Consider the following 42,165-nt stretch of genomic DNA (forward strand, 5'->3'; position numbering starts at 1 on the left):
GCCGGCGGCGCGGGCGGGCCGGTCGGCGGGGCGGCAGGCGGGGCGCAGACGCCGCCGCAGCAGCCGGCCGCGTTGCACCAGGCGCCCCCGGCTTCCCCGTACCCGTGGCAGAAGGCGGCCCGCCCGGAGACCACCACCTGAAGGGCTCGCCGAGGGCCCCGAGCTGCCGGACCACCGCCGCTGGCGGTACCCTCCGGCTCATGTCCCGCCATGTCGCGATCGTCACCGATTCCACGGCCTACCTGCCCCAACCGGCCATGTCGCGGCACGGAATCACCTCCGTTCCGCTGACCGTGGTGCTCGGCGACGAGGCCCTCGTAGAGGGCACCGAGATCTCGGCCCGCAGCCTCGCCCTGGCCCTGCAGAAGCGCCGCTCGGTCACCACGTCCCGCCCCAGCCCCGAGGAGTTCGTGCGGGCCTACCGGGCGGCCGCCGACGCGGGCGCGACCGGCATCGTCAGCCTGCACCTGTCCGCCGAGTTCTCCGGCACGTACGACGCGGCCGTGCTCGCCGCGAAGACCGCTCCGGTCCCCGTCCGCGTCGTCGACACCGGCATGGTCGCGATGGCCCTCGGCTTCTGCGCCCTGGCCGCCGCCGAGGTGTCCGAGGCCGACGGCTCCATGGACGAGGCCGTGGCCGCCGCCGAGAAGCGGGCGGCGGGCATGTCCGCGTACTTCTACGTCGACACGCTCGAATACCTCCGCCGCGGCGGCCGCATCGGGGCCGCGCAGGCCCTCCTCGGTTCGGCGCTCGCGGTCAAGCCGCTGCTGACGCTGGAGGGCGGACGGATCGAGATGCTGGAGAAGGTGCGGACGGCTTCCAAGGCCATCGCGCGCCTGGAGGAGCTGGCCGTCGAGCGCGCCGGGTCCGGGGCCGTGGACGTGGCCGTGCACCACCTGGCGGCCCCGGAGCGTGCGGAGAAGCTCGCGCAGCGGCTCCGCGAGCGGATCCCGGGACTGGTCGAGATGCACGTCAGCGAGGTCGGCGCGGTGATCGGCGCGCACACCGGACCGGGGCTGCTGGCGGCGGTCGTCTCGCCCCGCTGATCACCCGAACGGGTGGCGGGGATATCCACAACGGGGTTGTTGTCCACCGGAATTGAGGGCTCCGAACGGGGAACCGGCTTCGGTCCTACCGTCGTGGCATGACTCTTCGAACGCGTACTTCACAGCCCTCCTCCGGCGCCACCAGTGGCCCCGGGCGCCCCCGGCTCTCCGACAGCCGACTGCGTCATCGCCGCCATGGCGAGCGTGCGCGTCGGCGGGATGCTCCCGAACCCGCGGCGGTGCGCCGTCGCGCGGAGGCGCTGCTCGGTGGCAGCGGGCCGCCGGGGGCGCCGCCCGTGCATCCTCCGGATGTGGAGGCGGCCGGGCCGGTGGTCCCGGGTGGGGAGAGCCTCTTGCCCGGCGGGGCCGCGCGGCGGCTCGCGGTGCGCGAGCGGCTGCCGGTGTGGTTGCAGGTCCGGTGCGGGGTGCAGCCGCGCACGGTGGCCGCCGTCTGCGTGGTGCTGGTCGTGGCGGTGGGCTTCGCCGCGCAGCAGTTCTGGTCGGCCCGTCCGCAGCCGGTGACGGCGCCCGAGGTGGTCGCCCCGGCGCCGGTCGCGGCCACGGCGCCGGCTTCCACGGTGGCATCCGCGCCGGCCGCCGTCGGCGCCCCCGTCGTGGTGGACGTCAGCGGGAAGGTGCGGGAGCCGGGGGTGCGCAGACTGCCCGCCGGTTCGCGCGTGGAGGACGCGCTGAGCGCCGCCGGGGGAGTGCGGCCCGGCACGGACACGACCGGGCTCAATCTGGCCCGGGTGCTGGTGGACGGAGAACAGGTGCTGGTGGGCGCTCCGGCTCCCCCGGCGGGCGGGGCGGGTGGTGGCGGGGTGGCCGGTGGTGGGGCGGGTGGTGTGGGCGGGCCGAGTCCGGGGCCGTTGAGCCTGGGTACGGCCACGGCCGAGCAGCTGGACCGGCTGCCGGGGGTCGGCCCGGTGCTCGCGCAGCACATCGTGGACTTCCGCACCGTCCGCGGCGGGTTCCGTTCCGTGGAGGAGCTCCGGCAGGTCAACGGCATCGGTGAGCGGCGGTTCGCCGACCTGCGCAGGCTGGTGCGGCCGTGAGCCGGGCCGAGGGTGCGCCGCGCCCGGCGGATCTGCGGCTGGTGGCGCCGGCCCTGGCCGCCTGGGCGGCGGCCGCACTCGCCCTCGACGCACCCGCCGGGCTCACCGCCGCCGGGGCGGGGCTGGGGGTGGTCTGCGCCGGGCTGCTGATACTGGCCGGGGGCCGGCGCCCGGAGCCGCTGCTCGGCTTCGGGGCGGCCGTGGCCGCCGCCCTGCTGTGTGCGGCCGCCGGGGCCGGGGTGGCGGGGCTCCAGCGGGCCGAGGCGCGGGCCGGGCCGGTCGCGGAGCTGGCTCGGGGGCATGCCCGGGTGCTGGCGGAGCTCACCGTCGGCTCCGATCCGCGGACCGTCCCGGGCGGGAGCGGGCCGCCCGCCGTGGTGCTGGACGCGGTGGTGACCCGGGTGACCGGTCCCGACGGTGCGCGGACCCGGGTCGAGACCCCGGTGCGGGTACTTGCCGGGCACCCGGGCTGGGCCCGGCTGCTGCCCTCGACCCGGGTGGCGGTGGTCGCCCGGCTGGCCCCGGCGCGGGGCGGCGAGCGGGCCGTGGCGCTGCTCCGTGCGGGCGGCGACACCCCGCCCCGGGTGACCGGCGGACCGGACACCGCGCAGCGGCTGGCCGGCCGGCTGCGGGCGGGGCTGCGTGAGGCCACCGACGGGCTGGCGCCGGATGCCAGGGCCCTGCTGCCGGGGCTGGTCGTCGGGGACACCTCCCGGGTGGAGCCCGATCTGCACGAGGCGTTCCGGGCCACCGATCTGCTGCACCTGCTGGCCGTTTCCGGATCCAACCTGACCGTGGTGCTGTTCCTGCTCATCGGGCCCCCGGCCCGCGCACAGCTCGCCGAGCGGCGCGGGCTGGCACCCCGCCTCGGGCTCTCGCTGCGGGCCACGGCCTCGTGCGGGGCGGCCCTGACGCTGGCCTTCGTGGTCGTGTGCCGACCGGAGCCGAGCGTGCTCAGGGCCGCGGCCTGCGGGGCGATCACCCTGCTGGCGATCGCCACCGGGCGGCGCAGGTCCCTGCTCCCGGCGCTGGCCGCCGCCGTGCTGCTGCTGGTGCTCCACGACCCGTGGCTGGCCCGCAGCCACGGCTTCCTCCTCTCGGTGCTGGCCACCGGAGCCCTGCTGACGCTCGGCCCCGGGTGGGGCGAGGCCCTGCGGCGGCGCGGGATGCGGCCCCGGTTCGCCGAGGCGCTGGGGGCCGCCGCTGCCGCCCAGGCGGTGTGCGCGCCGGTGGTCGCGGTGCTGTCGGCCCGGGTGAGCCTGGTGGCGGTGCCGTGCAACCTGCTGGCCGAGCTGGCGGCGGGTCCCGCGACGGTGCTCGGGTTCGCCGCGCTGGCGGCGGCCCCGGTGTGGCTGCCGGCGGCGAAGCTGCTGGCCTGGTGCGCCGGGGTGCCCGCCGGATGGATCGCCGCCGTGGCCCGGGCCGGGGCGCGGCTGCCGGGGGCCGAGCTGGCCTGGCCCGGCGGGGTGGGCGGCGGGGTGCTCCTGGGCGCAGCCACCCTGGCCGCGGTGGGCCTCGGCTTCCGGTACGGCCGCAAGCGGTGGTTCTGCTCCGGCCTCGCCGTGCTGCTGCTCCTCGCGGTCCTGAGGCCGCCCCTGCTCACCCGTACCGTCAGGGGCTGGCCGCCGCCCGACTGGAGCTACGTGCAGTGCGCGGTCGGGCAGGGGGACGCCGCCGTACTCGCCGTGGCTCCGGGTACGGCCGTGGTGGTGGACGCCGGGCCCGAGCCCGGGCCGGTCGACGCGTGCCTGCGCACCCTGGGTGTGACCCGTATCCCACTGTTATTGCTGACACATTTTCATGCCGACCACGTGGGCGGCCTGTCGGGGGTGCTGCGGGGCCGGGCGGTGGGTGTGATGCAGACCACCGGGCTGCAAGAGCCGCCGGGACAGGCCGAGTTCGTCCGGCGGACGGCCGCGGCCGCCGGGGTGGCCGTCGTACCCGCCGTGGCGGGGGAGCGGCGCCGGGCCGGAGCGCTCGAGTGGCAGGTGCTGTGGCCGCCCCCGTCGGGCCCGTCGCCGGAAGGGGCCAACAATGCGAGCGTGGCCCTGCTGGTGCGCGGCGGCGGCCTGAGCCTGCTCCTGCTGGGTGATCTCGAACCACCCGCCCAGCAAGCCCTGCTGAGGGACCATCCGAAACTGGGCCCCGTGGACGTCCTGAAGGTCGCCCACCACGGCTCGGCGCACCAGGACCCCGAGCTGCTCGAGCGGATCAGGCCGCGCCTTGCGATCGTCCCCGTCGGACCCGGCAACCGCTACGGACACCCGGCAGCGGGTACGCTCGCACGGCTGCGGGCCCTGGGGGCGATCGTGCTGCGCACCGATGCCGACGGATCCATCGCCGTCACGGGAAGCGGCTCGCGGATGCGGGCGTTCCCGGCCATCCGGCGGCGGGCGCGACGCGGGCATTCCGGGCCTGACCGCTCTGGTTGCCCACAACCTGACAGCATGATCGAATGCGTTTTCGCCAGAGCGATCCAAGTCCACACAGCACGGGGGTGCATCAACGATGTTCGGTCGCCGACGGGGGATGGATACGGCGGGAAGTTCCAGTCCCCACACATCCGCGACACTGACGCTTCCTCATACGGCGCGCCTGCTCAGCTGCCGGGTTCTCGACACGGTCCACCAGCCGATCCGGCAGGCCACGTTCGAGGTGACCGACCCGATCGGCCGACGCATCGTCAGCGGGGAGACCGACCCGTACGGCGGCTTCGCGGCAGCCATGCCGGAGGGGGAGTACCGGCTCACCGTCACCGCCGAGGGCTACGCGCCGTTCCACGGGGCGACGCTCGTCGGGGACCCGGCCCAGCCGGGCACCGGGGAGATCATCCTCGACGCGGTGGAGCCACCGCTGCTGCCGGCGCCCGGCCACTGGGAGCTCGACCCGGCGCATTCGTCGATCGGGTTCGCGGCCCGGCACATCGGCTTCGCGCGGATCAACGGCCGGTTCAACACGTTCGCGGGCGCGGTACGGATAGCCGAGCGCATGGAGGACTCCTCCATGCACGTGATCATCGACGCGGCGAGCATCGACACCGGTCTGCGGCTGCGGGACGACCACCTGCGCTCCGGGGACTTCCTGGACGCGGCCCGCTACCCCACGATCGAGTTCTACAGCGAGCGCTTCATCCACCGCAGCGGCAGCCGCTGGGCGGTCGCGGGAGCCCTCACCCTGCACGGCGCCAGCCGCTCCGTCACCCTGGACACCCGGTACCTGGGCCTCGGCACCGGCCTGGAGGGCGAGCCGCGGGCCGCCTGCCGGGCGACCGCCGCACTGCACCGCGAGGACTTCACCCTGAACTGGCAGTCGATGCTGGCGCACGGGGTCGCGGCCATCGGTTCGAGCGTGGAAGTGGCGCTGGACGTACAGATCGTCCACAAGGCCTGAGGGACGCCCGGCCGGCCCTACGGGGCTTCGAGCCAGCCCTCGTACTCGGCGGCGAGGTCGTCCAGCGTGGCCGTGTCGAGCCGCTCCTGCGGGTCCTCGACAACGACGAGCCACTGGGCGTCCTCGGCGTCGTCCTCACCGGCCAGGGCGTCGCGCAGCAGCCGCGGTTCCTCCGGGAGGCCGAAGCGGTCGACGGCCTCCCGCGCCACCTCCTCGGCGGCGTCGCGGTCGGGCAGGACGAGTACATGTCGCACGTTCACCCGGCCATTCTCAGGCATCGGGTGAGGGGGGCCGGGGCGCGGGGGACTGTCACTGGGGCGTGGGATGCTGGAGCCGATGGCCATCAGGAAGAATTCCACCGACGATCCCCTCGCCCCGCTCACCCTCGCGGTGGGGCAGGAGGACCTGCTGCTCGACCGTGCCGTTCGGGAGGTGGTGACGGCCGCCCGAGCCGCCGATGCCGACACGGACGTGCGCGACCTCGCCTCCGAGCAGCTCCAGCCCGGCACGCTGGCCGAGCTGACGAGCCCGTCGCTGTTCTCCGAGCGGAAGGTCCTGGTCGTGCGCAACGCGCACGACCTGTCCGCGGACACGGTGAAGGAGGTCAAGGCCTACCTCGCGGCTCCGTTCGAGGAGATCAGCCTCGTGCTCCTCCACGCGGGCGGGGTCAAGGGCAAGGGCCTGCTGGACGCGGCGCGCAAGGCCGGCGCCCGGGAGATCGCCTGCCCGAAGATGACGAAGCCGGCGGACCGGCTGGCGTTCGTCCGGGGAGAGTTCCGCACGCTGGGCCGGTCGGCGACGCCGGAGGCCTGCCAGACGCTGGTGGACGCGATCGGCAGTGACCTGCGGGAGCTGGCGAGCGCCGCCGCGCAGTTGTGCGCGGACGTCGAGGGCACGATCGACGAGGCCGTGGTGGGCCGCTACTACACAGGGCGGGCCGAGGCCTCCAGCTTCACGGTCGCCGACCGGGCGGTGGAGGGGCGCGCGGCGGAGGCCCTGGAGGCCCTGCGATGGTCCCTGTCCACCGGGGTTGCGCCGGTTCTGATCACCAGTGCCCTCGCCCAGGCGGTGCGTGCGATCGGCAAGCTGGCCTCCGCCCCGCGCGGGGCCCGGCCCGGTGACCTTGCCCGGGATCTGGGCATGCCGCCGTGGAAGATCGACCGGGTCCGTCAGCAGATGCGGGGGTGGTCGGCGGACGGGGTGGCCGATGCGCTGCGGGCCGTTGCCGCGGCCGACGCGGGTGTCAAGGGTGGCGGTGACGACCCCGAGTACGCGCTCGAGAAGGCCGTGGTCGCGGTGGCCCGCGCGGCCCGCCCCCAGCGTCAGTAGCCGGCCGCCGCGGGCCCGCTGCCGGGGCTCCGCCCCGGACCCCGCGCCTCAAACGCCGGCGGGGCTGGTTTTGCCTCCGTCCCGGTCAGGTGCGGCGCCGCTCCCGGGGCTCCGCCCCAGACCCCGCGCCTCAAACGCCGGCGGGGCTGGATGTAGGCACCCCGCGCCGTAAGCGCTGGCGGGGGCTGGGTGTGGGCATCCTGCGCCGTGAACGCTGGCGGGGCTGGGTGTTGGCATCCCGCGCCGTAAGCGCTGGCGGGGCTGGGTGTTGGCATCCCGCGCCGTCAACGCCGGCGGGGGTTGGGTGTGGGCACCCCGCGTGAACGTCGCCGGGCGTTGGGTGTAGGCATCCCGCGCCGTGAACGCTGGCGGGGCTGGATGTAGGCACCCCGCGCCGTAAGCGCTGGCGGGGCTGGGTGTGGGCATCCCGCGCCGTGAACGCCGGCAGGGCTGGGTGTAGGCATCCCGCGCCGTGAGCGCCGGCGGGGCTGGGTGTAGGCACCCCGCGCCGTCGACGTCGGCGGGGCTGGATTTCCGCCGAGCGGGGGTGGTCCTCGTGGCTGCGCAGCACAACCGCACGAAGGCCCCGGTCGCCGCCCTGGGGAAGGGAGGTGGCCGGGGCCTTCGTCTTACTGCTTTTGTGCGCCGCACCCGCGTGGCGAACGCAGGCCGCGTGCGGCGCGGTGTGCCGGGTCAGGAGCGGAAGAGAGGGCCCGCTGGGTCCTTACCGGCGATTCACATCGAGAGCTCAGCCCTGGAGGGTGGCAACCTTGGAGGCCAGCGCCGACTTCTTGTTGGCGGCGGCGTTCTTGTGGATGACACCCTTCGAGACAGCCTTGTCGAGCGCACGCGCGGCGTCGCGAGAAGCCACGGTGGCCTTCTCGACGTCACCGGCGACGACAGCCTCACGGGCCTTGCGGATCGCGGTCTTGAGCGAGGACTTGACGGCCTTGTTGCGCAGGCGCGCCTTCTCGTTCGTCTTGTTCCGCTTGATCTGGGACTTGATGTTCGCCACGAAAGAGCCTTTGCAGGTTCAGAGTTTGATCTTCGGATTGCGTCCCGGAAGCTTAGAGGGCATACGAGACACAGCTGCCCAGGCTACCAGGCGCGCTCCGACCGGCCCAAACCGAGCGCACTGCCCCGTCCATGGGACGATGGGAGTGCTCAGACTTCGTTCCGAGCTCCGACTGCGACCGAGAATCAGGACACTGCGTGCCCGCGATCCCCAGCCACGTGCCCGAGCCGAGCCGTACCGACCCGGCGCTGATCCGCAACTTCTGCATCATCGCGCACATCGACCACGGCAAGTCGACCCTTGCCGACCGGATGCTTCAGCTCACCGGTGTGGTCGACCAGCGGCAGATGCGTGCCCAGTACCTCGACCGCATGGACATCGAGCGTGAGCGCGGCATCACGATCAAGTCCCAGGCCGTCCGACTGCCGTGGTCGCCGACCTCGGGCGAGGGTCAGGGCAAGACTCACATCCTCAACATGATCGACACCCCCGGGCACGTCGACTTCACCTACGAGGTCTCCCGCTCCCTCGCCGCGTGCGAGGGCACGGTCCTCCTGGTGGACGCCGCCCAGGGCATCGAGGCGCAGACCCTCGCCAACCTGTACCTGGCGATGGAGAAGGACCTCGCGATCGTCCCGGTCCTGAACAAGATCGACCTTCCGGCCGCCCAGCCGGAGAAGTTCGCCGAGGAGCTCGCGAACCTGGTCGGCTGCCAGCCCGAGGACGTCCTGCGCGTGTCGGCGAAGACCGGCCTCGGCGTGGACGCGCTGCTGGACAAGATCGTCGCCACGGTCCCGGCCCCGGTCGGCCCCAAGGACGCCCCGGCCCGCGCGATGATCTTCGACTCGGTCTACGACTCGTACCGCGGTGTCGTCACCTACGTCCGTGTCGTGGACGGCCAGCTCAACAAGCGCGAGCGCATCCGGATGATGTCCACCGGCGCCACCCACGAGCTGCTGGAGATCGGCGTCTCCTCCCCGGAGATGACCCCCTCCGACGGCATCGGCGTCGGCGAGGTGGGCTACATCATCACCGGCGTGAAGGACGTCCGTCAGTCCAAGGTCGGTGACACCATCACCAGCCTGCACAACGGCGCGACCGAGGCCCTGGGCGGCTACAAGGACCCGCGGCCGATGGTCTTCTCCGGCCTCTACCCGCTCGACGGTTCGGACTACCCGGACCTGCGTGAGGCCCTGGACAAGCTGCAGCTCAACGACGCCGCGCTGGTCTACGAGCCGGAGACCTCGGCGGCGCTCGGCTTCGGCTTCCGCGTCGGCTTCCTCGGCCTGCTGCACCTGGACGTGGTCCGCGAGCGCCTGGAGCGGGAGTTCGGCCTCGACCTGATCGCCACCGCGCCGAACGTGGTCTACCGCGTCGTCCTGGAGGACGGCAAGGAAGTCACCGTCACCAACCCGAGCGAGTTCCCCGAGGGCAAGATCTCGGACGTGTTCGAGCCGGTCGTCCGGGCCACCTTGCTCGCGCCTTCCGAGTTCATCGGCGCGATCATGGAACTCTGCCAGCAGCGCCGCGGCACCCTCCTCGGGATGGACTACCTCTCCGAGGACCGGGTCGAGATCCGCTACACGCTCCCGCTCGCGGAGATCGTCTTCGACTTCTTCGACCAGCTGAAGTCCAAGACGCGCGGTTACGCCTCCCTCGACTACGAGCCCACCGGCGAGCAGGCCTCCGGACTGGTCAAGGTCGACATCCTGCTGCACGGCGACAAGGTCGACGCGTTCTCCGCCGTCACGCACAAGGACGCCGCCTACGCCTACGGTGTGCGCCTCGTCGCCAAGCTGCGCGAGCTCATCCCGCGGCAGGCCTTCGAGATCCCGATCCAGGCCGCCATCGGCTCGCGCGTCATCGCCCGCGAGACCATCCGCGCGATCCGCAAGGACGTCCTCGCCAAGTGCTACGGCGGTGACATCTCGCGTAAGCGCAAGCTGCTGGAGAAGCAGAAGGAAGGCAAGAAGCGGATGAAGATGGTCGGCTCCGTGGAGGTCCCGCAGGAGGCCTTCATCGCCGTCCTGTCCAGCGACGAATCCGGCGGCAAGAAGAAGTAGGCCGCCGTATGTGAAACAAGCCCCCGTGCTCCGGCGCGGGGGCTTGTTTCGTTATGAATCGGCCGCCCGGAGGCTCTTACGCACCAGGCGGAGGGCCCCTAGTCTGATCACTGATCGTTGGTTACTCGCCAGTTACAAGCCCTGACTCAGCCACCCCAGCCAGTCAGCCCCCCTGCATCGACAGGCCCTGCCGCGTGGTCCGGAGGACGTCCGTGAGCGACACACAGACCTTGATCGAAAACCGCCCGCCCACTGTGGCGACCCTCTTCCTGGAGCGTGTCGCCGCCACGCCCGATGCCGAGGCCTACCGCTACCCCGTGCCCGGGGCCGGCCAGGGCCCCGACGAGTGGAAGTCGCTCAGCTGGGGCCAGGCCGCCGACCGGGTCTTCGCCGCCGCCGCCGGGCTGATCGAGCTCGGGCTGCGCCCCGAGGAGCGCGTCGCGCTCGCCTGCAGCACCCGCGTCGAGTGGATCCTCGCGGACCTCGGCGTGATGTGCGCGGGCGGCGCGGTCACCACCATCTACCCGAGCACCAACGCGGAGGAGTCGGCGTTCATCCTCTCGGACTCCGAGAGCCGGGTGCTCATCGCCGAGGACGCCGCCCAGTTGGCGAAGGCCCGCGAGCGCCGTGCCGACCTGCCCAACCTCGCCCACGTCGTGGTCGTGGAGGCCGCCGACGCGATCGCCGTCGAGGGCGACCCGGAGGGCTGGGTGCTCTCGCTGGCCGACCTTGAGGCGAGCGGCAGGGAATACCTCGCCAAGCACCCCGAGGCGGTCAGGGAGCGGATCGCGGCCATCACCGCCGACCAGCTCGCCACCCTCATCTACACCTCCGGCACCACCGGTCGCCCCAAGGGCGTCCGGCTGCCGCACGACAACTGGTCGTACATGGCCAAGGCCACCGTGGCCACCGGCATGATCCACTCGGACGACGTCCAGTACCTGTGGCTGCCGCTGGCGCACGTCTTCGGCAAGGTCCTGACCTCCGGGCAGATCGAGGTCGGGCACGTCACTGCCGTCGACGGCCGGATCGACAAGATCATCGAGAACCTGCCGGTGGTCCAGCCGACCTACATGGCGGCCGTCCCGCGCATCTTCGAGAAGGTCTACAACGGAGTCGCGGCCAAGGCCCGGGCCGGCGGCGGAGCCAAGTACAAGATCTTCCAGTGGTCGGTCGCCGTCGCCCGCGAGTACGCCAAGGTCACGCAGGACAACTTCCGGCGCACCGGCCAGGCGACCGCCCCCTTCGGTCTCGCCACCAAGCACAAGATCGCCGACGCGCTGGTCTACTCCAAGCTCCGCGAGGCATTCGGCGGCCGCCTGCGCGCCGCCGTCTCCGGCGCCTCCGCCCTGGCGCCCGAGATCGGCTACTTCTTCTCCGGAGCCGGCATCCACATCCTGGAGGGCTACGGCCTGACGGAGTCCAGCGCGGCCTCCTTCGTCAACCCCGGCGAGGCCTACCGCACCGGCACCGTCGGCAAGCCGCTCCCCGGCACCGAGGTCCGCATCGCCGACGACGGCGAGGTCCTGCTGCGCGGCCCCGGCATCATGCAGGGCTACCACGGGAAGCCGGAGCAGACCGCCGAGGTCCTGGAGTCCGACGGCTGGCTGCACACCGGTGACATCGGCGAGCTGTCGCCCGACGGCTACCTGCGCATCACCGACCGCAAGAAGGACCTGATCAAGACCTCGGGCGGCAAGTACGTCGCCCCGGCGGAGATCGAGGGCCAGTTCAAGGCGATCTGCCCGTACGTGTCGAGCCTCGTCGTGCACGGCGCCGACCGGAACTTCTGCTCGGCCCTGATCGCGCTCGACGAGCCCTCCATCCTGGTCTGGGCCGCCGAGAACGGCCTGGAGGGCAAGACGTACGGGGAGGTCCTGGCCGCGGCCGAGACCAACCGGCTCATCGAGACGTACGTACAGACCCTGAACGAGGGCCTGCAGCGCTGGCAGACGGTCAAGAAGTTCCGGATCCTGCCGCGGGACCTGGACGTGGAGCACGGGGACCTCACGCCGAGCCTGAAGCTGAAGAGGCCGGTCGTCGAGCGTGAGTTCAAGCACCTGATCGACGAGATGTACGAGGGCTCCCGGGAGGCCTGACGCCTGCCGCGGGCCTTGGCGGGACGGGGCGGCGGACCGCCCCGCGTACCCCCGCCCCCTGCGGGCGCTTCCCGGGGCTCCGCCCCGGACCCCGCGCCCCGAACGCCGGCGAGGCTGCATTCGGGGCGGGGGTCGTGTGCCTGGTGCGGGATGATGGGGGTATGCCTTCCGCACTGCCCGACGGTGAACCCATGCCCGAAGACGGCTCGCTGCCGTCGCATGCCCTGGCGGGGGCCGGGGACCGGCCGCTCGGCTTCTACCTGCACGTCCCGTACTGCGCCACGCGCTGCGGGTACTGCGACTTCAACACGTACACGGCGACCGAGCTGCGAGGGACGGGCGGGGTGCTCGCCTCGCGGGAGAACTACGCCGACACCCTGATCGACGAGGTCCGTCTGGCCCGCAAGGTGCTGGGTGACGACCCGCGGGCCGTGCAGACGGTCTTCGTGGGCGGCGGTACGCCGACGCTGCTGCCGGCCGCGGACCTCGTACGCATGCTCGCGGCGATCCGGGACGAGTTCGGCCTGGCGGAGGGCGCCGAGGTCACCACGGAGGCCAATCCGGAGTCGGTGGACCCGCGGTACCTGGCCGAGCTGCGGGCCGGCGGCTTCAACCGGATCTCCTTCGGCATGCAGAGCGCCAAGCAGCACGTCCTGAAGGTGCTCGACCGTACGCACACCCCGGGCCGGCCCGAGGCCTGCGTCGCCGAGGCCCGGGCGGCCGGCTTCGACCACGTGAACCTGGACCTGATCTACGGCACGCCGGGGGAGTCGGACGAGGACTGGCGCGAGACGCTGTCCGCCGCGCTGGGTGCGGGTCCCGACCACATCAGCGCGTACGCCCTGATCGTCGAGGAGGGCACCCAGCTGGCGCGGCGGATCCGCCGGGGCGAGGTCCCGATGACGGACGACGACGTGCACGCGGACCGCTACCTGATCGCGGACTCGGTGATGGCCGAGGCGGGCTACCACTGGTACGAGGTGTCGAACTGGGCCACGACCGAGGCCGGGCGCTGCCTGCACAACGAGCTGTACTGGCGGGGCGCGGACTGGTGGGGCGCGGGCCCGGGAGCGCACTCGCACGTCGGCGGGGTGCGCTGGTGGAACGTGAAGCACCCGGGCGCGTACGCGGCCGCGCTGGCGCAGGGCCGGTCCCCCGGGGCGGGGCGCGAGCTGCTCTCGCAGGAGGACCGGCGGGTCGAGCGGATCCTGCTGGAGCTGCGGCTGGTGGACGGCGTGCCGCTGTCCCTGCTGGCTCCGGCCGGCCTGGCGGCGTCCCGCCGGGCCCTGGCGGACGGCCTGCTGGAAGCGGGCCCGTACGCGGCGGGACGCGCCGTGCTGACCCTGCGCGGGCGGCTGCTGGCCGACGCGGTGGTCCGGGACCTCGTGGACTGACGGACCACCGCGCGGCGGGCCACGGCTCAGCCCGGGTAGTTCTCCCGCCAGGGCCGGTAGTTCGGGTTGTCCTGGCACTCGTTCATGATCTCGGTCTTGGTCGTCTTGTCGACCGGGCAGACCGCGACGATGAAGGAGCGCTCGATGCCGCCGGGGAAGGCGACCTCGACCTGCGAGGCCCACTTGTGGGTGTCGCCGATGGTCTGGTTGACGTCCACCCCGCCGGGCGCGTCGATGTAGTAGTTCCAGCCGCTCTTCCACCACGTCTTGTACAGGTCGTGGTCGTACGTCGTGGACACGTACGGCGAGGGCTGGTTGACCAGCACGTACTGCTCGACGTCGTACTGCCCGTCCACCGTCGCCCTCGGGTGGAATCCCTCCTCGAAGACGACCGCCGGCGGGCGGCTGTCCGCGCGGTAGAGCTGCTTGCAGTTGATCCGCCAGGACGGGGAGGGCGTGATGCGGGCCACGTCGGCGCGCTGGTCGGCGGCGGCGAAGAGGTGGTCGGCCACGCGCGGGCACGAGTTCGCCGGAGCCGCGTGCGCGGCGGCCTGCGGGGCCGCGTAGGCGGAGGCGGACGGGAGGAGGGCGGCCGCGAGGGCGGCGGCGACGACGAGCCGCCGCCGCGGAGAAAAGGTGATCATGATCAGCACCCTTGCCGCACGCGGCCGGGCGTACACGCACTGTCACCCGAAGGTGAGCGTGTGCGGGAGCCGGCTTGACGCCCGTCCGGCTCAGGGGGCCGTCACGAAGTCGATCAGTTCCTCCACCCTGCCCAGCAGGGTGGGTTCGAGGTCCTTGTACGAGCCCACGCGCGACAGGATGTGCTGCCAGGCGGCGCCCGTGTTCGGGGGCCAGCCCAGCTCCCGGCAGATGCCCGTCTTCCAGTCCTGGCCGGGCGGGATCACGGGCCACGCCCCGATGCCCAGCGCGGACGGCTTCACCGCCTGCCAGACGTCCACGTAGGGGTGTCCCGCCACCAGCACGTGCGGCGAGGTCACCGACGCCGCGATACGGGACTCCTTCGAGCCCGGGACCAGGTGGTCCACCAGGATGCCCAGCCGGGCGTCCGCGGCCGGGGCGAAGTCGGCCACGATGGCCGGGAGGTCGTCGATGCCCTCCAGGTACTCCACCACCACGCCCTCGATCCGCAGGTCGTCGCCCCAGACCCGCTCCACCAGCTCGGCGTCGTGGCGGCCCTCCACGTAGATCCGGCCCGCCCGCGCCACCCGGGCCCGCGCGCCCGGCACGGCGATCGAGCCCGACGCCGTACGGGCCGCGGCGGCCGGGCCCCGCGGCGGGCGGGTCAGCGTCACCACCGCGCCCTCCAGCAGGAAGCCGCGCGGCTCCAGCGGGAACACCCGCCGCTTGCCGAAACGGTCCTCCAGCGTCACGGTGCCGGCCTCGCACGCCACCACCGCGCCGCAGAAGTCCGTACCCGCCACCTCCACCACCAGGTCGGGCTCGGCCGCCACCTCGGGCACGGCCTTGGGGCGCTTCCACTGCGGGGTCAGGTCGGGGGAGTACTCGCGCATCCGGCCGAGGGTAGGAGAGCCGCCGCTTTCACGCCTCCGACACGCCGAACCGCGTTGCCAGTGTGTCGCGTTGCGCACGGACAAAAGCCGCGGGGACCACCGCTCCGTGACCCGGCACGTACAGTGCGTCGTCCCCGCCGAGCGACAGCAGCCGGTCCAGCGCCGCCGGCCACTGCCGGGGCACCGCGTCCGGCCCCGCCGACGGATCGCCCGACTCCTCCACCAGGTCCCCGCAGAACACCACCTCCCGCGAGCCCGGCACGAACACCGCGAGATCGTGCCGGGTGTGGCCGGGCCCCACGTTCGCCAGCAGCACCTGCACCCCGCCCAGCTCGAGCGTCCACTCGCCCGACACCAGGTGCCTCGGCACCACGAGCAGGTCCGCGGCCTCGGCCGCCTCGGCCGGAGCCAGTCCGTGCCGCACCGCGTCGGCCCGCAGCTCGTCCCGGCCCCGGCCGTGGCCTTCCAGCAGGGAGTCCAGGCCGACCGCCCCGTAGACCTCGGCCCCCGCGAAGGCGGCCCCGCCCAGCACGTGGTCGAAATGTCCGTGTGTGAATGCGATATGGGTCACGCGCCGGCCCGCCAGCCGCTCTGCCTCGGCCCGCACCTGCGAGCCCTCCCGTACGGACGATCCGGGGTCGATCAGGAGCACCGACTCATCCCCCACCACCAGCCCCACCGTGCAGTCCCACACCGGAAGACGCCGTCGACCGGCCCGCCCGGTCAGCCGTTCCCAGCCCGCCTCTTCCCAACGCACGTCCATGGCGCGACGCTACCGTGACGGGCCGCCCTTGCCAGGGCCTGACCACCCGGCCGTACACTGAGCGGGGGATCTCTGGCACTCGAACGCACAGAGTGCCAACGACCGGGTTCCGACAAACATGGCAACGGACCAGAGCTGGAGGTGTGCGCGCGATGCTCAGCGAACGCAGACTCGAAGTGCTGCGCGCCATCGTCCAGGACTACGTCGGGACGGAGGAGCCGGTCGGCTCCAAAGCGCTCACCGAGCGCCACCGGCTCGGCGTGTCCCCCGCGACCGTGCGCAACGACATGGCCGTGCTGGAGGACGAGGGCTACATCGCCCAGCCCCACACCAGCGCCGGCCGGATCCCGACGGACAAGGGCTACCGGCTCTTCGTCGACAAACTGGCGGGGGTCAAGCCGCTGTCGTCGCCCGAGCGCCGGGCCATCCAGAACTTCCTGGACGGCGCCGTCGACCTCGACGACGTGGTCGGCCGCACCGTGCGGCTGCTCGCGCAGCTGACCCGGCAGGTCGCCGTCGTCCAGTACCCGAGCCTGACCCGCTCCACCGTCCGGCACGTCGAGCTGCTCTCGCTCGCGCCCGCGCGCCTGATGCTCGTGCTGATCACGGACACCGGCCGGGTCGAGCAGCGGCTGATCGACTGCCAGACCCCCTTCGGCGAGAATTCGCTCGCCGATCTGCGGGCGCGGCTCAACAGCCGGGTCGTCGGCCGCCGGTTCACGGACGTGCCGCCGCTCGTGCAGGACCTGCCGGAGTCCTTCGACGCGGAGGACCGGGCGACGGTCACGGTTGTCCTGGCCACCCTCCTCGAGACCCTGGTCGAGGAAGCCGAAGAGCGGCTGATGATCGGCGGCACCGCCAATCTCACCCGCTTCGGACACGATTTTCCCCTGACGATCAGGCCGGTGCTCGAAGCGCTGGAGGAGCAGGTCGTGCTCCTCAAGCTGTTGGGCGAGGCCAGTGAGTCGGGAATGGCCGTACGGATCGGGCATGAGAATGCCTATGAGGGACTGAACTCCACGTCGGTCGTCTCGGTCGGCTACGGTTCGGGCGGCGAAGCAGTCGCCAAACTCGGCGTGGTCGGACCGACCCGCATGGACTACCCCGGAACGATGGGAGCGGTACGCGCAGTGGCACGTTACGTCGGACAGATCCTGGCGGAGTCGTAAGTGGCCACGGACTACTACGCCGTACTCGGCGTGCGCCGCGACGCATCGCAGGACGAGATCAAGAAGGCCTTCCGGCGCCTCGCGCGTGAACTCCACCCGGATGTGAATCCGGACCCGAAGACGCAGGAGCGCTTCAAGGAGATCAACGCGGCCTACGAGGTGCTCTCGGACCCGCAGAAGAAGCAGGTCTTCGACCTCGGCGGCGACCCGCTGTCCTCCTCGGGCGGCGGCGGTGGCGCGGGCGGCTTCGGAGCCGGTGGCTTCGGCAACTTCTCCGACATCATGGACGCCTTCTTCGGCCAGGCCTCGCAGCGCGGACCGCGCTCGCGGACCCGCCGGGGCCAGGACGCCATGATCCGCCTCGACCTGGAACTGGACGAGGCCGCCTTCGGCACCACCAAGGACATCCAGGTCGACACGGCCGTCATCTGCACCACCTGCTCCGGAGAGGGTGCCGCCCCCGGCACCTCGGCGCAGACGTGTGACATGTGCCGCGGCCGCGGTGAGGTCTCGCAGGTCACCCGGTCCTTCCTGGGCCAGGTCATGACCTCGCGCCCCTGCCCCCAGTGCCAGGGCTTCGGCACCGTGGTCCCGACCCCGTGCCCCGAGTGCGCGGGCGACGGACGGGTCCGCTCCCGCCGCAGCCTGACGGTCAAGATCCCGGCCGGCGTCGAGAACGGCACCCGGATCCAGCTCGCGGGCGAGGGCGAGGTCGGCCCCGGCGGCGGCCCCGCCGGCGACCTGTACGTGGAGATCCACGAGCTGCCGCACCCGACCTTCCAGCGGCGCGGGGACGACCTGCACTGCACCGTCACCATCCCGATGACGGCCGCGGCCCTGGGCACCAAATGCCCGCTGGAGACGCTGGACGGCCTGGAGGAGATCGACATCCGGCCCGGCACCGGCTCCGGGCAGGCGATCCCGCTGCACGGGCGCGGCGTCACGCACCTGCGCGGCGGCGGCCGGGGCGACCTGATCGTCCACGTCGAGGTCACCACCCCGGGCAAGCTGGACCCCCAGCAGGAGGACCTGCTGCGCCAGCTCGCGAAGCTGCGCGGCGAGGAGCGGCCGACGGGCCAGTTCGCGCCGGGTCAGCAGGGGCTGTTCAGCCGCCTGAAGGACGCGTTCAACGGCCGCTGAGCGACCTGCGGGATCTCGTACGAGCCCGGTCCGGGGATGCCCCGGACCGGGCTCCGTGCATCCCCCGGCGCCGCCCCCGCACGTTCCCCCGTACTTCCCTCAAGGCCGGAGGGAAGCGGACTATGCCAGGCGAATGCCGTGATTCGGTCCCGTGAGCGGGACATGGCACGATGCAGACCATGTCCTCCGCACCGAACGGTCTCTCCCCGTACCCGATCGTGCAGGCTCCCATGGCAGGCGGCGCCTCCTGCCCGCCGCTCGCCGCCGCCGTGTGCGAGGCGGGTGGGCTGGGCTTCCTGGCCGGCGGCTACAAGACCGCCGACGGCATGTACCAGGAGATCAAACAGCTGCGCGCGCTCACCCGGCGCCCGTTCGGCGTGAACCTCTTCATGCCGCAGACCGGTTACGTCGACCCCGCCGCGGTGGAGGCGTACCGCGGGCAGCTCGCCGGCGAGGCCAGCTGGTACTCGATCTCCCTCGCCGAGGAGGAGATCCTCGGCACCTGCGACGACGGCTACGACGCCAAGCTCGCCATCCTCGTCGAAGACCCCGTCCCGGTGGTCTCCTTCACCTTCGGCTGCCCCCCGCCCGTCGCCTTCGACTGCCTGCGCAAGGTCGGTACGTACACGGTCGTCACCGTGACGTCGGTCGACGAGGCCCGCATCGCGCAGGCGGCCGGCGCCGACGCGCTCTGCGTCCAGGGCGTGGAGGCGGGCGGCCACCAGGGCACCTTCCGCGACGACCCGCAGGCCGACGGCACGGCGAGCGTGGGCCTGCTCGCGCTGGTGGCCCAGGTACGGGAAGCCGTGGCCCTGCCGCTCATCGCGGCGGGCGGCCTGATGCGCGGCTCGCAGATCGCCGCGCTGCTGGCGGCGGGCGCCGAGGCGGCGCAGCTCGGCACCGCGTTCCTGGCGTGCCCGGAGTCCGGTGCGGACCCGCAGCACAAGAAGGCGCTGACGGACCCGCTGTTCGTGCGCACCGAGCTGACCCGGGCGTTCTCCGGGCGGCCGGCCCGCGGGCTCGTCAACCGGTTCATGCGCGAGCACGGGCCGTACGCCCCGGCCGCGTACCCGCAGATCCACCACATGACCTCGCCGCTGCGCAAGGCCGCCGCGGCGGCCGGGGACCCGCAGGGCATGGCGCTGTGGGCGGGCCAGGGGCACCGGCTGGCGCGGGCCCTGCCCGCCGGGGAGCTGGTGGAGGTGCTGGCGGCGGAAGTCGCCGAGGCCCAGAGCGCGTTGAAGGCAAGACAGATGAGGAGTGCGTCATGACCGCCCCCGTGTTCGTGGTCGAAGAGGTCCCCGCGGGACCGGAGTTCGTCCTGGACGGTCCCGAGGGCCGGCACGCGGTGTCCGTGAAGCGGCTGAACCCCGGCGAGGCGGTGGTCCTCGCGGACGGCCGCGGCCGGTGGGCCGAGGCCGTGGTGAAGGCGGCGGAGGGCAAGGACCGGCTGGTCGTGTCGGTGTCCGGGCTCTTCGAGGAGGCGGAGCCGGCCGTCCGGATCACCGTGGTCCAGGCGCTGCCCAAGGGGGACCGCGGCGAGGTCGCGGTCGAGACCATGACCGAGACCGGGGTGGACGCGATCGTCCCCTGGCAGGCCTCCCGCTGCATCACCCAGTGGCGCGGCGACCGGGGCGCCAAGTCCCTGGCCAAGTGGCGGGCCACGGCCCGGGAGGCGGGCAAGCAGTCCCGCCGGGTGCGCTTCCCGGAGGTCGCGGAGGCACTGTCCACGAAGCAGGTGGCGGCGCTGCTCGCCGAGGCCGACCTGGCGGTGGTGCTCCACGAGGACCGGGACGCGCCCTCGGGCGCCCTGGCCACGGCGGAACTGCCCGCCGCGGGCTCCATCGTGCTGGTGGTGGGCCCGGAGGGCGGGGTCTCCCCGGACGAGCTCGCGGCCTTCGCGGCCGCCGGGGCCCACCCGTACCGCCTGGGTCCCTCGGTGCTGCGCACCTCCACGGCGGGCACCGCGGCGGCGGCGGTCCTGCTGGCGCGGACGGGCCGCTGGTCCTGACGGGCCGTCGGCGGCGGCGGGATGCCGGATACGATGCCGGGGCTGATCAACGTCAGCGTCAATGTCATCGTCATCGGAAGGCTCAGCCATGGCCGGGGAACCGCAGGCAGACTGCCTGTTCTGCAAGATCGTCACGGGGGAGGTCCCGGCGACCGTGGTCCGGGAGACCGGGACGACCGTCGCCTTCCGGGACATCAACCCGCAGGCGCCGAGCCACGTGCTCGTGATCCCGAAGGTGCACTACCCCGACGCGGCAGCCCTCGCGGCCGCCGAACCGGCCGTCGCCGCCGACCTGCTGCGCGAGGCCGGGCAGATCGCCGCGGACGAGAAGGTCGACGACCACGGCTACCGGATCGTGTTCAACACCGGCGCCGGCGCGGGCCAGACCGTCTTCCACGCCCACGCGCACGTCCTCGGGGGCCGCGGTCTCCAGTGGCCCCCCGGATAGACCGTGTCCGTACGCGAGTTCGTGGTGCTGGGCACCGCCAGCCAGGTGCCCACACGCCAGCGCAACCACAACGGCTACCTGCTGCGCTGGGACGGCGAGGGCATCCTCTTCGACCCGGGCGAGGGCACCCAGCGCCAGATGCTCCGCGCCGGGGTGGCCGCGCACGACATCAACCGGATCTGCGTCACCCATTTCCACGGTGACCACAGCCTCGGGCTGGCCGGGGTGATCCAGCGCATCAACCTCGACCGGGTCCCGCACCCGGTCACCGCGCACTACCCGGCCTCCGGGCAGCGGTTCTTCGACCGGCTGCGGTACGCGACGGCCTACCGCGAGACGGTGCGGCTGGCCGAGGCGCCGGTGGCCGGGGGCGGGGTGCTGGCGCGCGGGGACTCGTACGTCCTGGAGGCCCGCAGGCTCTCGCACCCGGTGGAGTCCTTCGGCTACGGGATCACCGAGCCGGACGGGCGCCGGATACTGCCGGAGCTGCTCGCGCGGCACGGGATCAAGGGGCCCGACGTGGGCCGGATCCAGCGCGAGGGGCGGCTGGACGGGGTCACGCTGGAGGAGGTCAGCGAGCCGAAGCCGGGGCAGCGGTTCGCGTTCGTCATGGACACCCGGCTGTGTGACGGCGTGGACGAGCTCGCGGAGGGCTGCGACATGCTGGTGATCGAGTCGACGTTCCTGGACGCGGACGTCCAACTGGCCACCGATCACGGGCACCTCACCGCGGGGCAGGCCGCGGGGGTGGCGCGGGACGGGGGAGTGCGCCACCTCGTGCTGACGCACTTCTCGCAGCGGTACTCCGACCCGTCGGAGTTCGAACGGCAGGCGCGGGCGGCCGGTTTCGAGGGCGAGCTGACGATCGCCTCGGACCTGAGCCGGGTTCCGCTCCCGAAGCGCCCCTGACGTCTGCCCCGGCCCCGCTCGTCTGCGGCTCCGCCCCCAGCCCCCCGCGCCTCAATCGCCGGCGGGGCCGGATGCGGCTGATGTCGCCTTTCGGGTGGCCGGATCACCCACCGGGCCTTTCCGGCGGCGGGACGCGGGGGAGGGCAGGAGGACGCGCAGCGGGCGGGGGCGGAGCGTGAGCTGCGTGATGCGCAGTTCCGGGGAGCCCACGCGGGGGACCGACGCCGTGCCCGCGGCGAGCACGGCCGCCGCCGCACCACCACGCCGCCGCACCGAGCCCGGCACCAGCGGCCGCCCGCCGACGTGCAGCGCGACGGCGGCCATCGGCCCGGCCACGGCCAGCAGCAGCCCGCCCAGCACCAGCCCCGTCGCGGGGAAGCCCGCGCCCTCTGCCAGCAGGCTCCCGGCGACGGGCCCGCACGCCACCCCGAGCGAGGACGCGGAGCCGACCAGAACCGCCCACCGTCCGCGCGGATCCAGCGCGGCCGCGAGGCCGATGGCGTACGAGAGGACGACGGGGTAGAGCGCGTTCCAGAGGATCTCCCCGGCGGCGAAGGCGCCGAGGCCGTGCGCGTTCGAGGACAGCACCACGCAGCCGGCGATGAGCGCCGTGCCCGCCCCGACGGGGACGGCCCGGCCGAGCCTGGCGCCGAGCGCGGACGCGGCGGTGACCCCGAGCAGACCCGCGCCGAGCGCCGCCGCGAAGACGATGCCCAGGGTGACCTCGGACAGCCCCGCCTGCTGGGCGCCGATGCGGCCGCTGACGCCCCACAGCGCGTTCTGCGCCAGCGACCACAGCATCAGGGCGCCGGCCAGCACCACCCCGGCCCGCGGGTACGGCAGCCGCCCGCCGGCCCGTACGGCGGCCTCCCCGCCCGTCGCCCGGCCCGTCGCCCCGCCGAGCCGCCCGGTCGCCGGCCAGACCAGCGCGGCGACCAGCGCGATGGCCGCGAACGGCAGCCGGTGGCCCCCGCCGAGCCGCGGCAGCGTCAGGTACAGCGCCCCGGCGGCGGCCGAGACCGACAGCAGGCCGAGCGCGGAGGTGCGGTGCGGGTCCCGTTGCGCGGCGATCCCGGACGCGGCCACGGCGGTGGCGCTGCCGGAGCCGAAGCCCCCGACGACCGCGCCCGCCACCACCAGCGGGAGCACGGTGGTCGCGGCCGCGGTCCCGTAGCCCACGAGGGCGAGCAGCAGCCCGAGCCGGGCCGCCCGGCGGGGGCCGTGGCGCGGGATCCGCGAGGCGAGGGTGAATCCGGCGGCGGCGGAGCCGAGCAGCAGGACCGAGCCGATCAGCCCGGCCTGGGCGGGGCTCAGCGGGAGGTGTGCGTCCAGCCGGCCGACGACGGTCGGGAGCAGGTACGGGGCGACGTAACCGGCGGTGAAGAGCGCGACGAGCGGCCAGGCGGCGGGCTGCGCGGAGGTGTGCGTGGACACGGGCTTTCCAGGTGGTGCGAGGGTGGTGCGAGGGCGTGTCCGCAAAGTGGTGCCAGGGCGCCCGACGGGCGCCCCGGTGAGAGCGGGGCCCCTGTCTATCAAGCGGCCGGAGTTGCGGAAAAGGGCCTTTCGGTGGTGATCTGCGTCACACTGGGTTTTGATCCTTGCTCAGGCGGGGATAGCTGCCAGCTTTCCCCCGCCCTTTCTTCGCATGTCCCCTTGCAGAAACGACCCTTCGCCCCTTCAATCCGCACACGCACCAAACGGGGAGTACACCGTGACCAGTCGGGACGACCGCAACAGCCCCTCCACCGCCGTCGAGGCAGCGGCCGCCGGGGAGGCCGTTGACCCGCTCGGTCCGCTGCGCGATCCCCAGGAACCGGGCTGCGACGTCTTCCTGACCGGCACGGTCTTCCTCGACATCATCTTCACGGGCCTCGACTCGGCCCCGGTGCGCGGTACCGAGTCCTGGGCGCGCGGCATGGGATCGAGCCCCGGCGGCGTCGCCAACATGGCCACCGCCCTGGCCAGGCTCGGCCTGCGCACCGCGCTGGCCGCCGCCTTCGGGGACGACCACTACGGCGAGTACTGCTGGGACGCGCTCGAACAGGGCGAGGGCATCGACCTCTCGATGTCGCGCACCGTCCCCGGCTGGCACAGCCCGGTCACGGTCTCCATGGCGTACGAGGGCGAGCGCACGATGGTCTCGCACGGCCACGAGGCACCGCCCCCGCCGGGCGCCCTCCCGCAGTGCCCGCCGGCGGCCCGCGCCGCCGTGGCCTCGCTGGGGCCCGGCGGCGGGGAGGAATGGGTCGCGCAGGCCGCGCGGCGCGGCTCGCGGATCTTCGCGGACGTGGGGTGGGACGAGAGCGGGCGCTGGGACCTGGGGGCGCTGGCCGACCTGGAGCACTGCGAGGCCTTCCTGCCGAACGCGGGGGAGGCCATGCGGTACACGCGCACCGACTGCCCGCGGGCCGCGGCCCGGGCGCTCGCCCGAAAGGTGCCGATCGCGGTGGTGACCATGGGCGCGGAGGGCTCGTACGCGGTGGACGGGCGCACGGGGGAGACGGCCGAGGTCCCGGCGATCACGGTGGACGCCCTGGACCCGACCGGCGCGGGCGACGTGTACGTGGCGGGCTTCGTGACCGGCACCCTGGCGGGCTGGCCGCTGGCGGACCGGCTGGCCTTCGCGGGTCTCACCGCGGCCCTGTCGGTGCAGGAGTTCGGCGGCTCCCTGTCGGCCCCCGGCTGGCCGGAGGTGTCCCACTGGTGGCGGGCCGCCCCGGAGGCCCTGCGCAGCCGCTACGCCTTCCTGGACGAGCTGATCCCCCGGGGCGCCACCCAGGCGGCGCGCCGCCGGGCGGTCCCGACGATCGGCTTCCGGCACCCGGTGTAGGGCCAGGTCCAGGTCCCCGTCCAGGCCCCCGGCGCGGGGCCGTCCGGCGGGGCGGGGGAAAACCCCTCGGGGAAGGGCCGTCGGCGACGTAGGCTTGGTATTCCGGAGGTCGTCGATCGGCGCGGCCCCTCAGCGGGAGGTATGCGCAGGCCACAGTGCCGGCCCATGACTCAGACACCGAGAGCCCACACCCCCGCGCCGGGGCAGGCGCGAGCCCACTTCACCGTTCCGGCCACGCATCCGATGGTGACGGTCCTCGGCTCGGGCGACGCCCTGTTGCGCGTGATCGAGAAGGCCTTCCCGAAGGCCGACATCCATGTTCGGGGCAATCAGGTCAGCGCGATCGGCGGAGCGGCGGAAGTCGCCCTGATCCAGCACCTGTTCGACGAGATGATGCTGGTGCTCCGCACCGGGCAGCCGATGACGGAGGACGCAGTGGAACGCTCGATCGCCATGCTCAAGTCGAGCCGCAACGGCGAGGGCCCGGACGAGACGCCCGCCGAGGTGCTCACCCAGAACATCCTCTCCAGCCGCGGGCGCACCATCCGCCCCAAGACCCTCAACCAGAAGCGGTACGTCGACGCGATCGACAAGAACACGATCGTCTTCGGCATCGGCCCCGCCGGTACCGGCAAGACCTACCTCGCCATGGCCAAGGCGGTCCAGGCCCTGCAGTCCAAGCAGGTCAGCCGGATCATCCTGACCCGCCCCGCCGTCGAGGCCGGGGAGCGGCTCGGCTTCCTGCCGGGCACGCTCTTCGACAAGATCGACCCGTACCTGCGCCCGCTCTACGACGCACTGCACGACATGATCGACCCGGATTCGATCCCGCGCCTCATGGCGGCGGGCACGATCGAGGTGGCCCCGCTGGCCTACATGCGAGGCCGCACCCTCAATGAGGCGTTCGTCGTCCTCGACGAGGCGCAGAACACGACCGCCGAGCAGATGAAGATGTTCCTGACCCGGCTCGGCTTCGACTCGAAGATCGTCGTCACCGGTGACGTCACGCAGGTCGACCTGCCCGGTGGCGCCAAGAGCGGTCTGCGCCAGGTCCAGGAGATCCTCGAAGGGGTTCCGGACATCCACTTCTCGCGGCTCACGTCCGAGGATGTCGTCCGGCACAAGCTCGTCGGCCGTATCGTCGATGCGTACGAGAAGTACGACGACAGCCAGGCCGACCGGTCCAGCCAGGACAGCCGGCAGGCCCGGAACGGCCACCAGCGGAAGTAGAAGTCAGCGCACCATGTCGATCGACGTCAACAACGAGTCCGGAACCGAGGTCGACGAGCAGGCGATCCTCGACATCGCCCGCTACGCGCTCACCCGGATGCGGATCCACCCGCTCTCCGAGCTGTCCGTCATCGTCGTCGACGAGGCGGCGATGGAGCAGCTCCACATCCAGTGGATGGACCTGCCCGGACCCACCGACGTCATGTCGTTCCCGATGGACGAGCTCCGTCCGCCGGCGAAGGACGACGAGGAGCCCCCGCAGGGGCTCCTCGGTGACATCGTGCTCTGCCCCGAAGTGGCCAAGAAGCAGGGCGAAGAGGCCCCGACGCAGCACTCCATGGACGAGGAGCTCCAGCTCCTGACCGTCCACGGGGTGCTGCACCTGCTCGGCTACGACCACGAGGAGCCGGACGAGAAGGCCGAGATGTTCGGCCTGCAGGCGGCCATCGTCGACGGCTGGCGCGGTGAGCGGGGGATGACCGGCGCCTCGCCCGCCCCGACCGTCTCGTGACCGCCCCCCAACTGATCACCGGCGCGGTCCTGCTGGTGGTGGTGGCCTGGTTCGCGGCGTGCGCCGAGTCCGGGATCGCCCGCATTTCGAGCTTCCGTGCCGAGCAGGCCGTACGGGACGGGCGGCGCGGCAGCGCCAAGCTGGTCCAGGTCGCCGGCGATCCGACGCGCTACCTCAATGTCGCGCTGCTGGTCCGGGTCACCTGCGAGATGGCGGCGGGCGTGCTCGTCACGTACGTCTGCCTCGACGAGTTCGGCGAGAACTGGACCGCGCTGATCGTGGCCATCGCCGTGATGGTGCTGGTCTCCTTCGTCGCCGTGGGCGTGTCCCCGCGCACGATCGGCCGCCAGCACCCGCTCAACACCGCCACGGCGGCCGCGTACGTACTCGTGCCGCTGGCCCGGATCATGGGCCCCGTCCCGCAACTGCTGATCCTCATCGGCAACGCGCTCACGCCGGGCAAGGGCTTCCGCAAGGGGCCGTTCGCCTCCGAGGCCGAGCTGCGCGCGATGGTGGACCTGGCGGAGAAGGAATCGCTGATCGAGGACGACGAGCGCCGGATGGTGCACCAGGTCTTCGAGCTCGGCGACACCCTCGTGCGCGAGGTGATGGTGCCGCGCACGGACCTGATCTGCATCGAGCGGTACAAGACGGTCCGTCAGGCGACCACGCTCGCCCTGCGGTCGGGCTTCTCGCGGATACCGGTGACCGGGGAGAACGAGGACGACATCGTCGGGATCGTCTACCTGAAGGACCTGGTCCGCAAGACCCACATCAGCCGCGAGGCGGAGTCCGACCTGGTCTCCACGGTCATGCGGCCGGCGGTCTTCGTGCCCGACACCAAGAACGCGGGCGACCTGCTGCGCGAGATGCAGTTGGTACGCAACCACGTGGCCGTCGTCATCGACGAGTACGGCGGCACCGCGGGCATCGTCACCATCGAGGACATCCTGGAGGAGATCGTCGGCGAGATCACCGACGAGTACGACCGGGAGCTGCCGCCGGTGGAGGACCTCGGGGCGAACCGCTACCGGGTCACGGCGCGGCTGGACATCACCGACCTCGGGGAGCTGTTCAAGGTCGAGGCCTTCGACGACGAGGACGTGGAGACGGTCGGCGGGCTGCTGGCGAAGGCGCTGGGCCGGGTGCCGATCGCGGGCGCCTCGACGGTGGTGGACCTGCCGGACGGGCGTCCGCTGCGGCTGACCGCCGAGTCCCCGGCGGGGCGGCGGAACAAGATCGTGACCGTGCTGGTCGAGCCGGTGGTCCCGGCGGCGGCCGAGGGCGTGGAGGGCGAGTGACCCCGGAGCAGCTCCGGGCGCTCTGCCTGGACTTCAACGCGGCGGTGGAGGAGTTCCCCTTCACGCCCGAGACCTCGGTGTTCAAGGTGCTGGGGAAGGTGTTCGCGCTGTCGGCGCTGGACGGTCAGCCGCTCAAGGTCAACCTCAAGTGCGATCCGGAGCAGGCGGTCCGGCTGCGTCAGGAGCACGAGGCGATCGTGCCGGGCTGGCACATGAACAAGCGGCACTGGAACACGGTGACGGTCGGCGGCCCGGGAGCGCTGCCGGAGGCCCTGGTGCGGGAGCTGGTGGAGGACTCGTACGACCTGGTGGTCGCGGGTCTGCCGCGGGCGCAGCGGCTGCGACTTGACCGCGCGTGAGCTGCGGCCGCGGATGAAGCCCCCGCCCGGGATTCCTCGGGCCCAAGGTCACTGATCCCGAGGACTTTCGGACCGCGGGTCGCGCCTTGGCCGGCACTTAGGTTGGGCATTGCACCGCCAAGATCCAGGGGGGACAGGCGGACGGAGGGGAGAGCGCGTCGGCGGGGCCGTTGTAGGGCCCGGCCGACGCGCTCCATATGCTTCGGGGCATGACCGACAGCACGGGGATCGACCCCGAAGACAGCAAGATCATCACGCTGGCGCGCAGCGCCCGGGCCCGCAACGGCGTGCCCGAGGGGGCGGCGGTCCGGGATGAGACGGGTCGTACCTACGTCGCCGGGACCGTCGAGCTGGACTCCCTGAAGCTGAGCGCCCTGCAGACGGCCGTCGCGATGGCCGTGGCCAGCGGCGCCCGGTCCCTGGAGGCCGCCGCCGTCGTCAGCGCGGCCGACGCCCCCTCGGACGCCGACCGCGCCGCGGTCCGCGACCTCGGCGGCCCGGCCACCCCGGTCCTGCTCGCGGCCCCGGACGGCACCCTGAAGTCCACCACCCCGGCCGGCTGACCCCTCAGACGGCGGCCGGGACCGGGCGGCGGCGGATCACCATCGCCATCAGCGCGGCCATCGCGCACAGCGCCCCCGACGCGTACCAGACCATGTCGTACGTGCCGAACACATCGCGCGCCAGGCCCCCGAGGAAGGCCACCAGCGCCGCGCCCACCTGGTGCGAGGCCAGGACCCAGCCGAAGACGATCGCGCTGTCCTCCCCGTAGTGCTCGCGGCACAGCGCGATGGTCGGCGGCACGGTCGCGACCCAGTCCAGGCCGTAGAAGACGATGAACAGCAACATCGGCGGGTGCACGGACGGGGCCATCAGCATCGGCAGGAACAGCAGCGAGATCCCGCGCAGGGCGTAGTAGACGGCGAGCAGCCGGCGCGCCTCGAAGCGGTCCGTGAACCAGCCCGAGGCGATGGTGCCGACCACGTCGAAGACGCCGATCACCGCCAGCAGTCCGGCCGCCGCCGTCACCGGCATGCCGTGGTCGTGGGCCGCGGGCACGAAGTGCGTCTTGACCAGGCCGTTGGTCGAGGCCCCGCAGATCGCGAAGGTGCCCGCCAGCAGCCAGAACGGGCCGGTCCGGGCCGCCTTGAGCAGCACCGCCACCGCGCGCCGCGCCGCACCCGGAACCGGCGCGGGCTTGGGCGCGTACGTCCCGCCGTACGGGGCGAGGCCCACGTCGGCCGGGTGGTCGCGCAGCAGCAGCCACACGAAGGGGACCACCGCCAGGGCCGCCAGGGAGACGGTGACCGCCGCCGGGCGCCAGCCGTGGTGTTCCACCAGCCAGGACAGCAGCGGCAGGAAGATCAGCTGACCGGACGCGCCGGCCGCGGTGAGGATGCCGGTGACCAGGCCGCGCCGGGCGGTGAACCAGCGGTTGGTCACCGTCGCCGCGAAGGCCAGCGCCATCGAACCGCTGCCCAGCCCGACCAGGACGCCCCAGTACAGCACCAGTTGCCAGGACGCGGTCATCCACACCGTGGCCACCGATCCGGCGGATATGACGGTCAGTGCGAACGCGACGACCCGGCGGATGCCGAAGCGGTCCATCAGCGCGGCCGCGAAGGGCGCGGTGAGCCCGTACAGCGCGAGGTTCACGGAGACGGCGAAGCCGATCGTGCCGCGCGACCAGTCGAACTCGTCGTGCAGCGGCTCGATCAGCAGCCCGGGCAGGGAGGCGAAGGCGGCGGCGCCGATGATCGTCACGAAGCCGACGGCCGCCGCGAACCAGGCGCGGTGCACGCGCCCGGGCCGCCGGGGGGCGGCGGCGGAGGCGGGGCCGCCGGGGGAGGTGGGGGAGGCCGGTGTGGAGGCGGGGGTGGGGGCTGTCTGCGTCACGCAGTCAGCTTCCGGCGCGGGGGCCCCGTACGACAGTGGCCTGACCGACATGCTTCGGTACGATCGGGCCATGGACCCCGAGCCCTCGCCCGTCCCGGCATCCCGCGCGCACCGGGTCGTCGTCCTCGCCCTCGCCGGGCTGCTGCCCTTCGAACTGGGCATCCCGCACCGGATCTTCGGGCGCGCCAAGGATCCGGCCGGCCGCCCGCTGTACGAGATCCTCACCTGCGGGCTCGCCCCGGGACCGGTGCGCACCGACGCCGACTTCGCCGTCCACGTCGAGCACGGGCCCGAGCTGCTCGCCACGGCCGACACGGTGGTGGTGCCCGCCTCCTACGAGTTGGGTCCGGCGTACGAGCACGGGCGGCTCAGTGGCGAACTGGCGGCCGCCCTCGCGCACATCCGGCCCGGCACCCGGCTCGTCTCCATCTGCACGGGCGGGTACGTGCTGGCCGCCGCGGGGTATTTGGACGGCCGCCGGGCCACGACCCACTGGGCCTCCGCCGAGCACTTCCAGCGGACCTTCCCCGCCGTACGGGTGGACGCGGGCGTGCTCTACACCGACGACGGGGACGTGCTGACCTCCGCCGGTGTCGCCGCCGGCATCGACCTGTGCCTGCACATCGTGCGCCGCGACCACGGCGCGGCCGTCGCGAACGACGTGGCCCGGCGCACCGTCGTACCGCCCCACCGGGACGGCGGGCAGGCGCAGTTCATCGACCGCCCGGTGCCGCAGCCGCAGCTGGCCAGCACGACGGCGGCCCGGGCGTGGGTGCTGGACCGGCTCCACGAGCCGCTGCGGCTCACCGACCTGGCCCGGCAGGAAGCCATGTCGGTACGGACCTTCACGCGCCGCTTCCGGGAGGAGTCGGGGGTCAGCCCCGGCGAGTGGATCGTCGGGCAGCGGGTGGAGCGGGCCCGGCGGCTGCTGGAGCAGACGGACCTGCCGATGGAACAGGTGGCGCGGGAGACGGGCTTCGGGGCGGCGCAGTCGCTGCGCAAGCACGTGCAGGCGGCGCTGGGGGTGACGCCGACGGCCTACCGGCGCACCTTCCGCGCGACCGCGACCGCGAGCGCGACCGCGGTCCCGGGCCCGGGTCCGGCGCCCGGCCCGGGGGGACCCGCCGACCCTCCCATCTCCTGATGGGACATCAGTTGGTGCCGGGTCCGTGCATTGACTTATCCCGCCCCCCGCTCGTGAATGTCCCCCTGGCGCGGCGCGGAACCCAGGGGGCGGGCAGTGCGAGCAGGGACGCGGCACAGGAGATGGTCGGCGGCCGTCGGCGTGGCCGTACTCGCGGCCGGGGCCGCGGGTGCGCTGAGTGCGCCGGCCGCCGCCGATGGGGAAACGCCGCCGGGGCAGGTGGAGTTCCCGAGCCGTTGCCTGCCGCCGCAGGAGGCCGGGCTGCCGCCCGCCGACGGGACCACCACGGCCCGGATCACGGTCGGCGACCCGCAGCCGCGCGTCGGCGACACCGTCACCGTGACCTACCAGGTGACCAGCACGCCCGCCGTGAACCCGGTCGGCGGTGAGCTGCCCGCCGACGTGCTGACCCCGACCGGGGTGATCGTGCTCGGGGGAGCGCAGAACGGCCGGGTCACGGTCGTCGGGGCCAAGCGGAACGAGCCCGTCGGGGCGGGCGCGGCCCTGCCCGGCGTCACCATGACCGGGACCTTCACCGTCACCGCGCCGGGCGGGATCACCCTCACCCCCGGCGGCTACACCCTGCACACCAGCCACCTCCTCGACCTGGACACCACCTGCGAGGCCGCGACCGCCACCGCGGCCCCCGTCGCCGAAGGGCTCACGGCCACTGCGCTGCCCACGGCCAACCTGCGGGGCGTCTCGCTCGGCGCGGCCTCCGGGAAACCGGGCGCCAAGGTCAAGGTCACCGGTGCCGGCTTCGCCCCCGGCGCCGCCGTGACCCTGGCCGGGCGCGCGGGCGCGGCCGAGACCGCCGACCGGGTCGCGGCCACCGCCGACGAGCTGGGGGTGGTCCTGGCGGAGCTGGCGGTCACCGACAGGGCGACCACGGGCGTGGTGGCGTACGAGGGCGCGGCCTGGTCGGCGGGGCTGGGCTCCGGACCGGCCGCGTACACGGTCATCGACGCCGCCCCGATGCCGCCGGGCACGCAGAAGGTGACGGCGGTGGTGGAGCCGGGCGCGCTGGGCATGACCCAGGCCGGCGAGAGCGTGACGCTGGGCGCGGTCCCGTACGGCGACGGCGGCGCGGCCCCCGGGCGGATCGGGACCGTGACCGTCAAGGACGCCCGCGGGGGCCCGGCCGGGTGGTCGCTGATCGGCAAGGTCACGGACTTCACGGGTCCGGGCGGGGCCCGCATCCCGGGCGCGTCCCTGAGCTGGACCCCGTCCTGCACGGCCGCCGCGGGCAGCCCGAGCGCGTGTACGCCGGGCAGTGCGGGTGTGGTCGGGCCGGACGGTGCGGTGCTGGCGTCGACCGCGGACGCCGCGCTGGTCGGCGGCACGTTCGCGGTGGACGCGACGGTCGCGCTCCGGATCCCGCCGTACACCGCGCCGGGCGCCTACACCGCGGTGCTGACCCTGACCCTGTCGTGACCCCGCCCCGCCCTTCCGCCGATACCCGGGCGCTGCCCGGACCCGCGCCTCGGACGCCGGCGGGGCTGAGATGGCCCTGGTGGGCCGCACGGGCCGTGACTGCCGTCGCCGCCGTGCTGGTCGGGGTCGGGCTGTTCGGCGCAGCCGGGCCGGCCGCCGCCGCGGACAACGGCCAGTGGTCCGTGCTCCCCGCCGCCAACACCGTCGGCCAGCGGCCGTACTTCTACCTCTCCGCCGCCCCCGGCGCAGCGGTCAGCGACTCCGTCACCGTCGCCAACCGCACCGACCGCCCCCGCACCTTCCGCCTCTACGCCGCCGACGCCTACAACACCGCCCGCGACGGCGGCTTCGCGCTGCGCGGCCCCGAGGAGCCCCGCCGCGCCACCGCAGCCTGGGCCCGGCTCGACCGGGAGCGGGTGACCGTGCCCGCCGGCGCGGCGGTCAGCGTCGGCTTCACGCTCACCGTCCCCGACCGGGCCGAGCCGGGGGACCACCCCGGCGCCATCGTCGCCCTGGAGGAGCAGCCCGCCGCGGCCACCGCGCAGGGGATCGGCGTACAGCAAGCCGTCGCCGCCCGGCTGTACCTCCGGGTCACCGGCCCCACCGCCCCCGCCCTCGCCGTCGAGGACCTCCGGGTCACGCCGCACGGGTCCGGCGCGGAGGTCTCGTACACGCTGCACAACCTCGGCAACGTCACCCTGCGCCCCCGCGCCACCCTCACCGCCTCCGCAACCCTCGGCCGCCGGCTCCTCGACCGCACGCTCACCGGCCTCCCGGCCGAACTGTTGCCGGGCCGCCAGGTGCGGCTCACCACCGGCTGGGCGGACCCGCCGACGGTGGAATGGGCCCAGGTCACGGTGGTGGCGGGGGCCTCGGGGACCAGCGCGCGGGCGAGCGCCGACTACGCCGCGCACCCCTCCCTGACGGCCTGGCTCGCGGGCGTCCTCGCCCTCGCGGCGGTGGCCTGGTCGGCGCTGGGAGCCGCATCGGGGAGAATGGCCCGTATGAGCGATCGTTCCCCCGAGTCCACCAGCCCGCACCGTGCGGGCTTCGCCTGCTTCATCGGCCGCCCCAACGCGGGGAAGTCGACCCTGACCAACGCACTCGTGGGCACCAAGGTCGCGATCACCTCCAACCGGCCGCAGACCACCCGCCACACCGTCCGCGGCATCGTGCACCGCCCCGACGCCCAGCTCGTCCTGGTCGACACGCCCGGCCTGCACAAGCCGCGCACGCTCCTCGGCGAGCGGCTGAACGACGTCGTGCGCACCACCTGGGCCGAGGTCGACGTCATCGGCTTCTGCCTGCCGGCCGACCAGAAGCTCGGCCCGGGCGACAAGTTCATCGCGAAGGAGCTCGCGGGGATCAAGAAGACCCCCAAGATCGCCATCGTGACGAAGACCGACCTCGTCGACTCCAAGCAGCTCGCCGAGCAGCTCCTCGCGATCCACCAGCTCAGCGCGGAGCTGGGCTTCGAGTGGGCCGAGATCGTCCCGGTCTCGGCCGTCGGCGACAGCCAGGTCCAGCTGCTGGCCGACCTGATCGCGCCGCTGCTGCCGGAGAGCCCGCCGCTGTACCCGGAGGGCGACCTCACCGACGAGCCCGAGATGGTGATGGTCGCGGAACTGATCCGCGAGGCCGCCCTCGAAGGCGTACGGGACGAGCTCCCGCACTCCATCGCGGTCGTGGTGGAGGAGATGATCCCCCGGGAGAACCGCCCGGCGGACCGGCCGCTGCTCGACATCCACGCCAACGTCTACATCGAGCGGCCGAGCCAGAAGGGCATCATCATCGGCCCGAAGGGCTCCCGCCTGAAGGAGGTCGGCATGAAGTCGCGCAAGCACATCGAGGCGCTGCTGGGGACGCCGGTCTTCCTCGACCTGCACGTGAAGGTCGCCAAGGACTGGCAGCGCGACCCCAAGCAGCTGCGCAAGCTCGGCTTCTAGCCGTTCGGGCGGGACGGCCTCTTCAGGCCGCCCGCCGCACCTTCAGCACGTTGTTCGTATGGGTCCCGGGCCGGCCTTCAGGGTCGGTCCGGGCCTGTACGTGTTCCTCCGCCGCCAGCACCGTCCAGGCGCCCTCCGGCAGCTCCAGCTGCGCGAGGACCTGCTCCGGGGTCGGGAAGTCGATCTCCGAGTGGGCGTCCGGGTCCCAGGACGGCCCACCCGCGTGGCCGACCACCAGCAGGACCCCGCCGGGGGCCACGGCGGCGGCGGCCGACCGCAGGATCCGGGCGCGCGGGAAGTCTCCGTAGCTGTGCAGGAAGCACGCCGAGACGAGGTCGAACTCCCCTTCGGGGAAGGACTCGGCGAAGTCGTGCCGCTGCCAGTCGACGCGGTCGGCGACCCCCGCCTCGGCGGCGTGCTCCGCCGCCCGCCCGAGGGCGACCTTCGAGATGTCGGTGCCGGTGACGTGCCACCCCCTGCGGGCCAGCCAGACGGTGTCGGCGCCCTCGCCGCAGCCCAGGTCCAGAGCCCGGCCGGGGGCCAGGTCCTCGGCCTCCCGGACCAGGAGCGCGTTGGCCTTGCCGCTCCAGATGCGGGTGCTCTCGCGGTAGCGGCCGTCCCAGAACTCCTCGCCACCGGCGGGCTCCGCGGCGGGGGCCTGGGCGTGTTCGTGCTGGTGCATGGGGAGCCTTCTTCCTGAACGGGGCCGATGCCTCCGATGCTCCGCCCGCCCCGCCCCTTGGGCAAACTCCGTTGCCGTTCCGGCAAACCGCTACAGCGACGGCTCCGCGATCAGGGCCGTACCGGCGCGCCGGAAGCCGAGGCGGGCGTAGATCCGGGCCACGTCCTCGTCGCCCGCCGAGAGGAACACGGTCCGGACCCCCTGCGCGAGGGCGTCCGAGACCAGCGCCGCCGTGACCGCGAGGGCCAGGCCGCGCCGGCGCGCCGCGGGAAGGGTCCCGACGCCCACGACCTCGGCGACCTGGCCGACCGGGTTGTACTGGCCCGAACACAGCACCACGCCGCCCTGCGCAGCGGCCGCCAGGACGGTCCGGCCCGACGCGATCATCCCGGAGACCCGGGCCCGGCGCGGCTCCACGGACGGGTCCTGCGCCGCCACGGCCAGCTCCGCCGGACCGGCCTCGCCCACCGCCGTGCCCGGCGCCGCGAAGGCCAGCATCGGGACCGTCACCGCCGCGCCCAGCAGGGCGTCGTCCGCGCCGAGCACCCGTACGTCCGGATGCGCGGGAAGGAGGCGCGGGCGGGCCGCGGCGGGGTCCAGCACCATCAGCGGGTGCGCGTGGACGTGCAGCCCGGCAGCTTCCACCGCGGCCCGCAGGGAGGGGGTGGTTTCGGCCACCCACTCGAAGGACTCGGGGACCTTCAGCTCCCGCTGGCGGGCCAGCACCCGCTCCACGTCGGCCACCGAAACCTCCGGGGCGTCCGCGCGGTCCGGGGCGCCCAGCACGGGCCGCGCGTAGTACGGCCAGCCCGCACCCTCCTGGACGAACAGGGTCAGCGGCCCGATGTCCTCGGCCCGCGCCCCACCCGCCCGCGGGGCCGTGTCGTAGTAGCGCTCCAGCGTGGACAGCAGTGTCTTCTCGGTCATTCGAGCCATCCAAGCAAGACGAGGCGTCCAGGGCACCCCCATTACCGGCGGAGCCCCGGCCGCGCAGGGTCCGCGCGCCTACGCCCCCTCCTTCAGCACCCGCGAGATCAGCGTCCGCTGGGCCTCCGTGAGGTTCGGGTCCTGGCAGAGCACCGTGCGCCCGTCCACCGTGATCCGGTACGAGAACCCGTCCCGCACCCGGTCCGCCGGGGGGCCCGGCGGGGCGGGCCGCAGGGCCAGCCGGGCCAGGGCCCGCCACTCGTCCTCTTCGGGCAGGCCCGAGGTGTCCACCTCGGCCCGGCGCTCGATCCCCGCGAAACCGCCCGTCCGCACCACCGAAATCCGCATGCCCGACCTTCTACCCCAGGCCGACCGCCGACCACGCCTTCTGCAGGGCCTGGTGCTCGGCGCCGCCTTCCCCGTACCGGGCCACGGCCGCCTCGACCGTCAGCCGGGCGAAGTCCGTGAACTGCGCGGCCGGGGCCAGCCGCCCGCCCGTCAGGGTGTCGTACCAGATCTGCCCGGCCCGCTCCCAGGCCTTGCCGCCCAGCTCGCTCGCCACGAGGTAGAAGGCGTGGTTGGGGATGCCGGAGTTGATGTGCACCCCGCCGTTGTCGCGCGTGGTGCGCACGTAGCCGTCCATCGTCGCCGGCTGCGGGTCCTTGCCGAGCACGTCGTCCTCGTACGCCGTCCCGGGCGCCTTCATGGACCGCAGGGCCTGGCCGCTGTCGACGCCCGGCCCCAGCAGCCCGGCGCCGATCAGCCAGTCCGCCTCGGCGGCGCCCTGGTCGAGCGAGTACTGCTTGATGAGGGAGCCGAAGACGTCCGACATGGATTCGTTGAGCGCGCCGGACTGGCCGTGGTACTCCAGGTTCGCCGAGTACTGGGTGACCCCGTGCGTCAGCTCGTGCCCGATGACGTCCACCGAGACGGTGAAGTCGAGGAAGAGGTCCCCGTCGCCGTCGCCGAACACCATCTGGCTGCCGTCCCAGAAGGCGTTGTTGTACAGCCGGTCGTAGTGGACGGTGGCGTCGAGGGGCAGGCCGGCGTCGTCGATCGAGTGGCGTCCGAAGGCCTTGAGGTACAGCTCGAAGGTCGCGCCGAGCCCGGCGTAGGCACGGTTGACGCTGACGTCCTTGCTCGCGTCCCCGCCCTCGCTGCGCACTTTCTTGCCGGGCAGCCTGGTGCGGTGCTGGGCATCGTAGATCGTCCGCTCCGGAGTCTCGGGCGGCGTGGCGCCCGGGGCGGGAACGAGGGCGGCCAGCTGCCGCCGGACGCGGTGCGAGGCGTCCAGTTCGAGCGTGTTGCGCGCGGCGGCGGCCCGCTCGGGGAGCTCGGACCGGGCGAGCCGGTCGAGGATGTGCGGCGGCACGACACCGCAGAAGACGGGCCGGCGGCGGGAAACGTGGGAGGCGTCCATCCCGGCAATGTGGCAGTGCGTGACGTCGGTGTCACTAGCGGCGACCATGATTCATTCCCATGTCTGAAACCGGTCGCGTCGCGTTGACGGATCGACCCGACCTCAGGGCATCAAAAGAGGCGTAACTCACAAAGGGGTATAAATCGGACCCCGGGGTCTTGCATACTGAAACAGGTCCTCGCGATACGGCGCGGCTCGGTTAGGCTCGGCCCATCATGCGTTTCGGGCTGCTTCTCCTTAGCTGCCGCGGCGAGGGTCTGTAGTCGTAGGCCGGCCCCCTCCCCGCGGAGTTTGGTGTTGCGGTTTTTACGACCGCCGTCGGCCGTCCCAGCGAACTACACGCGGACACGCGAGGAGCCCAACGCCATGAGCCAGCAGCCTTTTGTCGGTCGCCCCACGCCCATCACCAACGCGACCCACTCCCAGAAGCCCTCCGGGATGCCGATCCACAAGTACGGCCGGTACGAGCAGGTGGACATCCCGGACCGCACCTGGCCGGACGCCCGCGTCACCAAGGCTCCGCGCTGGCTGTCGACCGACCTGCGCGACGGCAACCAGTCGCTGATCGACCCGATGACCCCCGCCCGCAAGCGCGAGATGTTCGACCTGCTGGTGCGCATGGGCTACAAGGAGATCGAGGTCGGCTTCCCCTCCTCCGGCGACACCGACTTCGCCTTCGTGCGCTCCATCATCGAAGAGGGCGCGATCCCGGACGACGTCACCATCTCCGTCCTGACCCAGGCCCGCGAGGACCTGATCGAGCGGACCGTGGAGTCGCTGGTCGGCGCCAAGCGCGCCACCGTGCACCTGTACAACGCGACCGCCCCGACCTTCCGCCGGGTCGTCTTCCGCGGCTCCAAGGAGCAGATCAAGCAGATTGCCGTCGACGGCACCCGCCTGGTCATGGAGTACGCCGAGAAGCTGCTGGGCCCCGAGACCACCTTCGGCTACCAGTACAGCCCGGAGATCTTCACCGACACCGAGCTGGACTTCGCCCTGGAGGTCTGCGAGGCCGTCTGTGACGTCTGGCAGCCGGCCGAGGGCCGCGAGATCATCCTGAACCTGCCCGCCACCGTGGAGCGCTCCACGCCGTCCACGCACGCGGACCGCTTCGAGTGGATGTCCCGCAACCTGACCCGCCGCGCGCACGTCTGCATCTCCGTACACCCGCACAACGACCGCGGCACCGCCGTGGCCGCCGCCGAACTGGCCCTGATGGCCGGCGCCGACCGCATCGAGGGCTGCCTGTTCGGGCAGGGCGAGCGCACCGGCAACGTCGACCTGATCACGCTGGGCATGAACCTGTTCTCCCAGGGCATCGACCCGCAGATCGACTTCTCGCAGATCGACGAGATCCGTCGCACCAGCGAGTACTGCAATCAGATGGAGGTCCACCCGCGCCACCCCTACGCGGGCGACCTGGTCTACACCGCCTTCTCCGGCTCCCACCAGGACGCCATCAAGAAGGGCTTCGACGCCATGGAGGCCGACGCGGCCGCCCAGGGCAAGACCGTGGACGACATCGAGTGGGCGGTCCCCTACCTGCCCATCGACCCGAAGGACGTCGGCCGCTCCTACGAGGCCGTCATCCGGGTCAACTCGCAGTCCGGCAAGGGCGGCATCGCGTACGTCCTGAAGAACGACCACAAGCTGGACCTGCCGCGCCGCATGCAGATCGAGTTCTCCCGGATCATCCAGGCCAAGACCGACGCCGAGGGCGGCGAGGTCACGCCGAAGGCGATCTGGGACGTCTTCTCGGACGAGTACCTGCCCAACCCCGAAAACCCGTGGGGACGCATCCAGCTGCGCTCCGGCCAGACCACCACCGACAAGGACGGCACGGACACGCTGACCGTCGAGGCGGTCGTGGACGGCGTGGAGACCGTGCTGAACGGCACCGGCAACGGCCCGATCTCGGCCTTCTTCGACGCGCTGGCCGGCATCGGCATCGACGCCCGCCTGCTGGACTACACCGAGCACACGATGAGCGAGGGCGCCTCCGCCGTGGCCGCCTCGTACATCGAGTGCGCGATCGACGGCCGCGTCCTGTGGGGCATCGGCATCGACGCCAACACCACCCGCGCCTCCCTGAAGGCGGTCATCTCCGCCGTCAACCGCGCGGGCCGCTGATCCGCCGCTGACGCAGCCCCGCCCCTCCCACCGGAGGAGGCGGGGCTGAGCCATGTCAGGGCCGGTTCCGGGCCGCTCCGGGCGGGGGCGCAGACCGGCCAAGTACGGCAGTCGGCGGATGTTGTCTTGTCACACGGCTGACGCATCCTCACCGATGTGGCTAACATCACGCCAACCCGGCGATGTTGCCGGAGGGTTACGGAGGTGCGACGTGCTGCCAGTTCGGGGTGGGGACGGCCGGAAGCTGACGGTCTGGGGCATCCGTACCACCTGGTGCACCGTGGGGGACGGGGAGTTCTTCTGCCCCGACTGCGGTGGCGACCGGAACTACCGCCGGCGCACCGGGCGCCGCCGGTTCACCGTCCTCGGGGTCCCGCTGCTGCCGCGCGGGTACGCCGGGCCCGTGGTGGAGTGCCAGGGCTGCCGGCAGCGCTTCGGCACCGACGCGCTGGACCACCTGACCACCACCCGCTTCTCCGCCCTGCTGCGCGACGCCGTGCACACCGTGGCCCTGGCCGTGCTGGCCGCCGGCGGGACCGCCTCGCGCAGCGCGCTGGAGGCCGCTGTGGGCGCCGTACGGGCCGCCGGGTTCCAGGACTGCACCGAGGAGCAGCTGGAGTCCCTCGTGGAGGCGCTGGCCACCGACGAGGGCCGGCTCGGGCTGTACGACGGCCCCGAGTGCTGCGGGGCCGCCCTGTCGATAGAGCTCCACGAGGCGCTCGAGCCGCTGGCACCGCACCTGGCTGCCGCGGGGCGTGAGTCGATGCTGCTGCAGGGCGCTCGTATCGCGCTCGCGGACGGGCCGTACATCCCGGCCGAGCGCGAGGTGCTGGCCACGGTGGGCGCGGCGCTGCGGATCGACTCGGACGAGGTCGCGCGGCTGCTCTCCGCGGTCCGGGCGCCGTAGCCGTACGGGGCCGAAACCGCTCGGCCGGACGTAACGATCCGGCCTCGCACCCCCGGTTTCGAGCCGCTCGCGGTCCCGCGCGAACCTCGGAGCCGAGCGCTCCGGGCCCGGGGGTCCACCCCTCGGACGCCCGGAGCGCCGCGCTCGGGTTTGCGCGGCCGAACGCCCGCAAACGCTTTACCCGCACGTCAGCCCGCCCCTGCTTCGCGTTCGCGCAGCGGGGGCGGGCGCTTCGGTGTGCCCGGGTGCGTACTCCATGGCCAGGGCCCCCGCCATGGGAGAAACCTACAGATCTGGCATCACCAAACGTCAACACTTTGTAGAAGTCGACGATATCTGTGAGGACCCCCACAGGCGTTCAATTCCGGTCACACGACGAGACGCCGCCGGTAACACCGCGGGGCTTCGATTCACGTGAATTCACTGACAACCCTGGCGGACCAACGGGTTAGCGACCCACTCCGAGCAGGGATGACCAGATCTCCTCTCGTTACCTACCTCATTGAAGGGCAAGGCAGAGATGGCACGTGTCGCCGCCCGGCTTTCCGCCAACGGAGAGCAGAGCACGCACCCGGTCGACGAGGTGCTCCCCCTCCCCAAGCTCGCGCTGTACGGCTTCCAGCACGTACTCGCCTTCTACGCCGGCGCGGTGATCGTCCCGATCATCGTGGGAGGCGCCCTCGGGCTCACCACCGAGCAGCTGGTCTACCTGATCAACGCCGACCTGTTCACCTGCGGCATCGCCTCGATCATCCAGGCGTGGGGCATCGGCCGGGTCGGGGCGCGCCTGCCCCTGATCCAGGGCGTCACCTTCACCGCGGTGTCCCCGATGATCGCCATCGGCCTCGGGGCGGGCGGCGGGACGGCGGGCCTGCTCGTGGTCTACGGCGCGGTCATCACGGCCGGCATCGCCACCTTCGCCTTCGCCTGGCTGCCCCCCAAGGCCTTCCGTACGGTCATGAGGCTCTTCCCGCCGGTCGTCACCGGCACGGTCATCACCGTCCTCGGCATCGTGCTGATCCCCGTCGGCCTGAACGATGCGGCGGGCGGCGTCGGCAGTCCCGACTTCGGCGACCCCAAGCACTTCGCCTACGCCGGCGGCACGATGCTCTTCATCCTCGTCCTGATGAAGCTCGGCAAGCCCTTCCTCTCCAGCATCTCCATCCTGCTCGGCCTGGTCGGCGGCACCCTCGTCGCCTTCCTGCTCGGCGACGCCAAGTTCGGCGACGTGAGCCACTCGGACTGGATCGGCATCACCACCCCGTTCCACTACGGAGCCCCGAAGTTCGCGTGGTTCCCGATCCTGCTGATGCTCATCGTCATGCTGATCACCATGGTCGAGACCACCGGTGACACGTACGCCGTCGGCGACATCGTCGGCAAGGAGATCGACAGCGAGACCGTGGCCCGGGCCCTGCGCGCCGACGGAGCCGCGACCGCCCTCGGCGGCATCCTCAACTCCTTCCCGTACGTGGCCTTCGCCGAGAACGTCGGCCTGGTCCGCATGACCAAGGTCAAGAGCCGGTTCGTCGTCGTCGCGGCCGGTGTCTTCATGATCGTCCTCGGTCTGATCCCGAAGGCCGCCGCGATCGTCGCCGCGGTCCCGCACGGAGTGCTCGGCGGCGCGGCGACGGTGATGTTCGCCATGGTGGCCCTGGCAGGCATCCAGACCCTGGCCAAGGTCGACCTCAAGGAAGAGAAGAACGCGCTCGTCGTGGGCGTCTCCCTGGCCTTCGCGCTGCTGCCCGCCACGGTCCCGGTGCTCTTCAAGGACCACATGGACGCGGACCTCTCCTCGCTCCTCAACAGCGGCGTGACGCTCGGTGCCACGGCCGCGATCGTCCTGAACCTGATCTTCAACGGCCTCGGCAAGGACGACGCGCACAGCGTCCCCCGGGTCGAGCTGCCCGCCCAGGCGGCCGCCCCGGCCGAGGCCGAGACGGTCGCCGAGGCCGCCGTCGGCGTCGCGGTCGCGGCCACGGCCGGCGGCGGCGAGAAGGCCGACGGGGACGACGCGTCGACACCCGCGACCTGAGCCTCCCCAGGGGTGACGGCCCTGCGTCCGGACCCGGGTCCGGACGC

At 73.0% G+C, this 42,165-nt stretch carries 36 protein-coding genes and 2 pseudogenes; 27 read left to right on the plus strand and 11 right to left on the minus strand.

Annotated features, from left to right (window positions below; all coding sequences use genetic code 11):
- Nucleotides 1-200 precede the first annotated feature (200 nt).
- From ACFWBF_RS27375 to ACFWBF_RS27390, 4 genes and pseudogenes are all read left to right on the plus strand, one after another.
- Nucleotides 201-1,046 (plus strand): DegV family protein, encoded by an 846-nt coding sequence (locus ACFWBF_RS27375; RefSeq protein ID WP_385606559.1) that lies wholly within the window; start codon nucleotides 201-203, stop codon nucleotides 1,044-1,046.
- Nucleotides 1,047-1,144: 98 nt separating this feature from the next.
- Nucleotides 1,145-2,101 (plus strand): helix-hairpin-helix domain-containing protein, encoded by a 957-nt coding sequence (locus ACFWBF_RS27380; protein ID WP_385606561.1) that lies wholly within the window; start codon nucleotides 1,145-1,147, stop codon nucleotides 2,099-2,101.
- A pseudogene (locus ACFWBF_RS27385) lies at nucleotides 2,098-4,473 on the plus strand (ComEC/Rec2 family competence protein); the annotation flags it as partial. The gene ACFWBF_RS27380 and the pseudogene ACFWBF_RS27385, both read left to right, overlap by 4 nt.
- A gap of 136 nt (nucleotides 4,474-4,609) precedes the next feature.
- Complete coding sequence (locus ACFWBF_RS27390) at nucleotides 4,610-5,491, plus strand: YceI family protein (protein ID WP_385606563.1); 882 nt, start codon at nucleotides 4,610-4,612, stop codon at nucleotides 5,489-5,491.
- 17 nt (nucleotides 5,492-5,508) lie between these two features.
- Here ACFWBF_RS27390 and ACFWBF_RS27395 read toward each other — a convergent pair whose 3' ends face one another.
- A complete protein-coding gene (locus ACFWBF_RS27395; RefSeq protein WP_385606564.1) occupies nucleotides 5,509-5,769 on the minus strand; it encodes a hypothetical protein in 261 nt (86 codons plus the stop codon).
- Nucleotides 5,770-5,827: 58 nt separating this feature from the next.
- On the opposite strand from ACFWBF_RS27395, the gene holA reads away from it, so the two are divergent.
- Nucleotides 5,828-6,820, plus strand: coding sequence for a DNA polymerase III subunit delta (gene holA, locus ACFWBF_RS27400; RefSeq protein WP_385606566.1), 993 nt, complete (start codon nucleotides 5,828-5,830; stop codon nucleotides 6,818-6,820).
- Between the two features lie 748 nt (nucleotides 6,821-7,568).
- On the opposite strand, the gene rpsT is transcribed toward holA, so the two are convergent.
- Complete coding sequence (rpsT, locus tag ACFWBF_RS27405; protein WP_385229716.1) at nucleotides 7,569-7,835, minus strand: 30S ribosomal protein S20; 267 nt, start codon at nucleotides 7,833-7,835, stop codon at nucleotides 7,569-7,571.
- 197 nt (nucleotides 7,836-8,032) lie between these two features.
- Here rpsT and lepA point away from each other — a divergent pair, with 197 nt between their 5' ends.
- The 3 genes from lepA to hemW all read left to right on the plus strand — a co-directional run bounded on the left by lepA (nucleotide 8,033) and on the right by hemW (nucleotide 13,391).
- Nucleotides 8,033-9,898, plus strand: a complete 1,866-nt coding sequence (gene lepA, locus ACFWBF_RS27410; protein WP_385606568.1) for a translation elongation factor 4 — start codon at nucleotides 8,033-8,035, stop codon at nucleotides 9,896-9,898.
- A gap of 212 nt (nucleotides 9,899-10,110) precedes the next feature.
- Complete coding sequence (locus ACFWBF_RS27415) at nucleotides 10,111-11,997, plus strand: AMP-dependent synthetase/ligase (protein ID WP_385606569.1); 1,887 nt, start codon at nucleotides 10,111-10,113, stop codon at nucleotides 11,995-11,997.
- A gap of 161 nt (nucleotides 11,998-12,158) precedes the next feature.
- Nucleotides 12,159-13,391: a radical SAM family heme chaperone HemW gene (gene hemW, locus ACFWBF_RS27420; RefSeq protein WP_385606571.1), complete on the plus strand. Its 1,233-nt coding sequence runs from the start codon at nucleotides 12,159-12,161 to the stop codon at nucleotides 13,389-13,391.
- Nucleotides 13,392-13,417: 26 nt separating this feature from the next.
- Here hemW and ACFWBF_RS27425 read toward each other — a convergent pair whose 3' ends face one another.
- From ACFWBF_RS27425 to ACFWBF_RS27435, 3 genes are all read right to left on the minus strand, one after another.
- On the minus strand, nucleotides 13,418-14,035 hold the full coding sequence (locus ACFWBF_RS27425) for an ADP-ribosyltransferase (RefSeq protein ID WP_385606573.1): 618 nt from the start codon (nucleotides 14,033-14,035) through the stop codon (nucleotides 13,418-13,420).
- 90 nt (nucleotides 14,036-14,125) lie between these two features.
- On the minus strand, nucleotides 14,126-14,926 hold the full coding sequence (locus tag ACFWBF_RS27430) for a DUF3097 domain-containing protein (protein WP_385606574.1): 801 nt from the start codon (nucleotides 14,924-14,926) through the stop codon (nucleotides 14,126-14,128).
- A gap of 28 nt (nucleotides 14,927-14,954) precedes the next feature.
- Nucleotides 14,955-15,689, minus strand: a complete 735-nt coding sequence (locus ACFWBF_RS27435; RefSeq protein WP_385606576.1) for an MBL fold metallo-hydrolase — start codon at nucleotides 15,687-15,689, stop codon at nucleotides 14,955-14,957.
- A gap of 152 nt (nucleotides 15,690-15,841) precedes the next feature.
- On the opposite strand from ACFWBF_RS27435, the gene hrcA reads away from it, so the two are divergent.
- From hrcA to ACFWBF_RS27465, 6 genes are all read left to right on the plus strand, one after another.
- A complete protein-coding gene (hrcA, locus tag ACFWBF_RS27440; RefSeq protein ID WP_385606578.1) occupies nucleotides 15,842-16,858 on the plus strand; it encodes a heat-inducible transcriptional repressor HrcA in 1,017 nt (338 codons plus the stop codon).
- Nucleotides 16,859-17,998 carry a molecular chaperone DnaJ gene (gene dnaJ, locus ACFWBF_RS27445; protein ID WP_385606580.1) on the plus strand — a complete coding sequence of 380 codons (1,140 nt, stop codon included), beginning with the start codon at nucleotides 16,859-16,861 and terminating at the stop codon, nucleotides 17,996-17,998. It abuts the gene before it with no gap.
- A gap of 179 nt (nucleotides 17,999-18,177) precedes the next feature.
- Nucleotides 18,178-19,269: a nitronate monooxygenase gene (locus ACFWBF_RS27450; protein WP_385229688.1), complete on the plus strand. Its 1,092-nt coding sequence runs from the start codon at nucleotides 18,178-18,180 to the stop codon at nucleotides 19,267-19,269.
- On the plus strand, nucleotides 19,266-20,009 hold the full coding sequence (locus ACFWBF_RS27455) for a 16S rRNA (uracil(1498)-N(3))-methyltransferase (protein ID WP_385606582.1): 744 nt from the start codon (nucleotides 19,266-19,268) through the stop codon (nucleotides 20,007-20,009). Before ACFWBF_RS27450 ends, ACFWBF_RS27455 begins: the two co-directional genes overlap by 4 nt.
- 88 nt (nucleotides 20,010-20,097) lie before the next feature.
- A complete protein-coding gene (locus tag ACFWBF_RS27460) occupies nucleotides 20,098-20,457 on the plus strand; it encodes a histidine triad nucleotide-binding protein (protein WP_385229681.1) in 360 nt (119 codons plus the stop codon).
- Nucleotides 20,458-20,460: 3 nt separating this feature from the next.
- Nucleotides 20,461-21,366 (plus strand): ribonuclease Z, encoded by a 906-nt coding sequence (locus ACFWBF_RS27465; protein WP_385606584.1) that lies wholly within the window; start codon nucleotides 20,461-20,463, stop codon nucleotides 21,364-21,366.
- Nucleotides 21,367-21,417: 51 nt separating this feature from the next.
- On the opposite strand, the gene ACFWBF_RS27470 is transcribed toward ACFWBF_RS27465, so the two are convergent.
- The gene (locus ACFWBF_RS27470) at nucleotides 21,418-22,800 is read right to left on the minus strand and encodes an MFS transporter (RefSeq protein WP_385606585.1); all 1,383 of its coding nucleotides are present in this window, start codon (nucleotides 22,798-22,800) and stop codon (nucleotides 21,418-21,420) included.
- Between the two features lie 211 nt (nucleotides 22,801-23,011).
- On the opposite strand from ACFWBF_RS27470, the gene ACFWBF_RS27475 reads away from it, so the two are divergent.
- From ACFWBF_RS27475 to ACFWBF_RS27500, 6 genes are all read left to right on the plus strand, one after another.
- Complete coding sequence (locus ACFWBF_RS27475) at nucleotides 23,012-24,196, plus strand: PfkB family carbohydrate kinase (RefSeq protein ID WP_385606587.1); 1,185 nt, start codon at nucleotides 23,012-23,014, stop codon at nucleotides 24,194-24,196.
- Between the two features lie 165 nt (nucleotides 24,197-24,361).
- Nucleotides 24,362-25,426, plus strand: coding sequence for a PhoH family protein (locus ACFWBF_RS27480; RefSeq protein WP_385606589.1), 1,065 nt, complete (start codon nucleotides 24,362-24,364; stop codon nucleotides 25,424-25,426).
- A 13-nt stretch (nucleotides 25,427-25,439) separates the two neighbouring features.
- Entirely contained in the window at nucleotides 25,440-25,937 is a 498-nt protein-coding gene (ybeY, locus tag ACFWBF_RS27485; RefSeq protein ID WP_385229666.1) for an rRNA maturation RNase YbeY, read from the plus strand.
- Nucleotides 25,934-27,238, plus strand: a complete 1,305-nt coding sequence (locus ACFWBF_RS27490) for a hemolysin family protein (protein ID WP_385606590.1) — start codon at nucleotides 25,934-25,936, stop codon at nucleotides 27,236-27,238. Before ybeY ends, ACFWBF_RS27490 begins: the two co-directional genes overlap by 4 nt.
- Complete coding sequence (locus tag ACFWBF_RS27495) at nucleotides 27,235-27,597, plus strand: MmcQ/YjbR family DNA-binding protein (protein WP_385606591.1); 363 nt, start codon at nucleotides 27,235-27,237, stop codon at nucleotides 27,595-27,597. The genes ACFWBF_RS27490 and ACFWBF_RS27495 overlap by 4 nt, the downstream gene beginning before the upstream one ends.
- Nucleotides 27,598-27,806: 209 nt before the next feature.
- Entirely contained in the window at nucleotides 27,807-28,160 is a 354-nt protein-coding gene (locus ACFWBF_RS27500; RefSeq protein ID WP_385606593.1) for a cytidine deaminase, read from the plus strand.
- 4 nt (nucleotides 28,161-28,164) lie between these two features.
- On the opposite strand, the gene ACFWBF_RS27505 is transcribed toward ACFWBF_RS27500, so the two are convergent.
- Entirely contained in the window at nucleotides 28,165-29,493 is a 1,329-nt protein-coding gene (locus ACFWBF_RS27505; protein WP_385606594.1) for an MFS transporter, read from the minus strand.
- 70 nt (nucleotides 29,494-29,563) lie between these two features.
- On the opposite strand from ACFWBF_RS27505, the gene ACFWBF_RS27510 reads away from it, so the two are divergent.
- The 4 genes and pseudogenes from ACFWBF_RS27510 to era all read left to right on the plus strand — a co-directional run bounded on the left by ACFWBF_RS27510 (nucleotide 29,564) and on the right by era (nucleotide 34,017).
- Complete coding sequence (locus ACFWBF_RS27510; RefSeq protein WP_385606596.1) at nucleotides 29,564-30,637, plus strand: GlxA family transcriptional regulator; 1,074 nt, start codon at nucleotides 29,564-29,566, stop codon at nucleotides 30,635-30,637.
- A 96-nt stretch (nucleotides 30,638-30,733) separates the two neighbouring features.
- Nucleotides 30,734-32,071 (plus strand): beta-xylosidase, encoded by a 1,338-nt coding sequence (locus ACFWBF_RS27515; RefSeq protein ID WP_385606598.1) that lies wholly within the window; start codon nucleotides 30,734-30,736, stop codon nucleotides 32,069-32,071.
- 182 nt (nucleotides 32,072-32,253) lie between these two features.
- Nucleotides 32,254-32,565 (plus strand): annotated as a pseudogene (locus ACFWBF_RS27520) (WxL protein peptidoglycan domain-containing protein); the annotation flags it as partial.
- Between the two features lie 501 nt (nucleotides 32,566-33,066).
- The gene (era, locus tag ACFWBF_RS27525) at nucleotides 33,067-34,017 is read left to right on the plus strand and encodes a GTPase Era (RefSeq protein WP_385606609.1); all 951 of its coding nucleotides are present in this window, start codon (nucleotides 33,067-33,069) and stop codon (nucleotides 34,015-34,017) included.
- Nucleotides 34,018-34,039: 22 nt separating this feature from the next.
- On the opposite strand, the gene ACFWBF_RS27530 is transcribed toward era, so the two are convergent.
- The 4 genes from ACFWBF_RS27530 to ACFWBF_RS27545 all read right to left on the minus strand — a co-directional run bounded on the left by ACFWBF_RS27530 (nucleotide 34,040) and on the right by ACFWBF_RS27545 (nucleotide 37,046).
- Entirely contained in the window at nucleotides 34,040-34,699 is a 660-nt protein-coding gene (locus tag ACFWBF_RS27530; RefSeq protein ID WP_385606600.1) for an SAM-dependent methyltransferase, read from the minus strand.
- Nucleotides 34,700-34,789: 90 nt separating this feature from the next.
- Nucleotides 34,790-35,626: a GNAT family N-acetyltransferase gene (locus ACFWBF_RS27535; RefSeq protein ID WP_385606601.1), complete on the minus strand. Its 837-nt coding sequence runs from the start codon at nucleotides 35,624-35,626 to the stop codon at nucleotides 34,790-34,792.
- Between the two features lie 78 nt (nucleotides 35,627-35,704).
- Entirely contained in the window at nucleotides 35,705-35,974 is a 270-nt protein-coding gene (locus ACFWBF_RS27540) for a protealysin inhibitor emfourin (RefSeq protein WP_385606603.1), read from the minus strand.
- A 10-nt stretch (nucleotides 35,975-35,984) separates the two neighbouring features.
- Nucleotides 35,985-37,046, minus strand: a complete 1,062-nt coding sequence (locus ACFWBF_RS27545; RefSeq protein WP_385606611.1) for a M4 family metallopeptidase — start codon at nucleotides 37,044-37,046, stop codon at nucleotides 35,985-35,987.
- 366 nt (nucleotides 37,047-37,412) lie between these two features.
- On the opposite strand from ACFWBF_RS27545, the gene leuA reads away from it, so the two are divergent.
- From leuA to ACFWBF_RS27560, 3 genes are all read left to right on the plus strand, one after another.
- Entirely contained in the window at nucleotides 37,413-39,176 is a 1,764-nt protein-coding gene (gene leuA / locus ACFWBF_RS27550; RefSeq protein ID WP_385606604.1) for a 2-isopropylmalate synthase, read from the plus strand.
- 211 nt (nucleotides 39,177-39,387) lie between these two features.
- Nucleotides 39,388-40,083 carry a TerB family tellurite resistance protein gene (locus ACFWBF_RS27555; protein ID WP_385606605.1) on the plus strand — a complete coding sequence of 232 codons (696 nt, stop codon included), beginning with the start codon at nucleotides 39,388-39,390 and terminating at the stop codon, nucleotides 40,081-40,083.
- A gap of 520 nt (nucleotides 40,084-40,603) precedes the next feature.
- Nucleotides 40,604-42,118: a nucleobase:cation symporter-2 family protein gene (locus tag ACFWBF_RS27560; protein ID WP_385606607.1), complete on the plus strand. Its 1,515-nt coding sequence runs from the start codon at nucleotides 40,604-40,606 to the stop codon at nucleotides 42,116-42,118.
- Nucleotides 42,119-42,165: the final 47 nt, after the last annotated feature.

This window comes from Streptomyces sp. NPDC060028 (assembly GCF_042736725.1).
GTDB lineage: Bacteria > Actinomycetota > Actinomycetes > Streptomycetales > Streptomycetaceae > Streptomyces.

Coding starts and splice junctions, on each gene's coding strand:
- ACFWBF_RS27375 (WP_385606559.1), top strand. CDS start 201: ATGTCCCGCCATGTCGCGATCGTCACCGATTCCACGGCCTACCTGCCC.
- ACFWBF_RS27380 (WP_385606561.1), top strand. CDS start 1,145: ATGACTCTTCGAACGCGTACTTCACAGCCCTCCTCCGGCGCCACCAGT.
- ACFWBF_RS27390 (WP_385606563.1), top strand. CDS start 4,610: ATGTTCGGTCGCCGACGGGGGATGGATACGGCGGGAAGTTCCAGTCCC.
- ACFWBF_RS27395 (WP_385606564.1), bottom strand. CDS start 5,769: ATGCCTGAGAATGGCCGGGTGAACGTGCGACATGTACTCGTCCTGCCC.
- holA (WP_385606566.1), top strand. CDS start 5,828: ATGGCCATCAGGAAGAATTCCACCGACGATCCCCTCGCCCCGCTCACC.
- hemW (WP_385606571.1), top strand. CDS start 12,159: ATGCCTTCCGCACTGCCCGACGGTGAACCCATGCCCGAAGACGGCTCG.
- ACFWBF_RS27425 (WP_385606573.1), bottom strand. CDS start 14,035: ATGATCACCTTTTCTCCGCGGCGGCGGCTCGTCGTCGCCGCCGCCCTC.
- ACFWBF_RS27430 (WP_385606574.1), bottom strand. CDS start 14,926: ATGCGCGAGTACTCCCCCGACCTGACCCCGCAGTGGAAGCGCCCCAAG.
- ACFWBF_RS27435 (WP_385606576.1), bottom strand. CDS start 15,689: ATGGACGTGCGTTGGGAAGAGGCGGGCTGGGAACGGCTGACCGGGCGG.
- hrcA (WP_385606578.1), top strand. CDS start 15,842: ATGCTCAGCGAACGCAGACTCGAAGTGCTGCGCGCCATCGTCCAGGAC.
- ACFWBF_RS27450 (WP_385229688.1), top strand. CDS start 18,178: ATGTCCTCCGCACCGAACGGTCTCTCCCCGTACCCGATCGTGCAGGCT.
- ACFWBF_RS27455 (WP_385606582.1), top strand. CDS start 19,266: ATGACCGCCCCCGTGTTCGTGGTCGAAGAGGTCCCCGCGGGACCGGAG.
- ACFWBF_RS27460 (WP_385229681.1), top strand. CDS start 20,098: ATGGCCGGGGAACCGCAGGCAGACTGCCTGTTCTGCAAGATCGTCACG.
- ACFWBF_RS27475 (WP_385606587.1), top strand. CDS start 23,012: ATGTCCCCTTGCAGAAACGACCCTTCGCCCCTTCAATCCGCACACGCA.
- ACFWBF_RS27480 (WP_385606589.1), top strand. CDS start 24,362: ATGACTCAGACACCGAGAGCCCACACCCCCGCGCCGGGGCAGGCGCGA.
- ybeY (WP_385229666.1), top strand. CDS start 25,440: ATGTCGATCGACGTCAACAACGAGTCCGGAACCGAGGTCGACGAGCAG.
- ACFWBF_RS27500 (WP_385606593.1), top strand. CDS start 27,807: ATGACCGACAGCACGGGGATCGACCCCGAAGACAGCAAGATCATCACG.
- ACFWBF_RS27510 (WP_385606596.1), top strand. CDS start 29,564: ATGGACCCCGAGCCCTCGCCCGTCCCGGCATCCCGCGCGCACCGGGTC.
- era (WP_385606609.1), top strand. CDS start 33,067: ATGGCCCGTATGAGCGATCGTTCCCCCGAGTCCACCAGCCCGCACCGT.
- ACFWBF_RS27530 (WP_385606600.1), bottom strand. CDS start 34,699: ATGCACCAGCACGAACACGCCCAGGCCCCCGCCGCGGAGCCCGCCGGT.
- ACFWBF_RS27535 (WP_385606601.1), bottom strand. CDS start 35,626: ATGACCGAGAAGACACTGCTGTCCACGCTGGAGCGCTACTACGACACG.
- ACFWBF_RS27540 (WP_385606603.1), bottom strand. CDS start 35,974: ATGCGGATTTCGGTGGTGCGGACGGGCGGTTTCGCGGGGATCGAGCGC.
- ACFWBF_RS27545 (WP_385606611.1), bottom strand. CDS start 37,046: ATGGACGCCTCCCACGTTTCCCGCCGCCGGCCCGTCTTCTGCGGTGTC.
- leuA (WP_385606604.1), top strand. CDS start 37,413: ATGAGCCAGCAGCCTTTTGTCGGTCGCCCCACGCCCATCACCAACGCG.
- ACFWBF_RS27560 (WP_385606607.1), top strand. CDS start 40,604: ATGGCACGTGTCGCCGCCCGGCTTTCCGCCAACGGAGAGCAGAGCACG.